This window comes from Streptomyces sp. f51, from assembly GCF_037940415.1.
GTDB lineage: Bacteria > Actinomycetota > Actinomycetes > Streptomycetales > Streptomycetaceae > Streptomyces.
Genome location: NZ_CP149798.1, coordinates 4,750,244 through 4,807,914, shown reverse-complemented (window position 1 = coordinate 4,807,914; position 57,671 = coordinate 4,750,244). Strand labels below are relative to the sequence as shown.

At 71.2% G+C, this 57,671-nt stretch carries 44 protein-coding genes and 1 pseudogene; 23 read left to right on the top strand and 22 right to left on the bottom strand.

The window, feature by feature from the left end; genetic code table 11:
- Positions 1–328: 328 nt before the first annotated feature.
- Both typA and WJM95_RS21045 read right to left on the bottom strand, forming a co-directional pair.
- The gene (gene typA, locus WJM95_RS21050) at positions 329–2,236 is read right to left on the bottom strand and encodes a translational GTPase TypA (RefSeq protein WP_339131243.1); all 1,908 of its coding nucleotides are present in this window, start codon (positions 2,234–2,236) and stop codon (positions 329–331) included.
- A 352-nt stretch (positions 2,237–2,588) separates the two neighbouring features.
- On the bottom strand, positions 2,589–5,069 hold the full coding sequence (locus WJM95_RS21045) for an ABC transporter family substrate-binding protein (protein ID WP_339131242.1): 2,481 nt from the start codon (positions 5,067–5,069) through the stop codon (positions 2,589–2,591).
- Between the two features lie 473 nt (positions 5,070–5,542).
- Here WJM95_RS21045 and WJM95_RS21040 point away from each other — a divergent pair, with 473 nt between their 5' ends.
- From WJM95_RS21040 to WJM95_RS21025, 4 genes are read left to right on the top strand one after another with little or no spacing between them, the layout of a single operon-like run.
- On the top strand, positions 5,543–5,869 hold the full coding sequence (locus tag WJM95_RS21040; RefSeq protein ID WP_339131241.1) for a hypothetical protein: 327 nt from the start codon (positions 5,543–5,545) through the stop codon (positions 5,867–5,869).
- A 45-nt stretch (positions 5,870–5,914) separates the two neighbouring features.
- Positions 5,915–6,736 carry a hypothetical protein gene (locus tag WJM95_RS21035; protein ID WP_339131240.1) on the top strand — a complete coding sequence of 274 codons (822 nt, stop codon included), beginning with the start codon at positions 5,915–5,917 and terminating at the stop codon, positions 6,734–6,736.
- An 18-nt stretch (positions 6,737–6,754) separates the two neighbouring features.
- Positions 6,755–8,728: a fumarate reductase/succinate dehydrogenase flavoprotein subunit gene (locus tag WJM95_RS21030; RefSeq protein ID WP_339131239.1), complete on the top strand. Its 1,974-nt coding sequence runs from the start codon at positions 6,755–6,757 to the stop codon at positions 8,726–8,728.
- On the top strand, positions 8,725–9,495 hold the full coding sequence (locus WJM95_RS21025) for a succinate dehydrogenase/fumarate reductase iron-sulfur subunit (protein ID WP_339131238.1): 771 nt from the start codon (positions 8,725–8,727) through the stop codon (positions 9,493–9,495). The genes WJM95_RS21030 and WJM95_RS21025 overlap by 4 nt, the downstream gene beginning before the upstream one ends.
- A gap of 139 nt (positions 9,496–9,634) precedes the next feature.
- Here WJM95_RS21025 and WJM95_RS21020 read toward each other — a convergent pair whose 3' ends face one another.
- The gene (locus WJM95_RS21020) at positions 9,635–9,958 is read right to left on the bottom strand and encodes a hypothetical protein (RefSeq protein ID WP_339131237.1); all 324 of its coding nucleotides are present in this window, start codon (positions 9,956–9,958) and stop codon (positions 9,635–9,637) included.
- 247 nt (positions 9,959–10,205) lie between these two features.
- Between WJM95_RS21020 and WJM95_RS21015 the strand changes: the two genes are divergently transcribed.
- On the top strand, positions 10,206–11,795 hold the full coding sequence (locus WJM95_RS21015; protein ID WP_339131236.1) for a hypothetical protein: 1,590 nt from the start codon (positions 10,206–10,208) through the stop codon (positions 11,793–11,795).
- A 158-nt stretch (positions 11,796–11,953) separates the two neighbouring features.
- On the opposite strand, the gene WJM95_RS21010 is transcribed toward WJM95_RS21015, so the two are convergent.
- From WJM95_RS21010 to WJM95_RS20985, 6 genes are all read right to left on the bottom strand, one after another.
- Positions 11,954–14,740 (bottom strand): SpoIIE family protein phosphatase, encoded by a 2,787-nt coding sequence (locus WJM95_RS21010; RefSeq protein ID WP_339131235.1) that lies wholly within the window; start codon positions 14,738–14,740, stop codon positions 11,954–11,956.
- A 248-nt stretch (positions 14,741–14,988) separates the two neighbouring features.
- Positions 14,989–15,405, bottom strand: a complete 417-nt coding sequence (locus tag WJM95_RS21005) for an ATP-binding protein (RefSeq protein ID WP_339131234.1) — start codon at positions 15,403–15,405, stop codon at positions 14,989–14,991.
- Between the two features lie 130 nt (positions 15,406–15,535).
- The gene (locus tag WJM95_RS21000; protein WP_339131233.1) at positions 15,536–15,943 is read right to left on the bottom strand and encodes a (deoxy)nucleoside triphosphate pyrophosphohydrolase; all 408 of its coding nucleotides are present in this window, start codon (positions 15,941–15,943) and stop codon (positions 15,536–15,538) included.
- Between the two features lie 45 nt (positions 15,944–15,988).
- Positions 15,989–16,171, bottom strand: a complete 183-nt coding sequence (locus WJM95_RS20995; protein WP_339131232.1) for an SPOR domain-containing protein — start codon at positions 16,169–16,171, stop codon at positions 15,989–15,991.
- Positions 16,172–16,504: 333 nt separating this feature from the next.
- Positions 16,505–17,257 (bottom strand): GntR family transcriptional regulator, encoded by a 753-nt coding sequence (locus tag WJM95_RS20990; protein ID WP_339131231.1) that lies wholly within the window; start codon positions 17,255–17,257, stop codon positions 16,505–16,507.
- A gap of 148 nt (positions 17,258–17,405) precedes the next feature.
- Complete coding sequence (locus WJM95_RS20985; protein ID WP_339131230.1) at positions 17,406–18,665, bottom strand: DUF4190 domain-containing protein; 1,260 nt, start codon at positions 18,663–18,665, stop codon at positions 17,406–17,408.
- A 182-nt stretch (positions 18,666–18,847) separates the two neighbouring features.
- Between WJM95_RS20985 and WJM95_RS20980 the strand changes: the two genes are divergently transcribed.
- On the top strand, positions 18,848–19,954 hold the full coding sequence (locus WJM95_RS20980; RefSeq protein ID WP_339131229.1) for a threonine synthase: 1,107 nt from the start codon (positions 18,848–18,850) through the stop codon (positions 19,952–19,954).
- 294 nt (positions 19,955–20,248) lie between these two features.
- Here the strand turns inward: WJM95_RS20980 and WJM95_RS20975 are convergent, their stop codons facing one another.
- Positions 20,249–22,438, bottom strand: coding sequence for a DEAD/DEAH box helicase (locus WJM95_RS20975; protein WP_339131228.1), 2,190 nt, complete (start codon positions 22,436–22,438; stop codon positions 20,249–20,251).
- Between the two features lie 371 nt (positions 22,439–22,809).
- Between WJM95_RS20975 and WJM95_RS20970 the strand changes: the two genes are divergently transcribed.
- The 3 genes from WJM95_RS20970 (at position 22,810) to WJM95_RS20960 (ending at position 27,147) form a co-directional block, all read left to right on the top strand.
- Entirely contained in the window at positions 22,810–22,938 is a 129-nt protein-coding gene (locus tag WJM95_RS20970) for a DUF6408 family protein (protein ID WP_339131227.1), read from the top strand.
- Positions 22,939–23,098: 160 nt separating this feature from the next.
- Positions 23,099–25,156, top strand: coding sequence for a DUF2075 domain-containing protein (locus WJM95_RS20965; RefSeq protein ID WP_339131226.1), 2,058 nt, complete (start codon positions 23,099–23,101; stop codon positions 25,154–25,156).
- A gap of 110 nt (positions 25,157–25,266) precedes the next feature.
- Complete coding sequence (locus WJM95_RS20960; protein WP_339131225.1) at positions 25,267–27,147, top strand: DUF2075 domain-containing protein; 1,881 nt, start codon at positions 25,267–25,269, stop codon at positions 27,145–27,147.
- Positions 27,148–27,229: 82 nt separating this feature from the next.
- Here the strand turns inward: WJM95_RS20960 and ychF are convergent, their stop codons facing one another.
- Positions 27,230–28,318 (bottom strand): redox-regulated ATPase YchF, encoded by a 1,089-nt coding sequence (gene ychF, locus WJM95_RS20955; RefSeq protein ID WP_339131224.1) that lies wholly within the window; start codon positions 28,316–28,318, stop codon positions 27,230–27,232.
- A gap of 197 nt (positions 28,319–28,515) precedes the next feature.
- Here ychF and WJM95_RS20950 point away from each other — a divergent pair, with 197 nt between their 5' ends.
- Positions 28,516–29,094 (top strand): DUF6542 domain-containing protein, encoded by a 579-nt coding sequence (locus WJM95_RS20950; RefSeq protein WP_339131223.1) that lies wholly within the window; start codon positions 28,516–28,518, stop codon positions 29,092–29,094.
- A 31-nt stretch (positions 29,095–29,125) separates the two neighbouring features.
- Here the strand turns inward: WJM95_RS20950 and WJM95_RS20945 are convergent, their stop codons facing one another.
- Together WJM95_RS20945 and WJM95_RS20940 are read right to left on the bottom strand one after the other, a co-directional pair.
- Entirely contained in the window at positions 29,126–29,875 is a 750-nt protein-coding gene (locus tag WJM95_RS20945) for an ROK family protein (RefSeq protein WP_339131222.1), read from the bottom strand.
- 29 nt (positions 29,876–29,904) lie between these two features.
- Positions 29,905–30,918, bottom strand: coding sequence for a 4-hydroxy-3-methylbut-2-enyl diphosphate reductase (locus tag WJM95_RS20940; protein ID WP_339131221.1), 1,014 nt, complete (start codon positions 30,916–30,918; stop codon positions 29,905–29,907).
- Between the two features lie 90 nt (positions 30,919–31,008).
- Between WJM95_RS20940 and WJM95_RS20935 the strand changes: the two genes are divergently transcribed.
- The 4 genes from WJM95_RS20935 to WJM95_RS20920 all read left to right on the top strand — a co-directional run bounded on the left by WJM95_RS20935 (position 31,009) and on the right by WJM95_RS20920 (position 34,819).
- On the top strand, positions 31,009–32,379 hold the full coding sequence (locus WJM95_RS20935) for an APC family permease (RefSeq protein ID WP_339131220.1): 1,371 nt from the start codon (positions 31,009–31,011) through the stop codon (positions 32,377–32,379).
- Positions 32,380–32,505: 126 nt separating this feature from the next.
- Positions 32,506–33,714 carry an exodeoxyribonuclease VII large subunit gene (xseA, locus tag WJM95_RS20930; RefSeq protein ID WP_339131219.1) on the top strand — a complete coding sequence of 403 codons (1,209 nt, stop codon included), beginning with the start codon at positions 32,506–32,508 and terminating at the stop codon, positions 33,712–33,714.
- A 9-nt stretch (positions 33,715–33,723) separates the two neighbouring features.
- On the top strand, positions 33,724–33,960 hold the full coding sequence (locus WJM95_RS20925) for an exodeoxyribonuclease VII small subunit (RefSeq protein WP_339131218.1): 237 nt from the start codon (positions 33,724–33,726) through the stop codon (positions 33,958–33,960).
- Positions 33,961–34,228: 268 nt separating this feature from the next.
- Entirely contained in the window at positions 34,229–34,819 is a 591-nt protein-coding gene (locus WJM95_RS20920; protein ID WP_339131217.1) for a malonic semialdehyde reductase, read from the top strand.
- A gap of 91 nt (positions 34,820–34,910) precedes the next feature.
- Here WJM95_RS20920 and WJM95_RS20915 read toward each other — a convergent pair whose 3' ends face one another.
- A complete protein-coding gene (locus WJM95_RS20915) occupies positions 34,911–35,429 on the bottom strand; it encodes a DUF4245 domain-containing protein (RefSeq protein WP_339131216.1) in 519 nt (172 codons plus the stop codon).
- A 126-nt stretch (positions 35,430–35,555) separates the two neighbouring features.
- Here WJM95_RS20915 and glpX point away from each other — a divergent pair, with 126 nt between their 5' ends.
- A complete protein-coding gene (gene glpX, locus WJM95_RS20910) occupies positions 35,556–36,587 on the top strand; it encodes a class II fructose-bisphosphatase (protein ID WP_339131215.1) in 1,032 nt (343 codons plus the stop codon).
- Between the two features lie 253 nt (positions 36,588–36,840).
- On the opposite strand, the gene WJM95_RS20905 is transcribed toward glpX, so the two are convergent.
- Positions 36,841–37,212: a WhiB family transcriptional regulator gene (locus tag WJM95_RS20905; protein WP_339131214.1), complete on the bottom strand. Its 372-nt coding sequence runs from the start codon at positions 37,210–37,212 to the stop codon at positions 36,841–36,843.
- Between the two features lie 196 nt (positions 37,213–37,408).
- Positions 37,409–38,137: a DUF1707 domain-containing protein gene (locus WJM95_RS20900; RefSeq protein ID WP_339131213.1), complete on the bottom strand. Its 729-nt coding sequence runs from the start codon at positions 38,135–38,137 to the stop codon at positions 37,409–37,411.
- Between the two features lie 244 nt (positions 38,138–38,381).
- Here WJM95_RS20900 and WJM95_RS20895 point away from each other — a divergent pair, with 244 nt between their 5' ends.
- The 5 genes from WJM95_RS20895 (at position 38,382) to WJM95_RS20875 (ending at position 46,657) form a co-directional block, all read left to right on the top strand.
- Positions 38,382–40,049: a fumarate hydratase gene (locus WJM95_RS20895; protein WP_339131212.1), complete on the top strand. Its 1,668-nt coding sequence runs from the start codon at positions 38,382–38,384 to the stop codon at positions 40,047–40,049.
- Positions 40,050–40,203: 154 nt separating this feature from the next.
- Positions 40,204–41,607 carry a class II fumarate hydratase gene (locus WJM95_RS20890; protein ID WP_339131211.1) on the top strand — a complete coding sequence of 468 codons (1,404 nt, stop codon included), beginning with the start codon at positions 40,204–40,206 and terminating at the stop codon, positions 41,605–41,607.
- A 115-nt stretch (positions 41,608–41,722) separates the two neighbouring features.
- A complete protein-coding gene (locus WJM95_RS20885; RefSeq protein ID WP_339131210.1) occupies positions 41,723–42,415 on the top strand; it encodes a DUF402 domain-containing protein in 693 nt (230 codons plus the stop codon).
- A gap of 346 nt (positions 42,416–42,761) precedes the next feature.
- Positions 42,762–44,912, top strand: coding sequence for an ATP-binding SpoIIE family protein phosphatase (locus WJM95_RS20880; protein WP_339131209.1), 2,151 nt, complete (start codon positions 42,762–42,764; stop codon positions 44,910–44,912).
- A gap of 278 nt (positions 44,913–45,190) precedes the next feature.
- Entirely contained in the window at positions 45,191–46,657 is a 1,467-nt protein-coding gene (locus WJM95_RS20875; protein WP_339131208.1) for a catalase, read from the top strand.
- A 62-nt stretch (positions 46,658–46,719) separates the two neighbouring features.
- Here the strand turns inward: WJM95_RS20875 and WJM95_RS20870 are convergent, their stop codons facing one another.
- Positions 46,720–47,412 carry a peptidase inhibitor family I36 protein gene (locus tag WJM95_RS20870; RefSeq protein WP_339131207.1) on the bottom strand — a complete coding sequence of 231 codons (693 nt, stop codon included), beginning with the start codon at positions 47,410–47,412 and terminating at the stop codon, positions 46,720–46,722.
- Between the two features lie 567 nt (positions 47,413–47,979).
- Positions 47,980–50,298 carry a transglycosylase domain-containing protein gene (locus WJM95_RS20865; protein ID WP_339131206.1) on the bottom strand — a complete coding sequence of 773 codons (2,319 nt, stop codon included), beginning with the start codon at positions 50,296–50,298 and terminating at the stop codon, positions 47,980–47,982.
- 472 nt (positions 50,299–50,770) lie between these two features.
- Between WJM95_RS20865 and WJM95_RS20860 the strand changes: the two genes are divergently transcribed.
- Genes WJM95_RS20860 through WJM95_RS20850 form a run of 3 tightly spaced genes read left to right on the top strand, consistent with a single transcriptional unit; the run spans position 50,771 to position 54,323 of the window.
- The gene (locus tag WJM95_RS20860) at positions 50,771–51,298 is read left to right on the top strand and encodes a PadR family transcriptional regulator (RefSeq protein ID WP_339131205.1); all 528 of its coding nucleotides are present in this window, start codon (positions 50,771–50,773) and stop codon (positions 51,296–51,298) included.
- Positions 51,295–51,993 (top strand): ABC transporter ATP-binding protein, encoded by a 699-nt coding sequence (locus WJM95_RS20855; protein WP_339131204.1) that lies wholly within the window; start codon positions 51,295–51,297, stop codon positions 51,991–51,993. Before WJM95_RS20860 ends, WJM95_RS20855 begins: the two co-directional genes overlap by 4 nt.
- Positions 51,990–54,323, top strand: coding sequence for an FtsX-like permease family protein (locus tag WJM95_RS20850; RefSeq protein ID WP_339131203.1), 2,334 nt, complete (start codon positions 51,990–51,992; stop codon positions 54,321–54,323). The genes WJM95_RS20855 and WJM95_RS20850 overlap by 4 nt, the downstream gene beginning before the upstream one ends.
- A 69-nt stretch (positions 54,324–54,392) precedes the next feature.
- Here the strand turns inward: WJM95_RS20850 and WJM95_RS20845 are convergent, their stop codons facing one another.
- The 4 genes and pseudogenes from WJM95_RS20845 to WJM95_RS20830 all read right to left on the bottom strand — a co-directional run bounded on the left by WJM95_RS20845 (position 54,393) and on the right by WJM95_RS20830 (position 57,573).
- On the bottom strand, positions 54,393–54,821 hold the full coding sequence (locus tag WJM95_RS20845) for a hypothetical protein (RefSeq protein WP_339131202.1): 429 nt from the start codon (positions 54,819–54,821) through the stop codon (positions 54,393–54,395).
- A 121-nt stretch (positions 54,822–54,942) separates the two neighbouring features.
- A pseudogene (locus WJM95_RS20840) lies at positions 54,943–55,305 on the bottom strand (roadblock/LC7 domain-containing protein); the annotation flags it as partial.
- Positions 55,306–55,358: 53 nt separating this feature from the next.
- On the bottom strand, positions 55,359–56,417 hold the full coding sequence (locus WJM95_RS20835; protein ID WP_339131201.1) for a MarR family transcriptional regulator: 1,059 nt from the start codon (positions 56,415–56,417) through the stop codon (positions 55,359–55,361).
- 178 nt (positions 56,418–56,595) lie between these two features.
- Positions 56,596–57,573 (bottom strand): LysR substrate-binding domain-containing protein, encoded by a 978-nt coding sequence (locus WJM95_RS20830; protein WP_339131200.1) that lies wholly within the window; start codon positions 57,571–57,573, stop codon positions 56,596–56,598.
- Positions 57,574–57,671 lie beyond the last annotated feature (98 nt).

The window sequence follows — 57,671 nt, the reverse complement described above, 5'->3', positions numbered from 1 at the left end:
GTCCCCACAGCGCATGACCCATTGACCCGAGCGTTACGCGGCTAACTATCTGACATGAGCCAGATAACCGACCACAGCCTTTAGGTCTCGGTTCCATCACAGCTGCCGCGTACATCTTCCAAAATCTGGACAAAATGATCTGCGGGAGAAGCCCCCGAAACGGACGTGTTACATGCCTATCGGTCTGGACGCACCGCATTTCGGACACGGGAGGGCGGAAACCGGGTGACAAAAAAGCCCGGATGCCCCCATGCGGGGGCACCCGGGCTCAGGTCGCCTTCGGATCAGCCGGCCGGACCGAGTGGATCAGGCCGGCGGGTCCGGTGGATCAGCCGTGCTTGGCGCGGCTCGCGGTGCGGCCGCGCTCCTTCTGGTCGAGGACGACCTTGCGGATGCGAACGGCCTCCGGGGTCACCTCGACGCACTCGTCGTCGCGGCAGAACTCCAGCGACTGCTCCAGGGAGAGCTTGCGCGGCGGGACGATCGCCTCGAACGTGTCGGCCGACGCGGACCGCATGTTCGTGAGCTTCTTCTCCTTGGTGATGTTCACGTCCATGTCGTCGGCGCGCGAGTTCTCGCCGACGATCATGCCCTCGTACACCTCGGTGCCGGGGTCGGTGAACAGCACACCGCGCTCCTGGAGGTTCGTCATCGCGAACGCGGTGACGGCGCCGGAGCGGTCGGCGACGAGCGAGCCGTTGTTACGGGTCGTCAGGGTGCCGAACCACGGCTCGTGGCCCTCGTGGATGGAGTGGGCGATGCCCGTGCCGCGCGTGCCGGTCAGGAACTCGGTCCGGAAGCCGATGAGGCCGCGGGACGGGACGACGAACTCCAGACGGACCCAGCCGGAGCCGTGGTTCGACATGTTGTCCATACGGCCCTTGCGGACACCCATGAGCTGCGTGACCGCGCCCATGTGCTCCTCGGGCACGTCGATCGTCATGCGCTCGACCGGCTCGTGGACCTTGCCGTCGATGACCTGGGTGACCACCTGCGGCTTGCCGATGGTCAGCTCGAAGCCCTCGCGGCGCATCTGCTCGACCAGGATGGCGAGCGCGAGCTCACCGCGGCCCTGGACCTCCCAGGCGTCCGGGCGCTCGGTGTCGAGCACGCGCAGCGAGACGTTGCCGACCAGTTCGCGGTCGAGGCGGTCCTTGACCTGGCGGGCGGTGACCTTGCGGTCCTTGACCGCGGACTTGGCGTCCGCGCCCTTGCCCGTGCCACCGCGGCCGACGAGCGGCGAGGTGTTGGTGCCGATGGTCATGGAGATCGCCGGCTCGTCGACCGTGATCAGCGGCAGCGCGATCGGGTTCTCGGGGTCGGCGAGGGTCTCGCCGATCATGATGTCCGGGATACCGGCGACGGCGCAGATGTCACCGGGGCCGGCCACCTCGGCGGGCTTGCGGGTGAGCGCCTCGGTCATCAGCAGCTCGGTGATGCGCACGTTGGACATCGTGCCGTCGCGCTTGATCCACGTGACGGTCTGGCCCTTGCGCAGCTCGCCCTGCTCGACGCGCAGCAGCGCGATACGGCCGAGGAAGTTGTCGGCGTCCAGGTTGGTCACGTGGGCCTGGAGCGGCGCGGACTCGTCGTAGGACGGGGCCGGGACGGACTCGAGGATCGTGGAGAAGAACGGCTCCAGGCTGTCGCTGTCGGCCGGGACGGTGCCGTCCTGCGGCTTGGTCAGCGACGCGACGCCGTCACGCGCACACGCGTAGACGATCGGGAACTCGATCTGGTCCTCGTCGGCGTCCAGGTCGAGGAAGAGGTCGTAGGCCTCGTTCACGACCTCGTCGATGCGCGAGTCCGGGCGGTCCGTCTTGTTGATGCACAGGATGACGGGCAGGCGGGCCCGGAGCGCCTTGCGCAGCACGAAGCGGGTCTGCGGCAGGGGGCCCTCGGAGGCGTCGACCAGCAGGACGACCGCGTCCACCATCGACAGACCGCGCTCGACCTCACCACCGAAGTCGGCGTGGCCGGGGGTGTCGATGATGTTGATCGTGATGGCGTCGCCGCCATCCTTCGGGTGGTACTTGACCGCCGTGTTCTTCGCCAGGATCGTGATGCCCTTCTCACGTTCCAGGTCGTTCGAGTCCATCATGCGATCGTCGAGCGACTCGGCGGCGTGCGCGGCGAAGGCACCGGCCTGCTTGAGCATGGCGTCGACCAGGGTGGTCTTGCCGTGGTCGACGTGGGCGACGATGGCGACGTTGCGGATGTCGTGGCGCGTGGCCATAGTGAGGCGCTTCTCCCGGAGTGAGTGGACGGCCTCCGCATCCGCGGGGCCACTGCCGGGCTGCACACGCCACGGCCTTACCCCATGGTACGTGGCCTTGACAGAAGCGGCCTCCGCGGGACCGGGCGCGAGGGCCGAACGCGGCCTCCGCGGGCCGCATCCCAGGGGCCGGACGCGGTGATCCCGGTCACGTTGATCAGGCGCTCTCCGCCGCCTGCGTCTCCCGGGGCGGCGCACGACGCCGGGGCCCGAACACGCCGTGCGGGGCCCGTGGCCGCCCCGTATCCAGCGACGGTCACCGGATACGGGGGGAGGTCGTACTGTTTCCGGCCACGGAATCCTCAGCCGCGGGTCACCCGCTCTTCGACGGGCTCGCCGAGGGCTTCGCGCCCTTCTTCAGGAAGCCCATGTCCTCGTACACCGGGGTCTGGAATCCGAAGGCTCCGGTGTTCGCGAGGCCGACGCGGGCGGCGGCCAGCTGGGGGCGCTGGTAGAGGGGGATGGAACCGGCGGCGGCCCAGATCCGGGCGTCCGCCTTGCGGACCAGGGAGCGCTCCTCGTCCTCGTTCAGCGTCGAGAGCGCCTGATCGAACAACTGATCGACCTGGTCGGTCCCGACGCGGGTGTAGTTCTGCTCGACGCTCAGCGAGCCGTCCGCCGCCGGCACGGGCTTGGCGTAGATCGGGCGGGCGTCGGTGGCCGGGAAGGCGGAGGCGGGCCACGAGTAGAGCGCCAGGTCGTACTGCCCCGAGGCGATGTGGTCCTTGAAATAGCTGTCGTCGGAGACCTTGGTGATGTCCGTACGGACACCGATGCGCTGGAGCATCCGTGCGATCCGGTCCGCCACGAGCCGCAGGGACTCCGAGCCCGTGCCGGAGGGCACGACGAAGCGGAGGGTCAGCGGCTTGCCGTCCTTGGCGAGGACGTTGGACGCGGCGCCCGCCGGAGCGGCCGTCCCCTTCGGCGCGGCAGTCCCCTTCGGCGCGTACGCCCCCGGGAGCCCGCCCCGGCCGGCGTACTGCCGTCCGTCCAGATGCCGGGCGGCCTGCTCGTCGGTGTGGGCGCCCGGCCTCACGCCGGCCTGCTGCTCCTGCCGACCGGCGTGGTCCTTGGGGTCCTGCGCGGGCTCCCGGGGGGCGTCGGCGGGCTTGTCGTCCTCGCCGAGGTCGTAGGTCCCGCCCGCGCCCGGCCGGTCGTCCTCGGTGCTGTCCCCCTTCTTGCCCTTGGACCCGGCGGCCTTCTCCGTCTTCTTCTGCTGCGTGACCGGCCCGCCCGGCACCCATCCGGCGTCCGCGAGCAGCGCCCGCGCCTCGGCGGCGTCCTGGTTGCCGAGGGCGCCGCTGTTGTCGGCGTACGCGGCCTGTCCGGCCAGGGCGAGATGGCTGCCGACCGGTTCGGCGGGCAGGCCGAGCGGCTGGAGGACGACCCGGGCGAGTCCCTTGCGGTCCAGGGCACGGGCCACCGCGCGACGGACGCGCTCGTCGGCCAGGGGGCCCGCGGATCCGTTGAGGGCGAGCTGGGTGTACGCGGGTTCGAGGGACTTGCGGACCACGAAGTGGCTCAGCGCCGACCCGGAGGAGGCGTCCTCCTTCGTGCCGGTTCCCCGGGCGCCCGCCTCCCCCCGTACGCTCCCGTCGCCCCGCTCGCCGTCGTCGCTCGGGTCGTCCTTCTTCCCCGACGTGTGCTTCCCGCTCTTCTCGCCCTTGTCCTTCTCCTCGGACGAGCCGCTCGTGCCGTGCTTCTTCTGGTGCCCGGCGCTCTCGTCCTTGTCGCTCTTGTCGCTCTTGTCGCTCTTGTCGTGCCCGGTGCTCTCGTCCGCCGGGTTCTTCCCGTCCTCCTCCTCGGACTCGTTTCTGTCGGCCTTCTTCCCCGACGGGTCCTTCTCGCTCTTCGTCCCGGCCGTGTGCCGCCCGGCCGTCGCGGAGGCCCCCTGCAACGGGGCGCCGTCCTTGTGCCGGGCCGCGAGGGTGACGCGCTCGGCCTCGGCGGGGTCGATCTCGGCCAGGTCGAGCTCGTCGTCGGCGAGCGCCTCGGCCCGCTTGTCACGGGCGACGGCCACGAGATCGATCTCGTCGAGCTTGCTCGGGCGCCCCCACCAGCGCGCGTTGCGCGTGAGGCGGACCTGGCCGGACTTGCGGTCGACCGTCTTCACCGCGAAGGGCCCCGCGCTGACCTTGAGCGTGCGCCGGGCGCCGTCGTTGAAGGAGTCCGCGGTCCCCATGACGTCCTTCGGGTACAGCGGCGAGAACAGCGCCTTCCAGTCGGCGTAGGGCCGGCTGAAGGTGACGCGGACCTCCAGGTCGTTCTTGCCCCGCTCGATCTTCTCGATCCGGTCGTAGCCGGCGTTGCGTGCTGTCCAGTACGCGGAGTCCTTGCCGGACAGGGCGCGCCACTGGGCGGCGAAGTCGGCGGCGCCGATCTCGCGTCCGTCGCTCCAGACGGCCTGCTGGTCGAGCTTGTACAGCACGACCTGCTTGGGCGACGTGCCCACGACCTTCGCCGACTCCAGGTAGTCGGAGTTGATCTGCGGCCGGCCGCTCGCGTCCAGCCGGAACATCGAGGGCAGGGCGGCACCGGCGACCCGCGAGGTCGCGGCGTCCGCGTCCGCCTGGAACGCGTTCAGCGTCGCCGGTACGGCGTCCACGGCCCAGCGCAGGGTGCCGCCGTCGGCGATCAGGTCACGGGACGCGGGCGCGATGTCCTGCACGGCCACGGGTCTGTCCGACTCGTCGTCCGCACTGCACGCGGCCAGGGCGGGTACCGCGAGCACGCCAGCGGTGAGGAATGCGGCCGAGCGCATCACCGCGCGCAGTCCGACGCCTTCGTGGGACATCACTGCAACCTCCGGGGGACGCTCCGCCGCGGGGGCTGGTCTCTTCCTGGTCCCGTTCGGCGGTATTAGTGAGTTGATCCGATCTACGTGCCAACTGAAGAGCAGTGCGGCGGAGGGGCGGCGGCGACACGGCGGCGGGCACGCCGAACCCCACTCGTGCGGCGCAATCCGGAACCGCGCCGGGGTCCGCGCCGAGGCCGGGGCACGGGTCGACGGCACGGGAGCGCACCGCCCCGCCGCCCGCATCCGCACGCCGTCCGGCCTGCCGCCGGGCCCGCCCGTCCGCTCCGGGGCGCGCGGGCGGGCCGACCGGCGCGGGGGCGAATGAACCGGCGCGCGGAGCCCGTTCTGGAGCGCGCCGGCCGTCAATCCGTGCACACGCCTTCACACGGACGCGGGTGACGCGCAACACTCGCAGGCGCATGAACGTTGCCGCCTGAAGGCCGCGGGGCCCACGGAAGTGAGGGCAAGTCATGTCCGTGCACGACGACCTGACGTCAGTCCAGCGCTGCCTCGACGATCTGCACCGGTCGGTGGGACGCCTGGAACAGCAGATGGGTGCCGGTCTGGAGATGCGCCGTGTGCGCGCCGACGCCGACCACCTGCGCGAGAGCCTCGCGCTGCTGCGCGAGTCCGCCGCGGGCCGCGCGGCCGCGCTCCCGGGCGTGCCGGGACCTGCGGGGCCGGCGTACGGCCGGCTGCCCGACCTGGTGCCCGTCCCCGACACGCCGTACGACAGCTCCCTGTGGACCGATTCCGACGACGAGGGTCTCGGCGCGCACCACGGTCCCTCCCACTAGCGCCCCCGACCTCGGCGCGCCCCCGAACCCGACCGGAGTGCGAAGTTGGCCACTGGTACGGAACCTCATCCGAACAGCGGCGGTGTGCGCGGCGGTACGCGCGCCGCGATCGCCGCCCCGCATCTGCGGACCGACCGCTGGTGGCTGGCGCCGGCCGCCACCGCGGCCGGGCTGCTGGCCTTCGTCGTGTACTCGACGTGGCGGGCCTTCTCGGACACGCACTACTACGCGGCGCCCTACGTCTCGCCGTTCTACTCGCCCTGTCTGGCGGAGCGGTGCGGGACGATGCGCTCCGGCCCGAACGCGGACCTGTTCGGGAGCTGGTGGGGCATCTCCCCCGCGATCATCATCCTGGTCTTCCCGCTCGGCTTCCGGCTGACCTGCTACTACTACCGCAAGGCCTACTACCGGGGCTTCTGGGCGAGCCCCCCGGCCTGTGCGGTGGCCGAGCCGCACAAGAAGTACTCGGGCGAGACGCGCTTCCCGCTGATCCTCCAGAACGTCCACCGGTACTTCTTCTACGCGGCCCTCGTCGTCGCCGGCATCCTCACCTACGACACCGTGCTCTCCTTCCGCGACGAGCACTACGCCTGGGGCCACATGGGCCTCGGCTCCCTGGTGTTCCTGGTGAACATCACGCTGATCTGGGCGTACACCCTCTCCTGCCACTCCTGCCGGCACATCGTCGGCGGGAAGCTCAAACACTTCTCCAGGCATCCCGTGCGGTACCGGATGTGGCAGTGGGTCGGGAAGCTGAACGCCCGTCACATGCTGCTGGCCTGGGCGTCGTTGGTGAGCGTGGCGCTCGCCGACTTCTACGTGTACCTCGTCGCGTCCGGCGCCTTCGACGATCCGCGCTTCTTCTAGATTGGGTGGAGCCCCCTGATGTCCGTGGTCGACCGACAGGAGTGGGACGTCGTCGTGGTCGGTGCCGGTGGCGCCGGACTGCGTGCCGCGATCGAGGCACGCGAGCGCGGCGCCCGTACGGCGGTGATCTGCAAGTCGCTGTTCGGCAAGGCCCACACGGTGATGGCCGAGGGCGGCATCGCGGCCGCCATGGGCAATGTGAACTCCGGCGACAACTGGCAGGTCCACTTCCGGGACACGATGCGCGGCGGCAAGTTCCTCAACCAGTGGCGGATGGCCGAACTGCACGCCCGCGAGGCACCGGACCGGGTCTGGGAACTGGAGACCTGGGGCGCGCTGTTCGACCGGACGAAGGACGGGCGCATCTCGCAGCGCAACTTCGGCGGCCACGAGTACCCGCGCCTGGCCCACGTCGGCGACCGCACCGGACTCGAACTGATCCGCACGCTCCAGCAGAAGATCGTGTCCCTCCAGCAGGAGGACATGAAGGAGACAGGTGACTACGAGTCGCGCCTGAAGGTCTATCAGGAGTGCACCGTCACACGGATACTCAAGGACGGGGAGCGGGTCTCCGGGGCCTTCTGCTACGAGCGCGAGTCCGGGCGCTTCTTCGTCCTCGGGGCGCCCTCGGTGGTCATCGCCACCGGCGGGATCGGCAAGTCCTTCAAGGTGACGTCCAACTCGTGGGAGTACACGGGCGACGGGCACGCGCTGGCACTGCTCGCCGGGGCGCCGCTGCTGAACATGGAGTTCGTGCAGTTCCATCCCACCGGCATGGTCTGGCCGCCGTCGGTCAAGGGCATCCTCGTCACCGAGTCGGTGCGCGGCGACGGCGGGGTGCTGCGCAACTCCGAGGGCAAGCGGTTCATGTTCGACTACGTCCCCGACGTCTTCAAGGAGAAGTACGCGCAGTCGGAGGAGGAGGGCGACCGCTGGTACGAGGACCCGGACCACAACCGGCGCCCTCCGGAGCTGCTGCCGCGCGACGAGGTGGCACGGGCCATCAACTCCGAGGTGAAGGCGGGCCGCGGCTCCCCGCACGGGGGCGTGTTCCTCGACGTGTCGACCCGGATGCCCGCCGAGGTGATCAAACGCCGACTGCCGTCCATGTACCACCAGTTCAAGGAGCTGGCCGACGTGGACATCACGGCGGAGGCCATGGAGGTCGGGCCCACCTGCCACTACGTGATGGGCGGCATCGCGGTGGACTCGGACACGGCGGCGGCACGCGGAGTGCCCGGGCTGTTCGCGGCCGGCGAGGTCGCGGGCGGTATGCACGGCTCCAACCGGCTGGGCGGCAACTCCCTTTCCGATCTGCTGGTGTTCGGGCGCCGGGCAGGCTGGCACGCGGCGGAGTACGCGGCCGGTCTCACCGGGCCCGGCTCCCGCCCGCCCGTGGACGACGTCCAGGTCGACGCGGCCGCCGCGGAGGCGCTGCGGCCCTTCTCGGCCGAGGGTCCCGAGTCCGTCCCCGCCTCGTCCGCCCGGGGCGCTGCTCCCGCCGCACAGCCGCCCGAGAACCCGTACACCCTGCACCAGGAGCTCCAGCAGACCATGAACGACCTGGTCGGCATCATCCGCCGCGAGGGCGAGATGGAGCAGGCCCTGGAGAAGCTGGCCGAGCTGCGGGTACGGGCACGCCGGGCCGGGGTGGAGGGCCACCGTCAGTTCAACCCGGGCTGGCACCTCGCCCTCGACCTCAGGAACATGCTGCTGGTCAGCGAGTGCGTGGCACGGGCGGCGCTGGAGCGCGCGGAATCGCGCGGCGGGCACACCCGCGAGGACCACCCGGCGATGGAGCGTTCCTGGCGCCGGATCAACCTGCTGTGCCGGCTGGCCGACCCCACCGGCGGGCTGGCCGCGACCGACCCGGTGGCCGGACAGATCGACCTGGCGAACGAGACCACCCAGCCCATCCGCCCCGACCTGCTCGCCCTCTTCGAGAAGGAGGAGCTGGTCAAGTACCTCGCCGAAGAGGAGCTGTACGAGTGAGCAGCTACGAAGCCCGCTTCAAGGTGTGGCGCGGGGATGTGAAGGGCGGCGGCCTGGAGGACTTCGGGGTCGAGGTCAACGACGGCGAGGTGGTGCTCGACATCATCCACAGGATCCAGGCGACCCGGGCGCCCGACCTCGCCGTGCGCTGGAACTGCAAGGCGGGCAAGTGCGGTTCGTGCTCGGCGGAGATCAACGGCCGGCCGCGGCTGATGTGCATGACGCGGATGTCGGTGTTCACCCGGGAGGAGACGATCACCGTCACCCCGTTGCGCGCCTTCCCGGTCGTCCGGGATCTGGTGACCGACGTCGGCTTCAACTACGACAAGGCGCGGCAGATCCCGGCCTTCGTCCCGCCCGCCGGTGTCGGCCCCGGCGAGTACCGGATGATGCAGGAGGACGTCGACCGGTCGCAGGAGTTCCGCAAGTGCATCGAGTGCTTCCTGTGCCAGGACACCTGCCATGTGGTGCGTGACCACGAGGAGAACAAGCCCGCGTTCGCCGGTCCGCGCTTCCTGATGCGGGTGGCGGAGCTGGACATGCATCCGCTGGACGCGGCTGCGGAGTCCGGCCTCGACCGCAAGGCCACGGCCCAGGACGAGCACGGGCTCGGCTACTGCAACATCACCAAGTGCTGCACGGAGGTCTGCCCCGAGGGCATCAGGATCACGGACAACGCGCTGATCCCCTTGAAGGAACGGGCCGTCGACCGCAAGTACGACCCGCTCGTGTGGCTGGGCTCGAAGATCGGCCGACGGCGGACGTAGGCGGCGGACCAGGACGCGGACCGGAACAGGACCGGGACGCCGGCCGGAACAGGACCCGGGACGCGGGCCGGAACGGGACGCGGGCCGGGACAAGGACCGGGGGGCGGCACACCGTCCCCCGCCCTCGCCCGGCCCGCCGTCATCCGTTCTCGGTGTCCGCGGGGGCCGCGCCGCGCCGGCCGGGGTGCTGCGACATGCCCTGGAGCACCATGCCCGCGATGAACAGGGGGATCCCCGCCATGGCGGCGGGTGTCAGGTCGGCGTCGGGGCCGTGGAAGGGTCCGGGCAGCACGAACAGGGCCAGGCCCGCGGCTCCCGCCAGCGCGCCCCATCCGAACAGCTTCGGGCGCACGACCCGGCGCCGGAACCACGGCGGAACCCAGTAGGCCGTCAGGGCCGCGACGCCGAATCCGGCGTACGCGACGACGAGCAGCGCGTCGATCCCCACGAGATACCAGTGCATCGGACCCCCATTCCCCCGCGCGCCGTAAGGGCGCGCGACCTGATCATGACACGCGGACCGGGGACGGTCACCTCTCCTGAGCCCTCGTCCGCGGTACGGCGTCGCCCCGGTCCTCGCCCCCCGAGGGAGGACGCGGGCGGGTCCCTCGAACCCCTCTCGCGATCACCCGTACCTCCCGTACCCCAACTGCCCCCAACTCCTCGTATACCGGTCGCGGAGGCGCTCGAACGGCCATACGCTCCCAAATGTGACGTCGCCCCAGAGCCGTAGCCGGTCGCGCCGGGTCCCGTCGCACATAGCCGTGCGGGTGGCGCATGCCGTGCTCGGGGGGCTGGTCGCGATGGGCTGGCTGCTGCTGCCACTGGCGCGGGCGGGGGCCGACGTCCCGGCCGGCGCGGCGCGCGAGACGGGCGCCGGTCCCCCGCCGGCCGCGACCGCGCAGGACGCGACGGCGACGGGCGATCTGGTGCCGCCCCTGGTCGCGGCGGGCGCGGCGGGCGCGGTCGCGGCGTACGGGTACGGGCGCCGCAGACGGCGGGCGACGACCCGGACGACACCCGGCGGCGACGCCGCGCTCGTCCCGCTGTCCGAACTCGACCTGCGGGCCGTGCGGTTGCTCGTCGAGACCGACGACTGCGCACGGGTCGCCGCCGAGGAGCTCGCTCTCGCCGCGGACCGCGCGCCGGGCGACGCCATCGAACCGTTCGTGTACGACCTGCGGCACGCGGAAGCCGGACTCGCCGCGGCCTTCCGGCTGCGGCAGCGCCTCGACGAGGCGGAGGGGTCCGGCGCCGGCGCTGACCCGGCCGAGGACGAGGACCACCGCAGGGGGGTCCTGGAGGAGATCGTCGCCCTGTGCCAGGACGCCGGGGAGCGGCTGGACGCGGCCGCTCCGGGGTTCGACCAGATCCGGGCCCTGGAGCGCAACGCGGTGGCCGCGCTGGAGGCGGCGGAGACCCGCTTCCGTGAGGCGGGCGCGCACACCCGCGCCGCCGAGGCCACGATCGCCGGACTCCACGACCGGTACACGCCCGCCGCCTCGCTCCCGGTCCTCGGCCACGCCGAACAGGCCAAGGACCGGCTCCTGTTCACGACCTCGCACCTCAACCAGGCACGGCAGTACGCGGGCCGGGGCGACGGCGCGAAGGCTGCGGCCCATCTGCGGGCGGCGGAAGGGGCGTTGGCACAGGCCCTGGACCTGGCGGACGGTGTGGACCGGCTGGCCGGTGAACTGGCCGCGGCGGAGGCCGCGCTGCCCGAGGCGATCGCGGCGGCGAAGGCCGCGCGCGACACGGTCCTGGCCCTCCCGGCGGAGGCCCGCGCCGGGCTCGTCGGGGCGCTGGGGCACGCGGAGTCCGTGCTCTCCGCGGTCGGTCACGAGACGGCGGCCGGGCCCCACGATCCGCTGGACGCGCTGCGCCGGGTCACGGAGGCGGCCGCCGGCCTGGCCGGGGCGGGCGGCGGTGACGGCCCCGACGGGCGGGACCACGCGCTCGTCCCCGCCCGCAGCGCGCTCGCCGGGGCCGCGTGCTTCGTCGGTACGCACCGCGGCGCGGTCGGCGGCGAGGCGCGGACCCGGCTGGCCGAGGCACGGCGGCTGCTCGGGCCGGGGTCCGCCCCGCTCTCGGAGGTGCTGCGGGCCGACGACCTGGCCCGGGAGGCGCGCCGGCTCGCCGAGCGGGACGTACGGGCGTACGGAAACCCCTCGGGCGGCCGCGGCGGAGCCGGAGCGGGTGGCGCGGTGCTCGGCGGGATCCTCCTGGGCGACGGCGAGGGCGGCCCGATGAGCTACGGCGGCCCCCGCACCCGGGGCCGCCGGGGGGCGTTCTTCACCTGACCGCCCCGGGGCGCGCCTCACCGGGCCGGCGTGGGACGGGGCGGGCGGGGCCCGGAACGGCTCTCGGCCCGGGGCCCCTCGGCTTTCCAGCCCTCAGGACCCTCAGTCGTCAGCCCGTCAGCCCGTCAGTCCGTCAGCCCAGTCAGCCCCTCAACTCCTCAGAACAGGCTCAGGAGTGCTTCCGCCGGGTCGGTGAGGGGGGTCCCTCCGTCCGGGAGGGGGAGTTCGAACCACACCGTCTTGCCCCGGGGGGTCCGGCGGGAGCCCCAGCCCGCGGAGAGCAGACCGACCAGCTGAAGGCCCCGGCCGCCCTCGTCCGTGTCACGGGCGCGGCGGCGGCGCGGCTGGACGAGTCCGGCGTCCCAGACCTCGCAGACGAGGGTGCGGTCGAGGAGCAGCCGCAGCCTGATCTCGCCCTCGCCGTAGCGCAGGGCGTTCGTCACCAGCTCACTGACCAGCAGTTCCGTCGTGTCGACGAGGGGTTCGAGGTCCCAGGCGACGAGCTGGGTGCGCGCGTACTCGCGGGCCCGCCCCACGCTGCGCGGCTCGCGCGGCAGGGTCCAGTCGCCGACGGACTCGGCGGGCAGTCCCTGGACACGAGCCATCAGCAGGGCGATGTCGTCCTCGCCGTGGTGGGTGTCGAGGGTGTTCAGGACGTGGTCGCAGACGTCCTCCAGCGGCCTGGAGGGGTCGGTGAGGGCGCCGACGAACGCCTGGAGGCCCTCGTCCAGGGGGTGGTCGCGCGATTCGACCAGCCCGTCCGTGTAGAGCGCCAGCAGGGCGCCCTCGGGCAGTTCGACCTCCACCTCCTCGAAGGGCTCGCCGCCCACCCCGAGCGGCATGCCGGGCGGCACGTCGAGCATCAGCGCGTTCTCGCCCGGCTCGACGAGCACGGGCGGCAGATGGCCCGCGTTGGCGAAGGTGCACCGGCGGGTCACCGAGTCGTAGACGGCGTAGACGCAGGTCGCGAGGTACACCTCGGAGAGGTCGGCGTCGCGGGGCTGGCGGCCCGCGCGGGTGGCCTGCTGGACGCCTCCGGGGGTGCCGAGGCCGCGCGCGATCTCGTCCAGCGCCGAGAGGACCTCGGCGGGTTCGAGGTCGAGCAGCGCCAAGGTGCGTACCGCGGTGCGCAGTTCACCCATCGCCACGGCGGCGCGCAGTCCGCGGCCCATCACGTCACCCACCACGAGCGCCGTGCGGTGGCCCGGGAGTTCGATGACGTCGAACCAGTCGCCGCCGACCTCGGTGGCCGCGTTGCCGGGCAGATAGCGGCACGCGATGTCGAGGCCCGAGGCCTCGGGGTCGCCCGGGGGCAGCAGGGACCGCTGGAGGATCAGGGCGCGTTCGTGCTCGCGGCGGTACAGGCGCGCGTTGTCGATGCAGACGGCGGCGCGGGCGGCGAGCTCCACGGCCAGGGCGCGGTCGCGTTCCCCGAACGGTTCGCTGCCCTTCGTACGGGAGAACTGGGCGAGTCCCACGACCGTGTCGTGGGCGACCATCGGGACGGCGAGGGTGGACTGTATGAGGCCGCCGTCGTCGGCGGGCAGGTGCTGGGGGCGCGCGGTGCGCAGGGCGTCCGCGCAGGGCGAGTTGAACGGGTAGTGGTGGACGGCGCCGACGGCCACGGGGGCCGGGCCGCCGGCGAACGGCGCGTCGGAGACGGCGCTGGCGAAGGCCACCCGGCGCAGTTCGGCGCTGCCGTCCGCGAGGCCGGGCGGGGTCTCGTCGCCGGCCAGCAGTCCCTGGTACAGGTCGACCGTCGCGAGGTCGCAGAAGCCGGGGACCACGACGTCGAGCAGTTCGCGCGCGGTGGTCTCCAGGTCGAGGGAGTTGCCTATGCGGGCGCCGGCCTCGTTCAGCAGGGCGAGATTGCGCCGGGCGGCGGCCGCTTCACGGGCGGCGGCGCGGCGGGAGGTGATGTCGGTTCCGAGCCAGGCGATACCGATGGGGCGGCCGCTGCCGCTGTGCACGCGGTAGAGGTTGATGGACCAGTGGCGGCGCTCGTCGGATCCGGGGACCTGCCCGGTGACGTGCATGTCCGTGATGGAGTCACCGGTTTCGAGGACCCGGCGCAGGACCGCCGTCACCCGCTCGGCCTCCGCGTGCGGGAGATAGTCGTGGACGCCCTTGCCGCGATGGTCGTCGACGGTGCCGCCGAAGATCGAGGCGAACCGCTTGTTGGCGCGCCGGACCTGGAGATCGGTGTCGATCAGCAGGAAGCCGAACGGAGATTGACCGAAAATGGCCTGCGAGGCGGCGAGGTCCGTCTCGATCGTCCGCAGGGTCCTGACGTCCACCACGATGCATACGGCGGCCCGCTCACCGTGTTCGGTGGTCGTCGGCATGACGTAGACCTCGGCGAGGCCCTCCCTGCCCCCGGGGTCCCCGGCGCCCTCGCCCGCGCCTTCGGCGGCGGGTGTGCGGAAGGGCACGAGACCGGTCCACTCGCGGCCGTCCAGGATCTCCGCCATCTTCCGCTGACCGGACTCGCGCCGGTCCGCGGGGACGAACGCCTGGATGGGATCCAGGCCGACGGCCCGCTCCGCCGGGATGCCGAAGATCTGCTCGGCCCGCAGGCTCCACTGGTCGACGAGCCCGTCCGCGCCGATGGAGAAGGAGGCGGCCTTGATGTAGTCGTAGATGGAACCGGGCGGACTGCTCTGCCACATCGCGTCACCGGGCGCCTCGCCGGTCGCGTCTCCGGGCACCTCGCCCGTGATGTCACCCGGCACCTCACCGGCCGTCCCGCCCGGCGTTCCACCCGTCGCGTCGCCGGTCGTGCGGCCGGCCCCGTCCTCGGCCGCGTCCGCCGTCACACCGCCGGCCGCGCCCGTGGCGCCCGCGGACTCGCCCGGAACCGCGCGCGCGACATCGCCCGCCGCATCAGCCCTCGCGCCGTCCGACGGGTCCTCGGACTCCGTGGCCTTCGCTGGTATCTCGCTCACGCGAACCGTCCCCTCCAGCTCACCGCGTCCGGCACCGGTCACCGGAGGCGGCTGCCCGCAGTATCCAGCACTACGGGGCCGCACGACACGGTGTTCACGATCACAGCACGGTCCCGATGGTTTTTGGACCGGCCGCGACATACTCCCAGTCTTCTAACCAGGTGGCGCCCCGTCGAACCAAACAAGCGGACTCCGGTCGGCGGCGTGATCCGGCCGCGTGCCGCGCGGTCGTTCCCGTCTTCCGTCCCTCAGTCCGGAACGGCCAGCTCGAACCAGACCGTCTTGCCGTTGTCCGCGGGCCAGGTGCCCCAGCGTCTGCACGACCCGGCCACGAGCTGGAGTCCGCGGCCGCTCTCGTCGGAGGTGTCGGCGGCCCGTTCGCGCGGCGGGTCGGGCAGCGGGTCGGAGACCTCGACGCGCAGCGCCCCCGGCACGCCCGGCGCCCCCTCGGGACGTACGAGACGGACGCCGATCGGGCCCGTCGCGTGCCGGAGGGAGTTCGTCACCAGTTCGCTGACGAGCAGTGCGGTGATGTCGCCGAGGGATTCGAGGTCCCATTCGCGCAGCTGTCCCCGGACGACGGCGCGGGCGGTGCGGACGGCACCGGGCTCCGCGGGAAAGGTCCACTCGGCACAGTAGCCGTCAGTGTCGATCAAGCCGATCACTTCCCAGACCAGAAACCCACCCACGCCCGGTTTCGGGGGGTTAATGGGCACATACCCGATATCGGTGACGCTTTACCGCGCCCCGGGGCACGCTGTGGCGCGAACGGCGCTCATACGGGCTGCCGGATCGTCACGCGCCCTGATCGAGCCGGGGCAGTGCGCTCTTGACCGCCGGCACGTCCTGGTCGAGCCAGTCCACGTCCCAGATCTCTCCGGGTGTCAGCCAGCGCAGTTCGTCGTGGTCCTGGAGGGGTGCCGGTTCGGCCGAGCCGGGCAGCAGCCGTGCGGCCCACACCACCAGGGAGTAGCCCGGCTTCAGGGGCCACTCGCCGGGAACACGCTCCAGCGCGCGTGTGTCGATGCCGAGTTCCTCGCGCAACTCGCGCACGAGGGCGCGTTCGGGGGTCTCACCGGGCTCGACCTTGCCGCCCGGCAGCTCCCAGCGCCCGGCGAGCTCGGGGGGCGCGCTGCGGCGGGCCGCCAGCAGACGCCCGTCGCGCACCACGGCGCCCGCGACCACCACGATCGGTTCCGTCATGCGCCGGAGCCTACGGGAGCGGGAGGGGGTCCGGATGCGGCCGGTTCAGCGGGTTCCGTTCGCCCCGACGCGCTCGACCCAGTAGAGCTGCTTGTGTCCGCGGCTGTCGAGGCTGTCCGCGATCTTCTGGGCCTCGGCGCGGGTCGCGTACCTGCCCACGCGATAGCGATTGCCGTTGTCGTCCTGCCGTATGACGAGCCAGGGAAGCGTGATCATGCTGTCGTTCATCGAGCCCCTCCACTTCCCGCCTCGGGCCCCCGTCGAACCCCGCATTCCATCGAAACCGCAATCCGCATATGCCCGAGCGTACGCCTTACCTTCACGCAGCGAACACGGGTTTACACAAAGAGGTACGCAACCGGCCAGTAAGGAACGACGAGCCAGGGGGCGCACGCCACCGAACGCGCCGCTCACGACTCCCCGCGCGCCCGCGAGCAGGACGAAGTCACCCCTGTCCGCGATGCGGGAAAAGGCCGGATTCCAACCGGGCCCGCGAACGGCGCACCGGTCGACGGCCCGCGCGGCGCACCGGACGTCACACGGGAGGGACGTGACGTTCCGTCACTTCACCGGCAGGTGATAGGCGATGCGGTACCGGTCCGCCGGGACCACCACGTCGGCCGTCTCCACCGGGCGGCCCGAGGCGTAGAACGTGCGCTGGATGACGACGACCACATGACCGGGGACGCCACCGAGCGCCAGGAGCTCCTCGGCGAGGCCGGGGCGCGCGCCCACCTCCTCGGTGACGTTGTCCACGATCACGTCGATGGCCGCCATGCGCTCGACGACACCCATGCCGCCGAGCGGGCCCTCCTCGGGGAGCATCACCGGCGTACGCCCGGTCACGGCGAGCGGCTCCCAGGAGGTGGAGAGCATCATCGCCTCGCCGCCGTCGCGGTAGACGTAGTTCGTGCACATCACACGGTCGCCGGGCTGGATGTCCAGCCGCTCGGCGATCGCGCCGCTCGCCTCGACCTGCCGGCTGTGCGACTCCCAGGTGCCGCGCACGGCGAGGTCGGCCTGCTCCTGGCGGAAGGGGGTGGCGCCGCTGTCCTGGCGGTACCCGGAGCGGGCGAGGCGGCGCGGCACCGGACGCTCGCGGACGTATGTGCCCGAGCCGGAGCGGCCCTCGACCAGGCCCTCGGCCATCAGCACTTTGCGCGCCTCCAGGGCGACCGTGTCCGAGACTCCGTACTCCTCGCGGATTCTGGCCTGCGAGGGGAGCCGGGTGTGCGGTGGCAGCGAACCGTCGACGATCTTCTTGCGGAGATCGCCCGCGACGCGCAGATACGCCGGCTGCTCACCGAATGTCACTTAGCCGCTCCCATCAGGTTGTACAGACAGCAACAGCGTGGCAACCGTGGGTTGTGCCATGCAAGCGAAGGCCAGAGAATCACTCGATGTGATGACGTCTGCCCTTTGAGGGCATTACGCAGGCACTTTCTCCCCACTGTGGCTGCCGTCACACCTCGATTCCGGAGCCGTCTTCGCCGCCGCTACCGCCGCTGCCGCCCTGGTCCTCCTTCGGCGGGGTGGTGGCCAGCCCCAGAGCCTTGCGGGTCGTGACCGTCTTGTCGGGGTCCATGAACTTCATGGCCTTGTCGTAGTGGGCGTAGAAGGTGTCCGCGTCCGGCGACCCAGCGGCCTTCAGCCATTCCGCGCGGGCCCGGTCGAGATTTTTGGCCAGAACCGCGACCCGGCGGTTCACGGCGGGCGCGAACGTGTGGCCCCGGAGCATCCCGGTCTGCTTCGCGAGAGCCCCCGAGACCCTGGTCGCCCACTTCTTGTGGCCCGGCAGGTCGTCCTCGACGTACTGCGCCTCGGGGGCCGTGTCCATCGCCCGGTTGAGGATCCGCGCCGCCTCCAGATAGGCGAGCTGGTCCGCGTCGAGCGTCGTGGAGTCCTTGCGCAGCGAGCCCGTCAGGGTCGCGTGCTCGTCGGTGTTCCCGAACATGCAGGTGATCTCGCGGTCGCCCCTGCTCCAGCTCTGCCGGGTCGGCGTGAAGTAGTAGACGTCGACGTCGTCCGGGACGGCCCAGCCGTCCATCGCGTACGTGTCCGTGAGCGTGTAGCACATGTCCCCGGCCTCGGCGGAGACCGCGGAGTCGCCCGGGTAGGAACCGTCGTGCGCGGTCGCCTCGGCGAACACCTCGGCGTCGTGCTTCCCGGAGCACGGCACGAAGTCGACGTCGTAGGCGACGCCCTCCAGGGTGCCGCTCGGCGCGTCGAAGCACTGGCCCTTGTGCAGGGAGAGCGAGCTGCCGCCGCTGTCGGCCCCCTCCTTGAAGCCGTCCCAGAAGTCGCGGGCTCCCCCGGTGGCGACCATGAGCGCCAGCAGGACGACGCCGATCGACGACAGGATCATGCCCGCCACGGCCATGCCCTTGCCCCGCTCGCCGCGCTTCCTGATCTGCACGAGCGCGACGATCCCGAGCAGCAGCCCGACGGCGGGCAGGAAACAGAGGATGCCGAGGACCAGCGCCGCGATGGCGAGCCCGTTGAAGGGAGCGGGCCTGTTGTACGGGGAGTAGCCCTGCCCCCAGGGCTGGTACGGGCCCGCGTACGGACCCTGCTGGTACGGACCCTGCGCGTACGGACCCTGCGCGTACGGACCCTGCGGGGCGGGCCCCTGGGGGTACGGGGCGTGCGGATACGGCGGCGTCCCCGGCGGCGGGTACTGCCCCTCGGGCTGCTGCGGGCCGGGCGGCGGGGGTATGGCCACGTTTTCCCTTGCTCCTCATGCATGCGCGACGGAACGCGCGTACGACGGCCGAATGGCTGCGCGCATCGTAAGCGCGGCACGGGCGGGGCCGTGACGGAGGCCGTCCGGGCCGCGCCGGGGCACCGGCCGCTCCGGGACGCGCGAAGCGTCCCGTCCCGCGGTGGCGCGTCTAACCTGCACCCATGACTGCACTGCCGGACTGCTTCTGCCCGACGGACGGCACGCGGGTCCCGGCCGGCTCGCTCGCCTGGTGCTGCCCGGTCTGCCGCGGCCCGCTCGACCTGGACTTCGCGCCGACGCCTGCTCCCCTCGCCTCCCTGGCCGGCCGGGTGAACTCGATGTGGCGGTACGCCGAGTGCCTGCCGCTGGCCGCGCCGACCGTCAGCCTCGGCGAGGGCCGTACGCCTCTGGTCCCCCTGCGCGAGGACGTCCTCGCCAAGCTCGACTTCCTGATGCCGACGCTGTCGTTCAAGGACCGCGGGGCCGTGCTGCTGGCCGAACTGGCCCTGCGGCTCGGACCCCGGCGGGTGATCGCGGACAGCAGCGGCAACGCGGGCACGGCGGTGGCCGCGTACTGCGCTCGGGCCGGACTGCACTGCACCGTCTACGTCCCCGAGGGCACCTCGGCGAAGAAGCTGGAGCAGATCGGCGCGCACGGGGCGCGGCTGCGGGTGGTCGAGGGCGACCGCGAGGCGACGGCACGCGCGGCGCGCGAGGCGGCCGACGAGGACGGGGTGTTCTACGCCTCGCACGTCTTCAACCCGTACTTCCTGCACGGCACCAAGACGTACGTCCACGAACTCTGGGAGGACCTCGGCGGACGCCTGCCGGAGGTCATCGTGCTGCCGGTCGGCAACGGCACGCTGCTCCTCGGCGCCGCGCTCGCCGTGGCCGAACTGCACGCGGCCGGGCTGATCGACAGGAGGCCCGCGCTGTACGCCGTCCAGGCCGCGGCGGTCGCGCCGCTGGCCCGTGCCTGGTCCGAGGGGGCCGAGGAGCTCGTCGGCACGACTCCCGCGGCGCCCACCTTCGCCGAGGGCATCGCCATCCCGCACCCGCTGCGGGCCCGTCAGATCCTGCGCGCGGTACGCGCCTCCGGGGGTGCCTTCCTGACCGTGACGGAGGACGAGATCCGTCACGCGCAGACGGATCTCGCGGGGCGCGGGCTGTACGTGGAGTCGACGGGGGTGGCCTGCTGGGCCGCGGTCCGTGCGGGTGCCCTCGCCGGCCGCGAGGCGGTGGTGCCGCTGTGCGGCGCGGGCGTGAAGACGGGGATGGCGCGAGCCTGATCCCTGGCCGGGACCGGGTCCGGCCCCGGCCGCTCGGGCCCGGTCCGGGGCAGGTGTTGCGGGCCGCGCGGGCCCGGGCCGGGGTCGCAGGCGTCGCGGCCGGGCCGGTGTCGCAGGCCGTGCGGCCGGGGCGGGTGCCTGGGCTGCGCAGGCCCGGGCCGGGGTCGGCGCCGGGCCGGGCCGGGCTGGGCTGGGGCCGGGGCTGGAGTCGGAGCCGGTGTCGCAGGCCCCGCGGCCGGGGCCGGTCGTCCGGGTCGCGCGGTCGGTCCTCTGCTTTCCGGGCAGCCGGGGGCCTCACACCGTCATGCCCAGGCGCGCCTGCTCCTCCTCGACGATCCGGCGCGCCAGTTCGGTGTCCGACACGTCGACCGCGTCCGCCGTGGCCTCGGCCACGGCGCTGCGGCGGGCGTAGGCGTCGAAGAGGCGGGTCTTGGCCTCCAGCATCTTCACCATGCGTTCGTCCACTCCCCCGGTGGCGAGCAGACGGTACACACGCACCGGTCTCACCTGGCCCATGCGGTGGGCCCGGGCCACCGCCTGGTGTTCGATGGTCGGTTTGATCTGGGGTTCGCAGATGACGACGACGGAGGCCGCCTGCATGTTGAGGCCGATGCCCGCCGCCTGGATCTGCGCCAGCAGCACCGCGGGGCCGGTGACGCCGGCGAAGTCGTCGACGATCTGCTGCCGCCGCCCCGCCGGGACGCTTCCGGTGAGCGGACCGAACAGGGGCGCGCGGTCGGCGACGGCCGCCGTGAGCTCGTCCCTCACGACACCCAGTACGTCCTTGAAGTTGGAGAAGACGACCGTCTTCTGCCCGTTCTCGGCGGCCTCCTGAACGATCTCCCGGAGCCGGCCCAGCTTGGCCGACTTCTCGGGACGCAGGTACGCGGCCCTGCGCATCGCCATGAAGTTGCCCGCGCGCACGGCGTCCCGGTACGCCTCCTCGTCCGACGCGCTCAACTCCTCCCACTCGTCGGTGCGCTGGAGACTGGGGAGTTCCGTCAGCACGTCCTCCTGGTTGCGCCGCAGGTAGACCGGGGCCACCGCCTTGCGGAAGGCCACCGACCCGGCCAGCGCGTCCCGTTCGCCCAGGGAGTCGGCGACGGCGCCGTCGAGCATCCGGACCAGGTCACGGAACTCCACGACCCTGTTCTCCAGCGGGGTTCCCGTCATGAGGAGGGCCCGCCCGCAGCGCTCCGCCCACAGGGCGACCGCCTGGGACCGCTTGGCCCGGGGGTTCTTCACGAAGTGCGCTTCGTCGACGACGAGCAGGGCGACCTCGTCCGCGCCCGGTGCGGGGAAACCGCGCAGCGCGTCGAACGTGGTCACCGCGACCCCGCCCCGTTCCTTCCACTCGGCGAACGCGTAGTGCCGGTCGGGGCCGTGGAGCACCGTGACCCGCAAGGCACTGCGCGCCTCGACCTCCCGTGTCCAGTTCACGAGGACGCTCGCCGGACAGACGACCATGAAGCGGGACTGCCCCTCGGCGGCCAGGTGCGCCAGTACGGCGATGGCCTGGATGGTCTTGCCGAGGCCCATCTCGTCGCCGAGGATCACCTTGCGCTGCGCGAGCGCGAACCGGGCGCCGAACGCCTGGTAGCCGCGCAGCGAGACCCGCCGGTGCGCGTCGTCGAGGGGCTGGGTGCGCACCCGCTCGACGATGTCGTCCGGCAGGAACCCCTCGGCGGCGGCCGCGTCCGGCTGCCGCCCGGAGATGTCGGCGAGCAGGCTGTAGTAATCGGCGGACCGCAGTTCGAAGTCCACCCAGGCCGCGACGTCGGACGAGGGGCCCCGGAGCAGATCCACCGACGCCTGGGCGAGCAGTCCGGGAGTGCCCGCCCGCTCCGCCTCGTCCACCAGCGACCGGATCTCGGCGACCGCGGCCAGCGCGCGGGACTTCTTCTCCCTGCCCGCCACGAGCATCCGGAGCCGTCCGGCGGCGGGCCTGGCGTCGGCGAGGGCGGGACCGAGCCGCTCCGAGAGGGCGGCGGCCCGCTCCAGCGCGCGACGGGCGTCCGGGCCGGCCTCGGCCAGGACGTGCAGGGCCGTGACGAGCGCGGTGGTGCCGGGTTCGGGCCGGTCCACGTCGATGTGGACGGCCACGCTCTCGTGCACGGCCTCCGCGAGCCGGGCGGCGGCGGCGAGCATCTGGTCGACGGTGCGCTGCCCCACTCCGGGGATCTGCCGCAACCGGTAGGGCCCGGCTTCCAGGACGGCGCCCACGGTGCGCAGCCCGCTCTGCTCCACGCTCGTGAGCCGCAGCCGGCCTTCGGTGACGTCCTGGAGCCGGGCGACGGGGATGGCGTCGAGGTGGCGCCCGACGGCCGCGTCGTGGATCGGCGCGAGCGCCGCCCGTACCGCGTCCACCGCCTTTTCGTGGTCCCCCGCCACGGCCCGGGCCGCTTCGAACAGCCGCACCCCCCGAGCAACGGCATCCCGCTCCCCACGCCCCACCCGCCCCACCCCTCCTCGCCGTCCCCGCATCCTCCCACCGCCCACCCGGGCCCGGGGCCGGCCGGCCCCGGGTCACTCGCGGGACCACCGCACATGCGGTGGCCAATGATCACAAGTTGAGATGAAATCACCATATTCCCGGCGCGAATGTTCTGTCTCAGCACCGTGCGCGGCCCGGAGAGACCCCACCGGCTCGCCGGTACCCGCGTATTAACTCGCGCCCCGAGCTGCCCAGTTGTGTACTACCGTTGTTGTGCACCGCGTGCCCTCCTCGGAGGGTGTACGTGACGCGACCCGGGGAGTACGCGATGCCCTTCGGTTCGGTGATGGAGCCCCATGGTGCGCTCCCGGCGGGAGCCATCCGGCGCCGTCACCGATCAATCCGAAGGGGACGCATTCCTGTGGCTGCCGTCGAGTACATGCCCAAGCGCCGCACCTGGGTCCGTGATGTCCTGGTTGGCATCGCGGCGAGCCTCGGCTCGAACCTGGCGTGGGCTCTGGCGCAGGTCGTGGTGCACCGCCTCGGCTGAGCCGAGCGACGGGCGGGCCTCCAGGGCCCGCCCGCCTTTCTTTCTCAGCCGGGTAGTCTGCAAACGTCATTGCGGCCCGACGGGCTTCCGCTCCGCTTCGGCGGAGTCACGAAGGACATGCCCCCACCCGCACGAGTCATCTCGTGCCTGGGGACCCTTCGTGCTCCTGCAACTGTCAGCAGCCGAGCTCGGCCGACTCATAGTGGCCCGATCCGGATCTGCGCACCTCCCGCTCACAGAGCGACTGATCCATGAGCACTCCCGAATCAAGGGAGGAACGCCGGGCCAGGGGGACATCGCTTCGTGGAACAACAGCGTCCCCGTAGTGGTCAGAGCCCTACTGAACTGCGGCCTTGGCGAAGTCGAGGTGCAGATCGAGGTCGACCTCCCGCACACCAATTCCGCGGTCGACCTGGTGCTGTGCGGCCTGCGCCCCGGTACAGGGACGGATTCATACCTTGCGGTCGAGCTGAAACAAGTACGGCACGCCACGGTGGACCCGCTGTGCCCCATCGCCGTCGATCTCGGGTTCGGCGACGGGAAGAACAAGCTGCACCCGGTCCGGCAGATCCAGCGCTACTGCGAGTACATGCTGCGCTACTTACCCCATCTTCGGGAGAACGAAGACCAGTTGATGGGTGTGGCACTGCTCCACAACGCACGGAACGCGGATGTGGAAGCCCTGTTCGATCTGCACGAGAGCGACCACGGCTTCCTCTACACGCTCGATGATCTGACTCGCTTCCGAAGAGCACTCACGTCGAGATTCACCGCCGCGTCCGGGAAACGGGCGGCGTCCGCGCTGGAGCAGGCCCGCCAGGACCCGTTGCTCAAGGTCACCGATGTGGCCCGTCAACGTTCTGTTGTCGGTGGCGGTCTCACGCTCCTCGACGAACAGTACGTCGCGTTCGACCGGATCACACGGCACCTGGAGAAGACCACCCAGTTCACTGATTTGAACGTGGGTCTGTTCTACGACGCCGAAGCCGCCCACCTCCAGGCTGCCGTTCCGAGCGTCAAGCGCGTCTACATTCTGCGGGGCGGCCCGGGCAGCGGGAAGAGCGCCGTAGCCCTCGAGTTGCAGCGTTCCCTCGGGCTCACGGGCCGTGAAGCCGTACTGGCCAGCGGCTCCCACGCCTACACGGAGACTCTGCGCGAGATCATGATCAGCACGGCCCGCCGAGGGCGGACCGCAGACAAACGTCGCGCGGCCAACAGGCTGTACCGCTACTTCAACAGCTTCAGCGACAGCCCGCCGGACAGCATCGACGTCCTCATCTGCGATGAAGCGCACCGCATGCGACGCAGCTCGACACACCGTTGGATGCCGAAGAATCTACGAGACGACGACCGGCCACAGGCAGCCGAGCTGATAAGAGCCGCGAGAGTGCCGATCTTCCTGCTCGACGATCACCAGTCGATCCGTCCGGACGAGGTGGGCACCGCCGCATATCTCAAAGAGCTCGCCGAGCGCATGGGCTGCGATGTCGAAGTGACGGACCTGGAGGGCACGTTCCGAGCGGGAGGCAGCAAGCGGTACCAGCGCTGGGTTCAGCAGCTACTGGGCCTTCACCTCTCCGATCCGGTCGCCTGGAGACCGGACGGGAGGATGACGCTGACGGTCGCCGACTCCCCCGAGCAGATGGAGCGGTTCATCCGCGAACGCCATGCGGAACGGGCCACGGCCCGCATCACTGCGGGCTTCTGCTGGCCGTGGAGCAACCCGGACGGGGAACAGCTCGTCGACGACGTGCGCATCGGGGACTGGCGCCGGCCTTGGAACGTGAAGCCGGAGTACAGCGTCCCGAACGCACCACGGTCGGACCTGTGGTCGACCGATCGCCGTGGTGTCGACCAGATCGGCTGCGTCTACACGGCACAGACCTTCGAGTACGACTGGAACGGCGTCATCATCGGACCCGATCTGCTCTTCCGCGACGGGAAGTTCAAGGTGGACGGCAGCGCTTCGTGCGACCCCGCCTTCCGCGGTCCGATCGACGACGCGATCGTCACCCGGTGCGTCCTCAACGCCTACCACGTGCTCCTCACCCGCGGCGTCGTCGGCACCGTGGTCTACGCGGTCGACCCGGCGACCCACAACGCACTGCGCAGACTGATCCCAGGTGCCATCGGCATGCAGCACTACGACGGCGCCCAGCCGAAGCTCACCGCCGAAGGATCACAGCTGCCACCCGCCCACCGCAGACGGCACGGGTAATCTTGATCCCGACGTAGCCGCGGCCCGCCGGGCTTCCACTCCGCCTGGCGGAGTCACGAAGGACATGCCCCCACCCGCGCGAGATTCTTCGTGCTGCCTGGGGGCATTTCTTGCTGTTCCGCGACTCCGCCGCAGCGGTCGCTGCCGAGTGTCACTCCGGTGCCCTGTTCTTCCGCTTGACGGAGCAGTTCGTGCACGTGCACGGTCACAAGCCGGGTTCGTCCGAGGTGCGCTCGTGGGAGCGGAGCATCCCCGTGCTCGCGAACGCGCTCAACGATGCCGGGCTCGGCCGGGTGGAGATGCTCCTGGAGTACGGACTGCCGCTGAACAGCAAGCGGGCCGATGCCGTGCTGGCCGGGGTGCACCCCAAGACCGGACTGCCGTCCTACGTCGTCGTGGAGCTGAAGCAGTGGAGCAGCGCGGAGCCGGACGACGACGATCCGTCGCTGTGCCGCGTTGATGCGTACAACAGGGCGGTGCTGAACCCGGCCGACCAGGTGCGCGGCTACTGCGAGTACCTCGTCTCCTTCAACGGGGCCCTGGCCGAGCACCCGGAACGCATCAACGGCGCCGCGTATCTGCACAACGCAACCGAGTTCGGTGTCAGCGGGCTCTTCGAGGCGGAGCAGGACCGGTACGGTCGACTCTTCATCGGTGCACGACGCGGCGAGTTCATCGACTTCCTGCGTAACCGGCTGGCGCCGGAGTCGGGCGCTTCGGCGGCGGACGAGCTCGTCAACGGGAAGATCGGTCCATCGAGGCAACTCATGGCGGTGGCCGCTCAAGAGGTCCGTGAGCGTGAGCAGTTCGTCCTGCTGGACGAGCAGCAGATCGCGTACCGCACGGTCCTGAACGCCGTGCGCCGCGCCAAGCAGTCCGACCACAAGGAAGTCGTGATCGTCGCCGGCGGGCCCGGCACCGGCAAAAGTGTCATCGCGTTGTCGCTCCTCGGTGAGCTGTACCGCCAGGGCACCACCGCGCTGCACGCGACGGGCTCCAGTTCGTTCACGACGACCATGAGGAAGGTGGCGGGGGCCCGGAAGCGCGAGGTGAAGGACCTCTTCAAGTACTTCAACAGCTTCATGGCCGCCGAACGCAACAGCCTCGACGTCCTGATATGCGACGAGGCCCACCGTATCCGGGAGACATCGGCCAACCGCTACACGTCGGCGTCGAACCGCACCGGCAAAGCCCAGATCGAGGAACTCATCGACGTCGCACGCGTCCCGGTCTTCCTGCTCGACGAGCATCAGGTCGTTCGGCCCGGCGAAATGGGCACGGTCGCGGAGATCGAGGCAGCCGCTGCGAAGAAGGGGCTCCGATGTCGAGTGGTGCCTCTGGACAGCCAGTTCCGGTGCGGTGGCAGCGACGCATACCTGCGCTGGGTGGTCAGGCTGTTGGGCCTTGCTCCAGGCGGTCCGGTGGAATGGGAACCCGACGACAAGATGCACCTCACGGTCGTGGACAGCCCTCAGGAGCTGGAGACGTTCCTCGAAGGTCACCGATCGCAGGGGTACAGCGCGCGCATGTCCGCGGGCTACTGCTGGAAATGGACGAAGAAGGTGTCACCAGGCCAGGCACTGCCCGCGGACGTCGTCATCGGGGAGTGGGAACGGCCCTGGAACGTCTTCGGTGACCGCTCGGTCGCGGGCGCGCCGCCAGCCGCGCTGTGGGCAACCGATCCAGCGGGCTTCGGACAAGTGGGCTGCGTGTACACCGCACAGGGCTTCGAGTACGACTGGAGCGGCGTGATCATAGGTCCTGACCTCGTGTGGCGAGGCGACCGCTGGGTCACCGACCGTTCAGCGTCCAAGGATCCGGTCTTCAAGAAGTCGACCCCGGACGCGGATGTGGACCGACTGATCCGCAACACGTACAAGGTGCTGCTCACGCGGGGGATGATCGGCGCAGTGGTGTACTCGTCCGATGCCGAAACGCGCCGGAAGCTCCACACCCTGGCCGCCGCAACCTCGAGCCTTGCTGCCGTGTAACTCACTCGAAAGGGGGCCCGCCCGGTTGGGCGGCCCCCCTTTCGACCTGCGCGCTGAACAACCCGCCCAGGCGAGACTCCGACTAGACGTTGAACCGGAACTCCACCACGTCCCCGTCCTGCATGACGTACTCCTTGCCCTCCATGCGGGCCTTGCCCTTGGCGCGGGCCTCGGCGACGGAGCCGGTTTCGACCAGGTCGGCGAAGGAGATGACCTCGGCCTTGATGAAGCCCTTCTGGAAGTCGGTGTGGATCACACCGGCGGCCTCGGGGGCCGTCGCGCCCTTCTTGATGGTCCAGGCGCGGGATTCCTTGGGGCCGGCCGTCAGATAGGTCTGGAGGCCGAGGGTGTTGAAGCCGACGCGGGCCAGGGTGGCGAGGCCGGGCTCCTCGGCGCCGACCGACTCCAGGAGCTCCAGGGCGTCCTCCTCGTCGAGCTCGGCGAGGTCCTGCTCCAGCTTGGCGTTGAGGAAGATCGCCTCGGCGGGGGCGACCAAGGCGCGCTGCTCGGCCTTGAAGTCGTCGTCGACCAGCTCGTCCTCGTCCACGTTGAAGACGTACAGGAACGGCTTGGTCGTGAGCAGGTGCAGGTCGTGCAGCAGCTCCTCGTTGCCCGAGCCCTGGACGATGCCCGCGGAGAACAGGGTGTCGCCCTTCTCCAGGATCTCCTTGGCCGCCTCGACCGCCGCGACCTTGGGCGCGATGTCCTTCTTGATGCGCGACTCCTTCTGGAGGCGCGGCAGGACCTTCTCGATCGTCTGGAGGTCGGCGAGGATCAGCTCGGTGTTGATCGTCTCGATGTCGTCCTTGGGCGAGACCTTGCCGTCGACGTGCACGACGTTCTCGTCCTTGAACGCGCGGATGACCTGGCAGATCGCGTCCGACTCGCGGATGTTCGCGAGGAACTTGTTACCCAGTCCCTCGCCCTCGCTCGCGCCGCGCACGATGCCCGCGATGTCGACGAAGTCGACGGTCGCCGGGAGGATCTTCTGCGAGGAGAAGATCTCGGCCAGCTTGGTCAGCCGGGGGTCGGGGACACCGACCACGCCGACGTTCGGCTCGATCGTGGCGAACGGGTAGTTGGCCGCGAGCACGTCGTTCTTGGTCAGGGCGTTGAACAGGGTCGACTTGCCGACATTGGGCAGACCGACGATTCCGATCGTGAGCGACACGTTGCGACTTCCCGTACGAGAGGATGGGCGAAGGGCCCTCCAGAAGAGCGGGCCGATCCACCAGTCTACGGCGTGGACCGCCCCCGGCCCGCGAGGTATCGAACGCATGGCCAAGCTCGTTCCACGGCCACGTCTTCCCTTGTTCTCCGGCGTGTCCGATGAGCCGTTCCACACATAAAACGACCTAAGTTGGTCCAGTGGAGCAACACAGGACGCGTCCCCCTCAGTACAGACCGCGACGCGGGGCACCGGTTCCGGCACAGGGCGGGCGGGCCGCGGGCGGCGGTGTCCGGCGAGACGGACCGGCGCCGCGGCGGCCCGCGCCCGCACGGGTCGGGCAGCAGCCCGGCACGACCCGGCCCCGGCTGACCGGGCTCGGCGGCGGCCTGTTCTGCGGCGCCTCGATGTTCGTGCTGGCCTGCCTCGACGCCCTGCTGTTCGACGGGTCGGCGACCGTGTACGGGGTGCTGTTCCTGCCCGTGTGCCTGCTGACCGCGCTGTGGGTGCGGCCCGGCGACCTGGTGACCGCGCCCGTGGTCGTACCGATCGCCTTCGCCGTCGGGCTGCCGCCGCTCGCCGACGACGGCGGTGGCGGCCTCGCCGGTCACTTCATGGGCCTGGTCACCGCGCTCGCGCTCCAGGCGGGCTGGCTGTACGGCGGGACGCTGGCCGCGGTCCTCGTCGTGGCCGTCCGCAGGATCCGGCTGGTCGGCCACAGGACCGCCCAGCGGCGGGACCGGGCGCGCGGCCTGCCGTCCGGCCGGCAGGCCCGCTGACCCCCGCGTACCGCCGCGGGCGGCTCCGCCGCTACCGGGAGATCTGCGCCGCGCGCATCGCCGCGCCCACGATGCCGGCGTTGTTCTGGAGCTGCGCGGGGACGATCTCCGCCTTGATGCCCTCGATCAGCGGCAGGAACTTGTCGGCCTTGCGGCTGACACCGCCGCCGATGATGAACAGCTCCGGGGAGAACAGCATCTCGACATGGGCGAGGTACTTGGTGACCCGGCGCGACCAGTGCTCCCAGGTCAGCTCGTGGTCGTCCTTGGCCTTGGTGGAGGCCCGCTTCTCGGCGTCGTGGCCGTTCAGCTCCAGGTGCCCGAGCTCGGTGTTCGGGACCAGCTCGCCGTCCGTGAAGACGGCGCTGCCGATGCCCGTGCCGAAGGTGAGCAGGATGACCGTGCCCCGGCGGCCCTTGCCGGCGCCGAACTCCATCTCGGCGACACCCGCCGCGTCGGCGTCGTTCAGCACGGTCACCGGCAGACCGCCGAGCCGCTCGCCGAGCAGCGCGCCCGCGTCGGTGTCGATCCAGGACTTGTCGACGTTGGCCGCCGTGCGGATGGTGGAACCGCCGGTCACCACACCGGGGAACGTGATGCCCACCGGGCCCGTCCAGCCGAAGTGGTCGATGACGTCCTTCACGCCGTCGGCCACCGCGTCGGGCGTCGCCGGGTGCGGGGTGAGCACCTTGCAGCGCTCCTCCGCCAGGTCCCCGCGGTCAAGGTCCACAGGGGCACCCTTGATCCCGGATCCGCCAATGTCCACACCGAAGATCTTCATGGCCCTACGTTACGACGTACGGCTGACTGTCACTTCCCGGACGGACCACCGGTGCGTGCCTCCACCAGTGCGGCCGCCTCCGCGCGCAGGTCGCGGCGCAGCTCCTTGGGGAGCGAGAAGGTGATGGACTCCTCGGCGGCCTTGACGATCTCCACGTCCTCGAAGCCGTGCCCGGACAGGAACTCCAGGACCTGCTCGACGAGGACCTCGGGGACGGAGGCGCCGGAGGTGACTCCGACCGTGGTCACGCCCTCCAGCCAGGTCGCGTCGATCTCGTCGGCGAAGTCGACCAGGTGCGCGGCGCGGGCGCCGGCGAGCTTGGCGACCTCGACGAGCCGCACCGAGTTGGAGGAGTTGCGCGAGCCGACCACGATGACCAGGTCGGCCTCGGCACCCATCTGCTTCACGGCGAGCTGACGGTTCTGCGTGGCGTAGCAGATGTCGTCGCTCGGCGGGGAGATGAGGAGCGGGAACTTCTCCTTCAGGGCGTCGACCGTCTCCATCGTCTCGTCGACGGAGAGGGTGGTCTGGGAGAGCCAGACGACCCGGGAGGGGTCGCGGACCTCGACCTTGGCGACGTCCTCGGGGCCGTCGACCAGGGTGATGTGGTCGGGCGCCTCGCCGGAGGTGCCGATGACCTCCTCGTGGCCCTCGTGCCCGATCAGGAGGATGTCGAAGTCCTCGTTCGCGAAGCGGACGGCTTCCTTGTGGACCTTGGTGACCAGCGGGCACGTCGCGTCGATGGTGGCGAGCTTGCCGGCGGCGGCCTCGTCGTGGACGACGGGGGAGACGCCGTGCGCGGAGAACATGACGATGGACCCCTCGGGGACCTCCGCCGTCTGCTCGACGAAGATCGCGCCCTTCTTCTCCAGGGTCTGCACGACGTACTTGTTGTGGACGATCTCGTGACGGACGTAGATCGGAGCCCCGTACTGCTCGAGGGCCTTCTCGACGGCGATCACGGCACGGTCGACGCCCGCGCAGTAGCCACGGGGGGCGGCGAGCAGGACACGGCGGCCAGGAGAAGCGGTCATGCCCACCATCGTAAGGCCGCGCCCGGCGGGTCGGGGATCGCCTCCTCGGGGACACTGTGGGGAGCCGGGGGCGGGACCAGGCGATTCCCGGGAGGCACGATGTCCGAGGCGCGGACCGGCGCGAGCACGGACCCGGCGGAGCGGGAGCTGCGGCGCAGCCTCGGCTTCCGGGACCTGGTCGTCTACGGGCTGCTGTTCATCGCCCCGATGGCGCCGGTCGGGGTCTTCGGGACGCTGGACGCGAGGTCGCACGGCGCGGTCGCGCTGGTCTACCTCGTCGCGACGGCCGCCATGGCGTTCACCGCCTTCAGCTACGCCCAGATGGTCCGGGTGGTCCCCCAGGCGGGCTCGGTGTTCGCCTACGCGCGCGCGGGGCTCGGTCCGGGGGCCGGGTTCGTCGCGGGGTGGATGGTGATGCTGGACTATCTGCTCATTCCGGCGGTGGCCTATCTGTTCTCCGGGATCGCGATGAACGCGCTGGTCCCCGAGGTGTCCCGGTGGGTGTGGACCACGCTGGCCGTGGTCGTGACGACGTTCCTCAACCTCTACGGGGTCCGTACGGCGGCGCGTGTCGGCTTCCTGGTGCTCGCGCTGGAGGTCGTGATCCTGGCCGTGTTCGTCGTGTCGGCGGCCGTGGTGCTCGCGCGCGACGGCGCGCAGCGCGGCTGGCTGTCCCCGCTGTCGGGCGACGGCACCCAGGGCGCGTTCGCGCTGTCGGCGGTCGTGGGAGCCGTGTCCGTCGCCGTCCTGTCCTTCCTGGGCTTCGACGCGATCGCCTCCTTCGCCGAGGAGGTCACGGGCGGTTCGGAGAAGGTGGCCCGCGCGGTGCTGTTCTGCCTGGCGCTGGCGGGGGTGCTGTTCGTGGCGCAGACGTATCTGGCGGCACTGCTGGAACCGCTGCCGTCCGCGCGGCTCGCCGCCGACCCCGCCCTCCAGGGACCGGCGTTCTACGACGCCGTGGACGCCTCGGTCGGCTCGTGGCTGCACGATCTCGTGGCGGTCGGCAAGGCGGTCGGAGCGGCCTTCGCGGCGCTGGCCGGGCAGGCCGCGGCCGGGCGGATCGTCTTCGCGATGGCCCGTGACCGGCGGCTGCCGAGGGCACTGGCGCGCACCGCCTCCGGGGTGCCGCGGGCGGCCCTGGTGTGCTCGGCGGTGATCACGCTGGTCGCGGCGGTGTGGGCGGCGCGCCGCGACGACGGCCTCGACAAGCTGGTCTCGGTGGTCGACATCGGCGCGCTGACCGCGTTCACGTTGCTGCACGCCTCGGTGGTGGGCTGGTTCGCCGTACGGCACCGCGGCGGGCCCGTGGTGTGGTGGCGGCACGTCCTGATGCCGGTGCTCGGGGCCGCGATCACCGTCGCGGTGATCACCGAGGCGTCGGGAACGGCCCAGGTGGCGGGGGTGGTGTGGCTGGCGGTGGGTCTGGTGGTGCTGTTCGCCCAAGGGCGACGGACGGCGGCCACGGGGTAGCAGCCGCGAGGGGCGGGACCGGACCGCACACGACCGGGACCGGACCGCACACGACCGGGGCCGCACCGCCGCGAACCGTGGCGGACGGCTACGGGCGTTGTCGGTGGGGGCCACTACGCTCGGTCCATGGCTCTCAACACGTCCGCGGACGCTCCGCTGCCCGTCGGCGAGGTGTCACGGCTCATCGGGGGATGGATCGACCGGCTCGGCGCGGTGTGGGTCGAGGGACAGATCACCCAGTTGTCGCGGCGCCCCGGCGCGGGCGTCGTCTTCCTGACGCTGCGCGACCCGTCGTACGACATCTCGGTGAGCGTGACCTGCTTCCGCCAGGTCTTCGACGCGGTCTCCGACGTCGTGAGCGAGGGCGCCCGCGTGGTCGTCCTCGCCAAGCCGGAGTGGTACGCGCCGCGCGGGCAGCTCTCCCTGCGCGCCACCGAGATCAAGCCGGTGGGAGTCGGAGAGCTCCTGGCCCGCCTCGAACAGCTCAAGAAGTCGCTGGCGGCCGAGGGGCTGTTCGCGGCGGAGCGCAAGAAGCCGCTGCCGTTCCTGCCGCAGCTCATCGGGCTGGTGTGCGGGCGCGCGTCGGCGGCCGAGCGTGACGTGCTGGAGAACGCCCGGCACCGCTGGCCCGCCGTCCGCTTCGAGGTCCGCAATGTCGCCGTGCAGGGCGTCCACGCCGTACCGCAGGTGGTCCAGGCGGTGAAGGAGCTGGACGCGCTCGACGAGGTCGACGTGATCGTCGTGGCGCGCGGCGGCGGCAGCGTGGAGGATCTGCTGCCGTTCTCCGACGAGCAGCTCGTCCGCGCGGTCGCGGCCTGCCGCACACCGGTCGTGTCGGCGATCGGGCACGAGCCGGACAGCCCGCTGCTCGACCTGGTGGCCGACCTGCGGGCGTCCACGCCGACGGACGCCGCCAAGAAGGTGGTGCCGGACGTGGGCGAGGAGTACGAGCGGGTGCGGATGCTGCGGGACCGCGCGCGGCGCTGTGCGCGGGCGTTCGTCGACCGCGAGGAGCGGGGGCTCGCGCACACGCTGGCCCGGCCCTGGATGGAGGATCCGCACCGGATGGTCGACGAGCGGGCGGACCAGGTCTCCGCCTTGCTCGACCGGGGCCGGCGCACCCTCGGGCATCTGCTGGACCGCGCGGACTCGGAGCTGACGCACACCCACGCGCGCGTGGTGGCCCTCTCCCCCGCGGCGACCCTCCAGCGGGGGTACGCGGTGCTCCAGCGAGCCGACGGGCACGTGGTCCGGGACCCGGCCGAGGTGGCGGCGGACGAGACGCTGCGGGCGCGGGTCGCCGAGGGTGAATTCACTGTCCGAGTCGATGCGTAGGGTGGGCGGATGACCAGCAAGGTGGACGAGGCGCTCGGGTACGAGCAGGCACGGGACGAGCTGATCGAGGTCGTACGTCGCCTGGAGGCGGGCGGTACGACCCTGGAGGAGTCCCTGGCCCTCTGGGAGCGGGGCGAGGAGCTGGCCAAGGTGTGCCGGCGCTGGCTGGAGGGCGCGCGGGCCCGTCTGGACGCGGCCCTGGCCGAGGAGTCCCGGGCGGAGGAGGCGGACGCCGGGTCCGAGTGACGAGCGGCTCCGGCCCCGGGACCGGCACCGACCCCGGCCCGGGCCGACACCGGCGCCGGCCCCGACTCCGGCCCGGCTCCCCCTGACGCCCCGCTTCGAACAGCCCCCGCGGGGCCCGCGACACGGCGGGCTCCGCTTTTTCGATCCCTCCGTCTGTGAAGCGGATCACCACGCCCCAGTTTTGATTGAACTTTAAACCTCTTCGGCGTACTGTCGTACTCGCCAACAGATCCCCCCGGATCCAACGCACATACCGAGAAGGTTCTTCATGTCTCTCGTCCTTGACCCCACCGCTCAGGACCTGCTGTTCCGCGAGGCCCGCACCGCGAACACGTTCACCGACGAGCCGGTGACCGACGAGCAGGTCCAGGCGATCTACGACCTGGTCAAGTTCGGCCCGACCGCCTTCAACCAGTCCCCGCTGCGCATCACACTGGTCCGCTCCCCCGAGGCCCGTGAGCGTCTGGTCCAGCACCTCGCCGAGGGCAACCGGGCGAAGACCGCCGCCGCCCCGCTGGTCGCGATCCTCTCCGCGGACAACGAGTTCCACGAGGAGCTTCCGGCGCTCCTGCCCCACTTCCCGGCCGCCAAGGACATGTTCTTCTCCGAGCGCCCGGTCCGTGAGGGTTCCGCCGCGATGAACGCCGCCCTCCAGGCCGCGTACTTCATCATCGGCGTCCGTGCCGCCGGTCTGGCCGCGGGCCCGATGACCGGTGCCGACCTCGCGGGTGTCCAGAAGGAGTTCCTGGACGACGACCACACCCCGCTGATGATCGTCAACATCGGCAAGCCCGGCGAGGGCGCCTGGTTCCAGCGCTCCCCGCGCCTGGACGCCGACCAGGTCATCACGACCGTCTGACCGACGACACCAGAGAACGAAGAAGGGCCCCCGGCGCGCCGGGGGCCCTTCTCCATGCCTTGGGGGTTCCGCGCGGGCGCACCCGGCGCCTCTAGGAGGTCTTCAGTGCCTCCGCCATCTTCACCAGCGTGCCGATCGACCCGGTGCCGGTCACCACCGTCGTCGCGCCCTTGCCCTCCAGGACGAGCGCGTCGTAGTGGTCGCCCTCGTAGCGCCGCCAGGTGCGGTCGCCGATGCGCCGGGTGTCCTTCGTCTGCCGTGCGCCCTGGCTCGCCGTGTCGATGAACACGGCCGGCCGCTGAGTCGACTGCTCGACCGCCACGTACTGACCGTCGGGGTCCTGGAAGCCCAGATGCCAGGCATCGAACTCGCTGCCGTCGTAGCGCACCGAGGTCGCCTTCCACGCCGAGGGCAGCCCCTCGGGCGCCGCGACGGGATAACTCGCCGCCCGGCGAGCCGTCAGCAGCTCGACCCGGTAGTCGACACGCTTGATATCGGGCTTGGAGTCGTCATGCGGGATGAAGATGTAGATGACGCCCGCCATGAGCCCGATGAGGCCCAGGGAAAGAATCATGTCCCGGACCGACTGCTTGCCTTTCATACCTGCCACGCGCCTATCGTCGCAGGTGCCCTGGTCTGCTCATCCGTGGGGCCCCCTGCTCATTTTGTAAGCCTGGCGATAGAGTCGGGACATCACCCTCATCCGGCCGTCGTCGTATCAGAAAGGTGCGTGTCGATGACCGAGCATCATCTGCCCTCCGAACTCGAAGTCCCGTCGGAAGCCCCCGACCGCAACCTCGCCCTCGAACTCGTCCGGGTCACCGAGGCCGCCGCGATGGCCGCGGGCCGCTGGGTCGGCCGCGGCGACAAGAACGGCGCCGACGGCGCCGCCGTCCGGGCCATGCGCACCCTCGTCTCCACCGTCTCGATGAACGGCGTCGTCGTCATCGGCGAAGGGGAGAAGGACGAGGCCCCGATGCTCTTCAACGGGGAGCGCGTGGGCGACGGGACCGGTCCCGAGTGCGACATCGCCGTCGACCCGATCGACGGCACCACGCTCACCGCCAAGGGCATGACGAACGCCATCGCCGTGCTCGCCGCCGCCGACCGCGGCACCATGTTCGACCCGTCCGCGGTCTTCTACATGGACAAGCTGGTCACCGGCCCGGAGGCCGCCGACTTCGTCGACATCAACGCGTCCGTGGCCGTGAACATCCGCCGGGTCGCCAAGGCCAAGCGCGTCACGCCCGAGGACGTCACGGTCGTCATCCTCGACCGGCCGCGCCACGACGGGATCATCAAGGAGATCCGGGAGACCGGCGCGCGCATCAAGCTGATCTCCGACGGCGACGTCGCGGGCTCGATCCTCGCGCTGCGCGAGGGCACGGGCATCGACCTGCTGCTCGGCATCGGCGGCACGCCCGAGGGCATCATCTCGGCCTGCGCGGTGAAGTGCCTCGGCGGCACCATCCAGGGCAAGCTGTGGCCCAAGGACGAGGAGGAGCGGCGGCGGGCGGTCGACGCCGGGCACGACCTCGACCGCGTCCTGACCACGAACGACCTGGTCTCCGGCGAGAACGTGTTCTTCGTCGCGACCGGCATCACCGACGGCGAGCTGCTGCGCGGAGTGCGCTACCGCTCCGAGACCGCGACGACCGAGTCGATCGTGATGCGGTCCAAGTCGGGCACGGTCCGCCAGATCCGGTCGGAGCACCGTCTGAGCAAGCTGCGGGCGTACAGCGCGATCGACTTCGACCGCGCCAAGTAGGACCACGCTCCGGCGCCCCAGAGGCGCGAAAGGGGCGCCCCTTGTGCGGAGGGGCGCCCCTTTTTCCTGCCGTTTTCCTGAGCCGGTACGAGCCGGCGCTCAGCCCGAGCCGGCACTCAGCCCGAGCCGGCACTCAGCCCGAGCCGGCACTCCGCCGTTTCCCGCCGTTTCCCACGGGGGCGACACGCGCCGGCGCTCGGCCTGGCGCGGCCCGTGCGGGGCACAGCGCCCCGTCCCGGGCCCGCCGGCCGGGTCAGCCGGCCGCGGCTATCGAGCCGTGGGTGGCCTTCTTGAGTTCCAGGTCGCGGCGGCGGCGCCGGGCGAGCACGACACGGCGCTCGGCGGCGGTCAGACCGCCCCAGACGCCGTACGGCTCGGGTTGCAGCAACGCGTGCTCGCGGCACTCGACCATGACCGGGCAGCGGGCGCAGACGCGCTTGGCCGCCTCCTCGCGGGAGAGCCGTGAGGCGGTCGGCTCCTTGGAGGGGGCGAAGAACAGGCCGGCCTCGTCACGCCTGCACACCGCCTCCGTGTGCCATGGCGCTTCCTGATCCCTGTCCCGCACGGGCGCCCGCTGGGCCGGAACGGCAGCTACATGCAGGGACTGATGCGGCGGTTGCAGCACGGTCTACTCCTGACGACGGCTTCGCGAGCGTGCCGGGCACCGGGAAAATTCCGCGGCACCCTCCAGGGGACGATGCAGCAAGCCCTACCCGCTGTGCGCGCGCCTATGCACTGCGTGCCGAAGCCCGGCCGTATCCACGCGTGATCGATCGTCCGCCGCGGACCGGCCGCATCCGCCGCCCGCATATTCACGAGCGTCAACGGTCCAGGTGCTTGCGCAAACTCCGGTCCAGCCGGTCCGCCACCCGCTCGTTCACCCGGTTCGTGACCCGGTCGAGGATGTCCGCGATGAGCTTGCCGCGCTTGGGCCTCGCCTCGACGTTGCCGAGGACCGCGAGACCGTCGACGTAGACCACGGGTGCGTCGGCGTCGCCCGAGTCCAGCGTGTCCACCTCGAAGTTGCCGAGCACCCCGCCGCCGCTGCCGCGCAGCGAGACGTTCTCGGGCACGAAGATCTCGACGTTGCCGAACACCGAGATCGCCTTGATCACGACCTGCTGGTACTCGAAGATCGCCTCGCTCAGGTCGATCTCGACATTGCCGAAGACCGAGTACGCGTGAATGCGCCGGCCCGCCCGCCAGCGGCCCTTGCGGACCGCGGAGCTGAAGACCGCCACCACGTTCTCGTCCGCCTCCACCGGGATCGCGCCCTGGGCGGGACGGTTGGGCGCGGAGACGTACGCGGAGGACGCGCGGCCGGTGTGGGCGGCGGGCAGGTCCCGCACGAAGCGGTCGAGTTCGCCGACCGTCTTGGTGGCCAGCACGCCCTCGACCCGCTCGGCGTGCTCCTCCGCGGTCAGCCGCCCCTCGGCGACCGCCTCGCGCAGGATGTCGGTGATCCGGTCGCGGTCGGCGTCGGAGGCGCGCAGCTCGGCCGGCTCCGCCGCCGTGGCGGCACTCGCGTCGGGGCTCTTTTGAAGGTCCACGGCAACAGCGTACCCAAACGCGATAGATCGCGACTACCCCTCTCCCGCCACCCGCGTGAAACCCGCCGGACGCCGGGCCCTCCGGTCCGGTGCCCGAACTGAGCCTTACCTCACAACCCCGGCGTCCGCGTCAGGTTCTACGCTGGTGGACGCTGCCGATGACGGCCGGCCTCCGGCGACGAGCCGAAGGGGTGCGCCCGAGGCGAGGCCCCGAAAGCTGTCTGCCGAGTGAGGAATGGGCGAGATGCCTGAGTTCGCGTACACCGATCTGCTCCCCCAGGGAGAGGACACCACCCCGTACCGGCTGGTGACCTCCGAGGGTGTCTCCACCTTCGAGGCCGACGGGCGGACGTTCCTCAAGGTGGAGCCGGAGGCGCTGCGCAAGCTCGCCGCGGAGGCCATCCACGACATCCAGCACTACCTGCGCCCGGCCCACCTCTCCCAGCTGCGCCGCATCATCGACGACCCGGAGGCCTCGGCGAACGACAAGTTCGTCGCCCTGGACCTGCTGAAGAACGCGAACATCGCCGCCGCGGGCGTCCTGCCCATGTGCCAGGACACCGGCACGGCGATCGTCATGGGCAAGCGCGGCCAGAACGTGCTCACCGAGGGCGGCGACGAGGCCGCCCTCTCCCGCGGCATCTACGACGCGTACAAGAACCTGAACCTGCGCTATTCGCAGATGGCCCCGCTGACCATGTGGGACGAGAAGAACACGGGCTCCAACCTGCCCGCGCAGATCGAGCTGTACGCCACCGACGGCGGCGCCTACAAGTTCCTGTTCATGGCCAAGGGCGGCGGCTCCGCGAACAAGTCGTTCCTCTACCAGGAGACCAAGGCGGTCCTCAACGAGGGCTCCATGATGAAGTTCCTGGAGGAGAAGATCCGCTCGCTGGGGACGGCCGCCTGCCCGCCGTACCACCTGGCGATCGTCGTCGGCGGCACGAGCGCCGAGTACGCGCTGAAGACCGCGAAGTACGCCTCCGCGCACTACCTGGACGAGATCCCCTCCGAGGGCTCCGAGCTCGGCCACGGCTTCCGGGACAAGGAGCTGGAGGAGAAGGTCTTCGAGCTGACCCAGAAGATCGGCATCGGCGCGCAGTTCGGCGGCAAGTACTTCTGCCACGACGTCCGCGTGGTGCGCCTGCCGCGTCACGGCGCGTCCTGCCCGGTCGCGATCGCCGTGTCCTGCTCGGCCGACCGCCAGGCCGTCGCGAAGATCACCGCCGAGGGCGTCTTCCTGGAACAGCTGGAGACCGACCCGGCGCGCTTCCTGCCGGAGACCACGGACGAGCACCTGGACGAGGCCGGTGACGTCGTGCGGATCGACCTCAACCAGCCGATGGACGACATCCTCGCCGAGCTGACGAAGTACCCGGTCAAGACCCGGCTCTCGCTCTCCGGCCCGCTCGTCGTGGCGCGCGACATCGCGCACGCCAAGATCAAGGAACGCCTTGACGCGGGCGAGGAGATGCCGCAGTACCTGAAGGACCACCCCGTGTACTACGCGGGCCCGGCCAAGACCCCCGAGGGCTACGCGTCCGGCTCCTTCGGCCCGACGACGGCCGGCCGCATGGACTCCTACGTCGAGCAGTTCCAGGCGGCGGGCGGCTCCAGGGTGATGCTCGCCAAGGGCAACCGCAGCAAGCAGGTCACGGACGCCTGCGGCACGCACGGCGGCTTCTACCTCGGCTCCATCGGCGGTCCGGCGGCCCGGCTCGCCCAGGACTGCATCAAGAAGGTCGAGGTCGTCGAGTACGAGGAGCTCGGCATGGAGGCCGTCTGGAAGATCGAGGTCGAGGACTTCCCTGCGTTCGTCGTCGTCGACGACAAGGGCAACGACTTCTTCCAGGACCCGGCGCCCGCCCCGACCTTCACCACGATCCCGGTGCGGGGCCCGGGACTGGCGTAGTGCGGGCCCGTACGGCGTACGCCCGTTCGGGTGACGCCGTACGGGTGACACGCCCGTGACGCCTTACGCGTGGGGAACGGCCGCCGACGAGGCGGCCGTTCCGGCGGGAACACCGGCGGGCTCCGGGACGCTGTCCCCCATGGAGGTGTCACCCATGACGGATGGCCAGGACGACGGCGCGTACCGGATCGAGCACGACTCCATGGGCGAGGTGCGGGTGCCCGCGGACGCGAAGTGGCGGGCGCAGACCCAGCGCGCTGTCGAGAACTTCCCCGTGTCGGGGCAGCACCTGGAGCGCGCGCACATCGAGGCCCTCGCCCGGATCAAGGGGGCCGCCGCGAAGGTGAACGGCGACCTGGGCGTGATCGGCAAGGATGTCGCGGAGGCGATCCAAGAGGCGGCGGCGGAGGTCGCCGCGGGCCGCTGGGACGCGCACTTCCCGGTCGACGTCTTCCAGACGGGCTCGGGCACCTCGTCCAACATGAACGCCAACGAGGTCATCGCGACGCTGGCCGGCGAGCGGCTGGGCCGGGACGTCCACCCCAACGACCACGTGAACGCCTCGCAGTCGAGCAACGACGTGTTCCCGTCGTCCATCCACATCGCCGCGACCGCCGCCGTGACCCGTGACCTCGTGCCCGCGCTGGAGCATCTCGCCGCCGCGCTGGAGCGCAAGTCCCGGGAGTTCGCCGACGTGGTGAAGTCGGGGCGCACCCACCTCATGGACGCGACCCCGGTGACGCTCGGCCAGGAGTTCGGCGGGTACGCGGCCCAGGTGCGGTACGGGGTCGAGCGGCTGGAGTCCTCGCTGCCGCGGCTGGCCGAACTGCCGCTCGGCGGCACGGCCGTGGGGACGGGGATCAACACGCCGCCCGGGTTCTCCGCCGCGGTGATCGCGGAGGTGGCGCGGTCGACCGGGCTGCCGCTGACCGAGGCCCGCGACCACTTCGAGGCGCAGGGGGCGCGCGACGGGATCGTGGAGACCAGCGGTCAGCTGCGGACCGTCGCCGTCGGGCTGACGAAGATCGCGAACGATCTGCGGTGGATGGCCTCCGGGCCCCGCACCGGACTGGCCGAGATCAGCCTCCCCGACCTCCAGCCGGGCTCCTCGATCATGCCGGGCAAGGTGAACCCGGTGATCCCCGAGGCGGTGCTGATGGTCGCCGCCCAGGTGACGGGCAACGACACGACCGTCGCCGTCGCGGGCGCGGCCGGCAACTTCGAACTCAACGTGATGCTGCCGGTGATCGCCAAGAACGTCCTGGAGTCGGTGCGGCTGCTCGCGAACGTCTCACGGCTGCTCGCCGACCGCACGGTCGACGGGATCGTCGCGCACCGCGAGCGGGCCCGCGAGTACGCGGAGTCCTCGCCGTCGGTGGTGACGCCGCTGAACAAGTACATCGGGTACGAGGAGGCCGCCAGGGTCGCGAAGAAGGCGCTGGCGGAGCGCCGGACGATTCGCGCGGTGGTGCTGGAGTCGGGGTACGTGGAGCGCGGCGACCTGACCCTGGAGCAGCTGGACGAAGCGCTGGATGTCCTGCGGATGACGCACCCGTAACAGCGCGTGTCCGGGGAGAAACGCCTGATGACGGCTCCGTAACAGCCGGTCGCCGTTGGCGCGAACCCTGACGCGAACCGCAGCGTCGCGTGCCCGGGGCACCTAATATCTGGTCATGGCAGAGGGTGGAGCGGTGAGACGAGCGGAAGCGGGCGGACGGACGGCGTTCTGGGAGCCCGGAAGCCAGATCCTGTGGCGGTACCGGGAGAACGCCGGGGAGCAGGTCCACATCTGCCGGCCGGTGACGGTCGCCCGGGACGACGCCGACCTGCTCGCGGTGTGGATGGCGCCGGGCACCGAGTGCGTGAAGCCCGTGCTCGCCGACGGTTCGCCGGTGCACGCGGAACCGCTGGAGTCGCGCTACACGAAGCCCCGCGCGGTGCGGCGCGGCCGCTGGGCCGGGACCGGGGTGCTGAAGCTGGCGCGGCCGGGCGAGCCCTGGTCGGTGTGGCTGTTCTGGGAACAGGGCTGGCGTTTCAAGAACTGGTACGTGAACCTGGAGGCTCCGCTGACCCGTTGGGCGGACGGGGTGGACTCCGAGGACCATTTCCTCGACATCTCGGTGCACCCGGACCGCAGTTGGCGCTGGCTCGACGAGGACGAATTCGCCATGGCGCAGCGGGCCGGTCTGATGGATGCTCAACTGGCGGCGCGAGTGAGGGAAGCGGGGTGGTCGGCGGTGGACGTGATCCGTGCCTGGGGCGCGCCGTTCTCGGACGGATGGCAGCACTGGAGGCCCGATCCGGGCTGGCCGGTTCCTGTTCTGCCGGATGACTGGGACCGTACGCCCGCGCACGTGTCCTCATGAGACCCTTGATGCGCCCCCGTGGTACAACCGTAGGATCGTCTTCCGCAAGGGCGCACGGCAGAAACAACTCCCGCAGGATGAGCCGGGCTTGACCATATGTCACCGAGGGGCGGCAGGACGTGAGCGAGGGGTACGAGGCGTACGGCGACGTGGCCGGCGGGCCGACGGCACGGGCCGTTTCCGGCCGCGGGCGAGCCGTACCGTGCCGGGCGGCGGCTGCGAACGCCGTCGGTCCCGGCCCTGACGACACGCAGAATCCGTTCCTGGGGCACTCATTCCGGGTATCGGGGCTGCGGGAAGAACTGCGCGCACGGCGCGCAGCCCCGGACGGACGGACTCGACACGCGTGACGGAGCACCCCACCTCGCACGAGCGCCGGCAGAGCGGCGCCGGCCCCGCGGACCCTCGCGGGGCGCTCCTGCGTACCTCGGAGCCGCCGTCCCAGCTGCCGGGATCCGGCGCGTTACCGGTACAGGCCCGCACGGGCGACGCACCGAGGGGTTCGGGCGCGTCGAAGCCGCGCGGCAAGCGCGGGAAGGCCGGCGGCCAGGTGTCCGCCGACGCCGGCGTGTCCGCGTCCTCGGGCACGGACGCGCCGCCGCCCTCGCCCGCCCCGTCCGGGCGCGGGTCCGAGCACTCGCAGCCCTCGGCGACCGAACCCGACACGCACCGCCCCCGGCCCGCGCCCGAGGGCATCCCGATCCAGCCGGACGCCGAGCAGGGGCGGTCCGCGCGCGCCACGGGCGGCAAGGAGCGCCGCACCGGGCAGGGTGTGCCGCACGGCGGTCCGATGCCGATGCGGCGGGACGGGGACCGGCTGCGCTTCGTGGGCGCCGCGACCCGGCGGATCGCCCGGGGCATCGACCTCGACGAGATCGTGATGGGGCTGTGCCGGGCGACCGTGCCGACCTTCTCCGACGCGATCCTCGTCTATCTGCGCGACCCGCTGCCGGTCGGTGACGAGCGGCCGACGGGTCCTCTCGTGCTGCGGCTGCGCCGCACGGACCGCATTCCCGAGGAGCGGGACACCGAGAGCGGTTTCCTGCCCGCGCTGCGGCCCGAGCCGAGCGAGCTGTCGGCGCTGACGGCCGAGCTGTGCGAGGTGCGCCCGGGCGGCGCCCTCGCCGAGGTGCTGCGCGGGGTGCGGCCGGTGTTCGCGGACGCGCCCGCCGCGCGCGCCGCGCTGCCCGAACTGCTCGGGGACGATCTTCCGGTGCCGAGCGGGCAGCGCGCGATCCTCGCCCCGCTGCGCGGCCGGCGCAGGGTGATCGGGGCGGCGCTGTTCCTGCGCCGGCCCGAGCGGCTCGCCTTCGAGGCGGACGACCTGCTGGTCGCGGCCCAGCTCGCCACGCACAGCGCGCTCGGCATCGACAAGGCGGTGCTGTACGGCCGTGAGGCGTACATCGCCGACGAGCTCCAGCGCACGATGCTGCCCGAGACGCTGCCGCGGCCCACGGGGGTGCGGCTCGCGTCCCGCTATCTGCCGGCCGCGGAGACGGCCCGGGTGGGCGGTGACTGGTACGACGCGATCCCGCTGCCGGGCAGCCGTGTGGCGCTGGTCGTCGGCGACGTGATGGGCCACTCCATGACGTCGGCGGCGATCATGGGCCAGCTGCGGACGACGGCGCAGACCCTCGCGGGGCTGGATCTGCCGCCGCAGGAGGTGCTGCACCATCTCGACGAGCAGGCACAGCGGCTCGGCACCGACCGCATGGCCACCTGCCTGTACGCCGTCTACGACCCGGTGTCGCACCGGATCACGATCGCCAACGCGGGCCATCCGCCGCCGGTGCTGCTGCATCTGGGCGGGCGGGCCGAGGTGCTGCGGGTGCCGCCGGGTGCCCCCATCGGTGTGGGCGGGGTCGATTTCGAGGCGGTGGAGCTGGACGCGCCGGCCGGGGCGACGCTGCTGCTGTACACGGACGGTCTGGTCGAGTCGCGGCTGCGTGACGTCTGGACCGGGATAGAGCAGCTGCGGGAGAAGCTCGCGGCGGTCGCCGCGCTGACCGGGCCGGATCATCCGCCGCCGCTGGAAGCGCTGTGCGACGAGGTGCTCGACATGCTCGGCCCGGGCGACCGGGACGACGACATCGCGCTGCTCGCCGCGCGCTTCGACGGGATCGCGCCGAGCGATGTCGCGTACTGGTTCCTGGAACCGGAGGACGCGGCACCGGGCCGGGCCCGGCGTCTGGCCCGGCGGGCGCTGGCCCGCTGGGGCATGGAGGACATGACCGACTCGGTGGAGCTGCTGGTCAGCGAGGTCGTGACGAACGCGGTGCGGTACGCCTCGCGGCCGGTGACGCTGCGGCTGCTGCGCACCGACGTGCTGCGCTGCGAGGTCGGTGACGACGTGCCCCAGCTGCCGCGGCTGCGGCAGGCGCGGGCCACGGACGAGGGCGGCCGCGGGCTGTTCCTGGTGAACCGGCTGGCGCGGCGGTGGGGGGCGACCCGGCTGAGTACGGGAAAGGTCGTCTGGTTCGAGTTGAACCGGAACTGACCGGGGTACTCGTCCGGCCTCGCCCCGGCGTGCGGGTGCCTCGCGGCGCCCGTGCCGGTGTGTGCCGGTGCCTCGACCGGTGCCTCGGCGGCGCCCGTGCCGTGCCTCGTGCCGTGCCGGACCCGGTGTACCGGTGCCGGTGCCCGACCGGGGTGCCGGTGCCTGCCCGAACGGCGGGTGCCGGACCGTGGTCCGTGTTGCCGACATGGTGTCGGCAGCGTTGACTGCTGGGGTGAGCGAAGCGACCTGACGACCTCATCTCCGACGGGAGGACGCTCGTGACGCAGGCATCCCGCAAGGCTCCGTACACGACGAACAACGTCGGGATCCCGGTGGAGAGCGACGAACACTCGCTCACCGTCGGCCCCGACGGCCCGATCCTGCTCCAGGACCACTACCTCATCGAGAAGATGGCGCAGTTCAACCGGGAGCGGGTGCCCGAGCGGGTGGTGCACGCCAAGGGCAGCGGCGCGTACGGATTCTTCGAAGTGACCAACGACGTCAGTCAGTTCACGAAGGCCGGTCTGTTCCAGCCGGGCGCTCGCACCGACATGCTGGCGCGCTTCTCGACCGTCGCGGGCGAGCAGGGCTCCCCCGACACCTGGCGCGACCCTCGCGGCTTCGCGCTGAAGTTCTACACCGAGCACGGCAATTACGACATGGTGGGCAACAACACCCCGGTCTTCTTCGTCCGTGACACGATCAAGTTCCAGGACTTCATCCGCTCGCAGAAGCGCCATCCGGTGACCGGGCTGCGCGACCACGACATGCAGTGGGACTTCTGGACGCTCTCGCCCGAGTCCGCGCATCAGGTGACCTGGCTGATGGGCGACCGGGGCATCCCGAAGACGTACCGCCACATGAACGGCTACAGCTCCCACACCTACATGTGGATCAACGGCGGCGGTGAACGGTTCTGGGTGAAGTACCACTTCAAGACCGATCAGGGCATCGGCTTCCTCACCCAGGCGGAGGCCGACGAGCTCGCGGGGTCGGACCCGGACAGGCACCGCCGTGACCTGTTCGAGTCGATCGAGTCCGGCCACGCGCCGAGCTGGACGCTGAAGGTCCAGATCATGCCGTTCGAGGACGCGGCGGACTACCGGTTCAACCCGTTCGACCTGACGAAGGTCTGGCCGCACGGGGACTATCCGCTGATCGAAGTCGGCCGCATGGTCCTGGACCGCAATCCCGAGGACTACTTCGTCCACATCGAGCAGGCCGCCTTCGAGCCCTCGAACATGGTGCCCGGCATCGGGCCCTCGCCGGACAAGATGCTGCTGGGCCGGCTGTTCTCCTACCCGGACACCCACCGCTACCGGATAGGCCCCAACTACAGCCAACTGCCGCCCAACCGGCCGCGTTCCCCCGTGAACTCGTACGCCAAGGACGGACCGATGCGCTACGAGCCGTCGCAGGCGGCCCGCCCGTACGCGCCGAACTCCTACGGCGGGCCCGCGGCCGACTACGACGGCCGGTTCGGTGACCCGGCGAGCTGGCGGACCGCGGGTGAGCTGGTGCGCGAGGCGTACGCGCTCCACCGGGAGGACGACGACTGGGGCCAGGCGGGCACGATGGTCCGCCAGGTGCTGGACGACGCTGCCCGGGACCGGCTGGTGGACAACGTGAGCGGTCATCTCAAGGCCGGTGTCAGCCGCCCGGTGCTGGAGCGCGCCTTCCAGTACTGGCGCAACGTGGACAAGGAGACCGGCGACCGGATCGCCCGGAGCGTCGACGGAGGCTGACGCGCCGGAAGGCCGGCCGGTTCCCGCGGTGCGGGGACCGGCCGGCCTTCGTGACGGCATCATCAGGCGCGCTTGACCTCGAAGTTGTCGACCTTGTCGTTCCAGTTGCCGCCGCCCGGGTAGTCCATGTTCGTGAAGTCGGCCCAGCCGTGCGGGGGAAGCAGGTCGCGCTGCCGGTCGTGCAGGACGCCCGACCGGTAGTCCCAGATGGTGGCGGTCCCGTAGTTGAGGTTCCAGCGCAGGACCCAGTAGTAGACGGAGCTCACCTTGTCGCGGAAGCCCCACTCGCTCAGGTCGTGCCTGCCGCTGCTGCTCAGGCGAATGATCTTGCCCTTGTAGTCGGCGTCCGCGTACAGGCACCAGTAGTCGGCGACGCACCGGTCGGGCGCGGTGGCGGCCTGCGTGGCGACGGCGGCGCGGGTCGCCCTGCGGACCGAGGCGGGCAGCGCGGGGTCGGTCTGCGCTTCCTTCGTCGTGTCGTAGCAGTGGACCTCGCCGCTGGGGAGCTCGGTGCAGCTGTCGGCACCCTCCCAGGACTCGGCCAGGTTGATCTTCCGCCCGTCGTACTCGGCGATCACCGGGTTCGCCGGCTCGGCGGCGGGGGTCGAGGGGTCCTGCGTCGAAGGCTCCTGCGTGGCCGTGGCCGTCGGCTCGGGGCCGGTCTCGTCCGCGGACGCCACCGGTCCGGCGGTGAGCAGCAGTGCGCCGGTCGCGGCGGCGGCCAGCAGGGCGGTGGTCAGGCGTGTGCGTATCAAGATGTGCGCTCCACAGCGATATCGAGGTCGTGCGTCCGGTCGTCGGGACGTGGACGTCGCCGTCCCCCGGTCGGGGGCGGACGGTGGACGTCGTCGTCCCCGGTCAGGAGCGACGGATACGGCGGAACGGGGCGCGCGAGGACGGCTCGGCGCGCGAGAAGAGCCGGAAGTACGGCATGACGAAGTGTTCCCCCTGTGGCGACATCGTTCCCCCGGTCGCGAACTGACGTGGTGCGTCGGCGGGCTGGTCAGGACCGCCGTGCACGGCAGCAAACATAGGCACAGGTGTACGGACCGGGACAAGGTCGTTTCGCGTGACCGGCCACCGCGGGGCCGAGGCCGCCCACCCGGCGGCGGCCGCCCCGAAAGGATCAACTCCCCTGGTGGCGCGGGGGAACAGCTCCGGCCGGCCCCCTGGGTGAGCGGTTTCCGGCCGCCCCGGCCCGGCCGGGAACCGGCCGAAACACGCTGCCCGCCGCGCCGGGGGCACACGTCCTCACGGCAGCGAAAAAGGAGGGCACCCGGATGTCCGGGTGCCCTCCTTCGGGGTTCAGCGGCTCACCCGCGCTACGGGTTGGCCTGGCCGAACGGATTGTCCAGGACGCCGCTGCTGGGCGAACTCGACGGCGAGGACGGGCTCGTCGTCGTCGGCGGGGTCGTCGTCGGCTCGTCCGTGGGGGACGGCGGGCTGCTCGTGGTGGGCGGCTGTGTCGTCGGTTCCCGCGTGGTCGGGGTCGACGACGGGGTGCTGGACGGCGACTGGGTGGCGGTGGGGAGTTCGGTCGGCGCCACCGCCGCGCCCGACGTGGTGTTCAGGTCGAACTTGGTGACGTTCCCCGCCATCGCCTCGAACGTGTAGGCCGCCCAGATCTTCGCCGGGTAGCCACCGCCGTTGACGCGGCCGCCCTCCAGGTAGAGGCCGGTGGCGCCCTTCATGGACACCTGGGCGTGGGTCTTCGCGTCCTCGCCGAACAGCAGCACCGAGGTGACCAGGTTCGGCGTGTAGCCGGTGAACCAGGCCGACTTGTTGTTGTCGGACGTACCGGTCTTGCCGGCGACCACCTGGCCGTCGCGGGACGGGTTGTCCCGCACCGACACCCGGGCCGTACCGTCGTCGACCACGCCGGTCAGCACCGAGGTGACCGTGTCGGCGGCCTCCTCGCTGATGACCCGCTCGCCGATCGGGTCCGGCATCGTGACCGAGGTGTCCTTGTGCTCGGCCGAGGCCACGATCGACGGGGTGACCTTCTTGCCGTGGTTGTCGAGCGTGGCGTACGCCCCCGCCATCTCCAGCGGGCTCGCGCCCATGGAGCCGAGGGTCTGGGCGGGCACCGCCTGGAGGTTCTTGGTGTTCATGCCGAGCTTGCCGGCGACCTTCAGCACCTCGTCCATGCCGACGTCGACGCCCATCTGCGCGAAGACGGAGTTGATGGACTTGTTCATCGCGGTCTGCACGGTGACGGGGCCGTAGCTGTGCTCGTCCTCGTTCGGCGGCGCGAAGCCGATGTCGCTGCCGACCACGGGACGGCGGTTGGTGCCGTCGTAGATCGTGTTCGCGGTGATCGGCTGCCCGGAGCGCGTCTTGGCCGCCTCTTCGAGGGCCGCCGCGAAGATCATCGGCTTGAACGTCGACGCGGCCTGGTAGTCGTGGCGCGTCGCGTTGTTGATGTAGTGCTTGAAGTAGTCCGTGCCGCCGTACATCGCGACGATCTTGCCGGTCTTGGGGTCGACCGACACGGCACCGGCCTGCATGTTGGCGTCGACCTTGCGCTTCTTCGGGTCCAGCTTGCTGGTCAGCTGCCGCTTGACCGTCGACTCCAGCAGCGCCTGCTTCTTGGGGTCGATGTTCAGCGTGATGGTCCAGCCACCGGCGTCGATCTTGGCGTTGGCGTCGCTGAGGTTGTCGGCCGAGCCCTGGGAGACCAGCTGCTGCGCGAGCTCGCTCTTGGCCTCGGTCATCAGATAGCCGGTCTCGCCCTCCATGCCCGGAGCGCCCTTGGGCTCCCTGGGCACCGGGAACTTCAGACCCGCGCGCTCGCCCGCGTCGAGCCAGTGCATCTGGACCATGTTGTCGAGGGTGTAGTTCCAGCGGGCCTGGACCAGCCGCTTGCCGGTCTTCGAGGCGACCGCCCAGTCGTACTGGCTCGGGGCCTGGAGCAGCGAGGCGAGGTAGGCGCCCTGCGCGACCGTGAGCTTCTGGGCGTCGACGCGGTAGTACGCCTGCGCCGCCGCCTGGATGCCGTACGCGTTGCGGCCGTAGTAGCTGGTGTTGATGTAGCCGGCCAGGATGTCGTCCTTGGACTTCTGGCGGTCCACCTTCAGCGAGATGACCATTTCCTTCAGCTTGCGCGTGACGGTCTGGTCCTGGCTGAGGTAGTAGTTCTTCACGTACTGCTGGGTGATCGTCGAACCACCCTGCTTGCCCTTGCCTGAGAGGGTGTTGATCAGACCTCGGGCGGTGCCCTTCAGGTCGATGCCCGAGTCTCCGTAGAAGGTCTTGTTCTCGGCGGCGACGAACGTCTTCTGGACGCTCTTGGGCACCTTGGACAGGTCGACTATCTCGCGGTTGACCTTGCCGCTGCGCCCGAGCAGCGAGCCGTTGCTGTACTTGTAGATGTTGCTCTGGCGCTTCGCGGCCGCGTTGCCCTCGGGCACCGAGACCACCATGTACAGCACGATGAAGCCGCCCATGCCGAGCAGGCAGAAGCCGAGGAACGACCCGAGGATCGTCTTCCAGTTCACGAACCGGCGTATACCGGTGCGGCGGGGCTTGCCGCCCGCCTTCCCTCCGGGACCGGAGCCCGCCGACTCGTTCCCGGACGAGCGCTGGGGCGCCGCGCGGCGGCCCTGCGCCTGCCGCGCTCGTCTCTCTTCAGCTCGTCCCATGGGTCGATCCGCTCCGCTTCATTCTCGTGTGGCACACAAGTTCGCCGGTCAGGTCAGCTCAGCAAGCTAACACCGCGCGCTATGACAAAGGGGCGCCGATCCGGTCTTTTCCGGACGTGACAATCAGCACGCCACCTGCACCGCCCCACTGAATCCGACGAGCAGAAGCGCCGGAAGGTTGCCGCTGCGGGAAAAAGTGAGCTGAGGAACTACGGGCGGCCGGCGCGTGGACCGGGCCCCCGCCGAGTCCCGCGCTCCCAGGTCGGACGGGGTGCGCTCCCCGGGTCCGGGAGGTGTTCCGCCGGGGTCCGGGAGGGCGGGCGGCCCGGGCGCGGGGCGGCCCCGCCGGTCGGTTCCAGAATCGTGACAATCGGCCCCGACCAGGGGGTTCCCGCCCTCCACGGCACGCTTCCTGCGACCTATACGCGCCGCGTATACATGCCGTGTATACGCCGTGTGTAGAGTGCTCGGCATGTCCATCGGTCACACCCTTCTAGGGCTCCTGGAGTCCGGGCCGCGCCACGGTTACGACCTGAAGCGGGCCTTCGACGAGAAATTCGGTCACGACCGGCCGCTGCATTACGGCCAGGTCTACTCGACGATGTCCCGGCTGCTGAAGAACGGGCTCGTCGAACTCGACGGGATCGAGGCGGGCGACGGGCCCGAGCGCAAGCGGTACGCGATCACCGAGGCCGGGGTCACCGACGTGGAGCGCTGGCTCGCGACGCCGGAGACACCCGAGCCGTACCTCCAGTCGACCCTCTACACCAAGGTCGTCCTCGCCCTGCTGACCCGCCGGGACGCGAGCGAGCTCCTCGACAGCCAGCGTTCGGAGCACCTGCGGATGATGCGCATGCTGACCGAGCGCAAGCGCAAGGGCGACCTGGCCGATCAGCTGATCTGCGACCACGCCCTCTTCCACCTGGAGGCCGACCTGCGGTGGCTGGAACTGACCGCCGCGCGCCTCGACAAGCTCGCCGAGGCGGTGACGGCCCGATGACCGAGGTCACCGCTCCCCCGGGCTCCCTGCTCACCGCCACGGACCTGCGCAAGACGTACGGCCCGACCACCGCGCTGGACGGAGCCGCGTTCTCCATCCACCCCGGCGAGGTCGTCGCCGTGATGGGCCCCTCCGGCTCCGGCAAGTCCACCTTGCTCCACTGCCTCGCCGGCATCGTCACGCCCGACTCCGGTTCGATCACGTACGACGGCCGCGAGATGGCGACGATGAACGACGCTCAGCGGAGCGCGCTGCGGCGCTCCGCGTTCGGGTTCGTCTTCCAGTTCGGCCAGCTCGTGCCGGAACTGAGCTGCGTCGAGAACGTCGCGCTGCCCCTGCGGCTGAACGGTACGGGCCGCAAGGAGGCCGAGCGCACCGCGCTGTCCTGGATGGAGCGGCTGGAGGTCGACGACCTCAAGGACAAGCGGCCGGGCGAGGTCTCCGGCGGCCAGGGCCAGCGCGTCGCCGTCGCCCGTTCACTGGTGACCAGCCCCCGGGTGCTGTTCGCCGACGAGCCGACCGGCGCGCTCGACTCCCTCAACGGCGAGCGCGTGATGGAGCTGCTGACCGACGCGGCCCGTTCGACGAACGCCGCCGTCGTGCTCGTCACCCACGAGGCGCGCGTGGCCGCGTACTCGGACCGCGAGGTCGTCGTACGGGACGGCAGGTCCAGGGACATGGAGCGGATCGTATGAGTGCCCGCCAGTGGTCCCGCGATCTCGCCATGGGCGCCAGGTTCGCGGTGACCGGCGGCCGTGAGGCCTGGGTGCGCGTCCTGCTGACGGCCGTCGGCGTCGGGCTCGGGGTGGCGCTGCTGCTGCTCACCACGGCGATACCCAGCGCCCTGACGTCCCGGCACGAGCGGGAACGCGGCCGCAACGACGTGACGTTCAGCTCGGTGATCAAGAAGAAGTCCGACCGTACGTTGCTCATCGCGACGTCGGACACCACCTTCCGCGACGAGGACGTCCGCGGCCGGATGCTCGAACCCGAAGGGGCGCGGGCGCCGTTGCCGCCGGGCGTGTCCTTGTTCCCCGCGGTCGGCGACATGGTCGTCTCGCCCGCTCTCGACCAGCTGCTGAAGTCTCCTGACGGCAAGCTGTTGCGCGACCGGCTCGGCTACCGCGTCAGCGGCACCATCGCGGACAGCGGGCTCGTGGGCCCGCACGAACTCGCCTACTACGCGGGCGCCGACAACCTGAGCGCGACCGGCGAGACCAACGGCCGCATCGAACGCATCGACTCGTTCGGGTACAGCGGGCCGTCGGAGGCGATGGACCCCATCCTCGTGTTGCTCGTGCTCATCGTCTTCGTGGTGCTGCTGATGCCGGTCGGCGTCTTCATCGCCGCGGCCGTACGGTTCGGCGGCGAGCGGCGCGACCGGCGGCTGGCGGCACTGCGGCTGGTCGGCGCGGACGGACGGATGACGCGCCGGATCGCGGCCGGCGAGGCGCTGGCCGGAGCGCTGGTCGGGCTGGCCCTCGGCGCGGGGTTCTTCCTGATCGGACGTCAGCTCGCGGGCCTGGTGATGGTCTTCAGGATCAGCGTCTTCCCCGGCGACCTCAACCCGACGCCCGGGCTGGTGGTGCTGGTGGCCCTCGCCGTCCCGTCCGCCGCGGTCGCGGTGACGCTCCTCGCGCTGCGCGGGGTCGTCATCGAACCGCTCGGAGTGGTGCGCACGGCGCGGCCGTCACGGCGCCGGCTGTGGTGGCGCCTGCTGCTGCCGCTGGGCGGCCTCGCGATGCTCTACCCGATGATCGGGCAGGGGCGGTCCAACGGGAACTTCAACCAGTACCTCGTCATCGGCGGAGTCCTGCTGCTGCTCGTCGGCATCACCGCGCTGCTGCCCTGGGTGGTCGAGGCGGTCGTCGCCCGGCTGAACTCGGGCGGCGTGGCCTGGCAACTGGCCATCCGCAGACTTCAGTTGAGCAGCGGCACCGCTGCCCGCATGGTGAACGGCATCGCGGTCGCGGTGGCCGGCGCGATCGCCCTTCAGATGCTGTTCGCCGGCGTCGACGACGACTACACCAAGGTCAGCGCCCAGGATCTCGCCCGGGCCCAGATGTCCGTCCAGGTGCCGGGCGAGGTGCCCATGGCCGAGGCCGTCCGGCTGATGTCCCGGACCAGGGGCGTCACGCACACGACGGCCCTCGGACGGACCGAACTGGGCGACGGACGCGACGAGCCCGAGGAGCAGTCGACCGTGTCGGTCGGCGACTGCGCGGCCCTGCGGGAGGCGGCCCGGCTGCCCTCCTGCAAGGACGGCGACATCTTCGCGGTGGGGGACGCCAGGTGGGACTCGTCCACCGCGAAGCTGAACAAGGCCGGCAAGAGGCTCTACTTCGACCCGTCCTTCGGTTCCGGCAGCAAGGGGAAGGAGATTCCCTGGACCGTGCCGACGGGCGTCAAGCGGGCGGACTCGCGCAGGGACCCGTCCGGCGAGGAGCGCGGAGGCTTCCTGTTCACGCCCGGCGCGCTGCCCCCGCAGGCCGCTTCGACGGTGCGGGGAACGGTCTTCCTGGGGCTCGACGAGTCGGTGCCGGACGTCCGTGAGTTCGTCCGCAACAGCTCGGCACGACTCGACCCGCTGGCCGACCCCGAGACGTGGACGGCGACGATCCAGTCCAAGAAGTTCACGTCCATCCGCACGGGCCTGTTCGTCGGCGCGACCTGCGTCCTCGTGCTGATCGGCGCGAGCCTGCTGATCTCCCAGCTGGAGCAGCTGCGCGAGCGCAAGAAGCTGCTGTCGGCACTGGTCGCCTTCGGCACCCGGCGCCGCACGCTGAGCCTGTCGGTGCTGTGGCAGACCGCTATCCCGATCACGCTGGGGCTCGTCCTCGCGTCGATCGTGGGCCTCACCCTCGGCACGGTCCTGCTCAAGATGACGGGCACACGGGTGAGCGTGGACTGGGCGAGCGTGCTGTCGATGACCGGGATCGGCGCCGGGGTCGTACTTCTGGTGACCCTGCTCAGCCTGCCGCCGCTGATCCGGCTGATGCGGCCGGACGGTCTGCGCACGGAGTAGGGAGCCCGCCGGACACGGCGGCGCCCCAGCCGGTGGCCCTCCCCGTCCGGGAGGGCCACCGGTCCGCGTTCAGATGCTGTACTCCTTCACCACACGGCGGACCTGGGCGAAGAGCATGCCCACGTTGACCGACTTGCGGCAGACGACGACGGCGACCACGTCCTGCTGGTCGCTCATGCGGATGAACAGATGCGTGAGGTTGTCGCTGTTGACCAGGATCTCCTGGAAGAAGTGCGACTCGGACTCGATGCCGCGGCGCTCCTTGAAGACGTCCTCGATCATCTGGACCGTACGTCCCTGGAACAGGTCGAGGGTCGCGCCCGCGAGCAGGTCCAGGACCTCCGGCGGATGGTTGTCGACGGTCTCGTAACTCAGCAGCATTCCGGTCGACATGTCGACCGCCCCGGAGGCGAGGCAGTCGGGGGCGTCGGCGCGCAGTGATTTGACCAGGCCCATGATCTGGTCGGAGAACCCCGGTGTCATTCGCTTGGTGGCCATGTCGTCATACCCCTTCGGTCGCGGTGTCGGCCGCGACTCCGACGAGTGCGTCGGGTGCGGTGTCAGGTGCGGTGAGCGGAGCGGCCCCGGCCGGGACGGCGAGCGGGTCGGGGCCGGCCCCGGTGAGGATCGATCCGATACGGCCGAGAGCCGGCCGGGTCCGTTCGTGGAGCCGTTCGAGGTCGATGCCCTCGTCGCCGAGGACGATCATCAGCGCGGTGTCTCCGACCGCGTAGAAGGCCGCGAGACCCTGGCTGCCGTAGGTCACGGTCTGGCGGAACGCGCCCCTGGCGGTCACCGCGGTCGCGCGGCGCGCGATGCCGAGGCCCGCGGCGGCGATCGCGGCGAGGCTCTCCGGGTCGATGGTGTCGGCCGTGTCGGCCGCGATGAGCATTCCGTCGGCGGCCGCCAGAGCCGTATCGGTGATTCCGGGCACCTGTTCCCGGAGTTCCCTCATTTCCCTGGCCAGTGCCTCATGATTCATGTATTGAACTCCCTGGTCATTGTGCGCATTTGATCGATGACGGGCATGCGTTCTCAGGTGCCGGAGTCCGGGGTCCAGATCCGCTGCCGCAGCCGGAAGAATCCTTTCCATCCCGCCCCGGTCCTTTCCGTGGCGAGGGTTTCGGTGATTCCGCTCGCGCCGGGTTCACGGCGGGGCAGCGAGGGGGCGTTCACCCCGGGCTCCCTGCGGGGCAGCGCGGGGACGGCCCCCTCGGTCCGCGGGACGGGCTCCGGCCCGGGTCCGGGCGTCTCCGGCTCCTGGGCGGCCACCGCGACCGCCAGGGCGGAGAAGACTTCGGGGTCGAGGGCGGGCGGGGCACCGGACGGCCGCTGCCGGAGCGCTCCGGTCGGCAGGTCCCGCACGGTGACCCGGGGGGCGGAACCGGATTCCGCCGGCAGTTCCAGCAGCCCCTCGCCGAGCATGCGGGCGATCCCCACCGTGACGGTGTAGACACCGAGTCCTGTCGCGAAGGCGATGTCACGCGCGGTCCTGCGGCCGTCGGCGTGGGTCAGCAACTCCTTCTGCGGCGGCGGCAGTTGCTCGCACATGTCGTCCGGAACCGCTCCCCGCACCGGGCGTTCCCGGTCGGGCCGTACGGGCCGCGGCAGGGCGGCGACGGCCGCGAGCTTCCTCGCCGCGTCCTGGAGCAGCCGCCCGGGCACCTCGCCGAGGTCGACCGGCGCGTACGGCTCGTAGATGTCGTCGAGCGGGCCGCACGCCTCCACGTCTCCGGCCACGACGGCGAAGGCCGCGTCCTGCATCGCCATCATGCAGACGACGCGGAGCTGTGCGGCGCCCGCGTAACCGTGCGCGATCAGCCCGGCTCCCGGCCACCGGGTGCCGTCGGCCTCGCGGAGCAGCTCGGCCCACTGCTCACCGCTGACGCGGCCCGAGCGCAGCAGCCGCGCCTCCGCGCCAGGGGCGCCCGGACTCTCGACGGCGACGACGCAGCCGTCACGGAGATGGAAGACTCCCCCGGGCTTTCCGGACGCGCGCAGTTTTCCCGTCGCCCGCGCGCCGTGGCATTCGCTCAGCGCACGCGACAGCAGGTCGTATCCGACCCTGCCAAGGGAATCCCGAACGCCCGACATCACTCCCCTTGGAATCACCGGCACTTCGCACAGACGCCTGACACGTCACCCTGAGGAGGTATGTGTATCAGCGGGGGCGGAAATCCCAGCGGGAGTCGCCCTACCTGATGGAAGTTGAAATATCCCGGTCGCCGAGGGACTTCATCGGTCGCCCGAATGACCGACTGTGCGCGGCAGTTCAGGCTTCCGCGCCCAACACCCTTACGGGAAGCGGCCGCAGGGCCTCGCGCAGGGCCTCCGCGAGTTCCCCGTACTCCGTGCTCCGCGCGGCGCCCGAGCGCATCGCGAGCGCGATCCTGCGGGTGGGCGCCGGATCGGCGAAGTACCCGGTCAGGAGCTGGTCGCTGCGGGTCGTCTCCACCCTGACGGCGGTGCTCGGCAGCAGGGTCACCCCGAGGCCGCCGGCGACGAGTTGGACGAGGGTGGACAGACCCGCGGCGGTGGTGGTCACGGGAGCGTCCGCGCGCCCGGCCTCGCGGCAGATGTCCAGGGCCTGGTCGCGCAGGCAGTGGCCCTCGTCGAGCAGCAGCAGGCGCAGTTCCCGCAACGCCTCGCGCGGGATGCCCTCCCGGCCGCCGAGCCAGTGGTCGAGCGGGGTCACGAGCACGAAGTCCTCGTCGAACAGCGGGAGTTCGACGACCCCGGGCACACCGAGGGGGACCGCGAGCAGCAGCAGGTCGAGCCGGCCGGCCGTGAGCCCCTCCAGCAGCGCGGCCGTCTGCTCCTCGTACACCTGGAGGTCGAGGTCGGGGTAGCGCTCGTGGACGAGGCGCAGGACGGTGGGCAGGAGGTAGGGGGCGACGGTGGGGATGACGCCGAGGCGCAGCGCCCCGGTGAACGGAGCGCGGACCGCCTCCGCCTCCTCCATCAGCGCGCCGACCTCGTCCAGCACCGCCCGGGCGCGTACGGCCAGGCGCTCACCGGCGGGCGACAGGAGCACCTTGCGGGTCGTACGCTCCAGCAGGGTCACCCCGAGGATCTCCTCCAGGGCGGAGACGGCTCCGGACAGCGCGGGCTGGCTCATGCCGATCGCGGCGGCGGCGTCACGGAAGTGCAGATGCTCGGCCACGGCGGTGAAGGCGCGCAGCTGCGCGAGGCTGGGGCCGCGCCGTCCGCCGCCCTTGCCGCCCGACGCCCTGCCGGTGGGGCTCGCCATGGCCGTACCTCTCGCTCCGGGCCGCTTCACCGGCCGTCACTGATAGCCGCACTCGATCAACGCGACCGAGTGTAGCTATTTCCCGAATCAATGCTGCC

Coding starts and splice junctions, on each gene's coding strand:
- WJM95_RS20850 (WP_339131203.1), top strand. CDS start 51,990: ATGAGTGCCCGCCAGTGGTCCCGCGATCTCGCCATGGGCGCCAGGTTC.
- WJM95_RS20885 (WP_339131210.1), top strand. CDS start 41,723: ATGGCAGAGGGTGGAGCGGTGAGACGAGCGGAAGCGGGCGGACGGACG.
- WJM95_RS20920 (WP_339131217.1), top strand. CDS start 34,229: ATGTCTCTCGTCCTTGACCCCACCGCTCAGGACCTGCTGTTCCGCGAG.
- xseA (WP_339131219.1), top strand. CDS start 32,506: ATGGCTCTCAACACGTCCGCGGACGCTCCGCTGCCCGTCGGCGAGGTG.
- WJM95_RS20940 (WP_339131221.1), bottom strand. CDS start 30,918: ATGGTGGGCATGACCGCTTCTCCTGGCCGCCGTGTCCTGCTCGCCGCC.
- glpX (WP_339131215.1), top strand. CDS start 35,556: ATGACCGAGCATCATCTGCCCTCCGAACTCGAAGTCCCGTCGGAAGCC.
- WJM95_RS21045 (WP_339131242.1), bottom strand. CDS start 5,069: ATGTCCCACGAAGGCGTCGGACTGCGCGCGGTGATGCGCTCGGCCGCA.
- WJM95_RS20855 (WP_339131204.1), top strand. CDS start 51,295: ATGACCGAGGTCACCGCTCCCCCGGGCTCCCTGCTCACCGCCACGGAC.
- WJM95_RS20865 (WP_339131206.1), bottom strand. CDS start 50,298: ATGGGACGAGCTGAAGAGAGACGAGCGCGGCAGGCGCAGGGCCGCCGC.
- WJM95_RS21040 (WP_339131241.1), top strand. CDS start 5,543: ATGTCCGTGCACGACGACCTGACGTCAGTCCAGCGCTGCCTCGACGAT.
- WJM95_RS20975 (WP_339131228.1), bottom strand. CDS start 22,438: ATGCGGGGACGGCGAGGAGGGGTGGGGCGGGTGGGGCGTGGGGAGCGG.
- WJM95_RS20860 (WP_339131205.1), top strand. CDS start 50,771: ATGTCCATCGGTCACACCCTTCTAGGGCTCCTGGAGTCCGGGCCGCGC.
- WJM95_RS20830 (WP_339131200.1), bottom strand. CDS start 57,573: ATGGCGAGCCCCACCGGCAGGGCGTCGGGCGGCAAGGGCGGCGGACGG.
- WJM95_RS20890 (WP_339131211.1), top strand. CDS start 40,204: ATGACGGATGGCCAGGACGACGGCGCGTACCGGATCGAGCACGACTCC.
- WJM95_RS20925 (WP_339131218.1), top strand. CDS start 33,724: ATGACCAGCAAGGTGGACGAGGCGCTCGGGTACGAGCAGGCACGGGAC.
- WJM95_RS20980 (WP_339131229.1), top strand. CDS start 18,848: ATGACTGCACTGCCGGACTGCTTCTGCCCGACGGACGGCACGCGGGTC.
- WJM95_RS21020 (WP_339131237.1), bottom strand. CDS start 9,958: ATGCACTGGTATCTCGTGGGGATCGACGCGCTGCTCGTCGTCGCGTAC.
- WJM95_RS21030 (WP_339131239.1), top strand. CDS start 6,755: ATGTCCGTGGTCGACCGACAGGAGTGGGACGTCGTCGTGGTCGGTGCC.
- WJM95_RS20945 (WP_339131222.1), bottom strand. CDS start 29,875: ATGAAGATCTTCGGTGTGGACATTGGCGGATCCGGGATCAAGGGTGCC.
- WJM95_RS20895 (WP_339131212.1), top strand. CDS start 38,382: ATGCCTGAGTTCGCGTACACCGATCTGCTCCCCCAGGGAGAGGACACC.
- typA (WP_339131243.1), bottom strand. CDS start 2,236: ATGGCCACGCGCCACGACATCCGCAACGTCGCCATCGTCGCCCACGTC.
- WJM95_RS20845 (WP_339131202.1), bottom strand. CDS start 54,821: ATGGCCACCAAGCGAATGACACCGGGGTTCTCCGACCAGATCATGGGC.
- WJM95_RS20935 (WP_339131220.1), top strand. CDS start 31,009: ATGTCCGAGGCGCGGACCGGCGCGAGCACGGACCCGGCGGAGCGGGAG.
- WJM95_RS21000 (WP_339131233.1), bottom strand. CDS start 15,943: ATGACGGAACCGATCGTGGTGGTCGCGGGCGCCGTGGTGCGCGACGGG.
- WJM95_RS20995 (WP_339131232.1), bottom strand. CDS start 16,171: ATGAACGACAGCATGATCACGCTTCCCTGGCTCGTCATACGGCAGGAC.
- WJM95_RS20835 (WP_339131201.1), bottom strand. CDS start 56,417: ATGTCGGGCGTTCGGGATTCCCTTGGCAGGGTCGGATACGACCTGCTG.